A 57,289-nucleotide genomic window follows, 5' to 3' on the forward strand; every position below is an offset into this window, starting at 1 on the left:
CTCTGCTTCCCAGAGGGCCATCGAACTATCGCACCGGACCAAATCAAGTTCTTCATGGTGGATACAATATACAAGGGGCCGAGGGAGAGGGCATTCCGGGCAAGTGCGTAACATCAGTGACTATCTCTAACCAGACGTTTGAGGCAATGCTGCAAAGCGGCGAACAATCTCCCTATAATGAAAGTACAAATGAGGAAAAGGAGTTGTTTCGAGTTCCCACGAAACACTGTAACGGGCGCTCCATGGAATCAAATACTCTTCTTTTTTGTCATCCCTCTGTAAGCTCCAATGTAAATCTTCCTGAGGAAGAGGTAGTGCAATACGAAAATTTCCGCCCCGGAGAGCTAGGGTTTCGTCCCGGACAGACCAATAATGCTTCCCGATTTTGAACAAGCTCCTCCAGCCTTTAAACACTCGCCATTTCCCTTTTCCATCAACCACTACGGTAATATTTCGTTTCTCAGAATCAGAGATTGCGGCGTGAATAACATATTCATCCGGGGAAAGACATTGGAGACGAAGTGAGGAGACGATTTCCTTCCGGGAAAACGGCGCGCCCCGATGCTTTTCCAACGCCTGCAATGAGAGTGCAATTTGTTTCTGGCCCGCCGGACCAAACCTGGAGATATGCAGTGTATTGGCATCCTCTAACCAGGCGCCAATATAAAATCCGCCAGGACAGGTTGCAAAACGATGATGAAATTGCTCGGATTTACTGGTTTCCGGTGGCTGGTAAGCCGATGGCAGCACAAAATCCGGAGGAGACTGGATAGCCCTCAAAATACCCGCCCGGTCCAAATTCGCCGGCACCAGCCATAAACGCCACGCCGACTCGCTTGATTGAATGCCGATCAATACATTTTCTCCGGAAAGGAGTATCGGCCATACATGTTCGTTACTGTAATCACTCAAATAATTAACCGCAACCTCCACTTCCCGGGAGATAGAAGGCGGAACCTTGGGAAGCGGGACAAACCGGACCGGCAAATCATCTCTTATATGGAGATTGAGTGTTTGTGTTCTCGCCCCAGCCCGCACCTGGATACGGTGTAAACCAGGCGAAAAAGTCCCCAAGGGAATGAGATGCCACATGGCGGAACGAGTCCGGGCAATTTGTTTTCCCTCGTGGGTAACTGTCACTGCCATTCCTTCAACCTTCCCCCTGAAAAAGTCTTCAAATAAAGTAAACTCAAATCCCCGGCGAAGGTAATAAATTCCAGTCCCCCATCTCATTGAACGAACCAAGATAGCCACTTGGTTTCCAGTAACCATCCCGTCCCGGGGATAAACGATCTCCAGGCTTTGACCAGGCAATACCGGCGCGGCGCAGGATATTAAACCACTCAGGATTCCAGCCAAAAGAAGCCAGCGAACCCAACAACCCAACCAAGCCGGGTTCACCCAATCCATGCCCAAGACCAATACAAAATCTGCCAGGTAGCCCAATGTGCGGCGGAACATTGGCCCGGCACGTTTTCCCGCCTGCCCTGAAACAACGACAACCCTTGGCAAACCAGCGCGAAAATAGCGTTAGGAATCACAGCAATCCATACCCAAAAAACCAAGCTGCCCACATTCAATAACACTTCGAGGCCGTAAACTCCAGTGACGAAAAAAGTCACCAGATAAACCGGCAACCAAATCAACCAATACCAGCCGGACATTTCACGGCAAACCGCCCACACGGTAAAGGGCAATAGCAGCGGAAACAACCCGGTCACTCCCACTTTGGGTAGGTACCGCCACACAAGCCCCAGAGAAATCACGACTGCCAGCGTCATGATGATGCCATGGAGGATTTTACCGCGGTTCATTTCATGAAACGATCAACACAAACCCTATAATTTCATCTTGAAGCATTACATGCTTATAAATGGTTGGCAGCTTGGAATTTTCTTTGGAGCCAGTGTTTTCTTACCCTAATGGTGGCTTGAAGAGCTGCCATAAGCCTCTCCAATGGATTCACGGCACCCAACGGCAGAATAACCCAGGCACCGGCTGCGAAATTCATGGGCGAATCGTATTATGTCATCGATTTTGAGGGAAAAGAAAGCCGTCTCTTAGGGTTAAATTCTTTGTATTATTACCTCATTTTTCTTCGTAAATTTTCATGCGCCTGTCAAGGTTTGACGGTCCTTTCACATCAGCAGTATTTGATAGTCGTGCCAGGCTTTCACTAGCGGATAACAGCAGCCCAAATGACTACCCTCTTCCAAGGACGGCTTCACGAAGCCCCTCAGAAGAAAAACTGAAATACTTTTACGAAATAAACGCTTAGAGGCAAGTTTTTTAATGACCAATGACTTTTTATCTCTGTTCATCCCACTACTGATCATCATGGATCCGATAGGCAATTTGCCTTTGTTTCTGGCGTTGACCGGCGATGCCAAACCTACTGATCAATTGCGCATCGCCGCCGTCGCTTGTGGTACGGCGGCGCTGATTTTACTTTTCTTTGGTTTGACGGGAGACAGGGTGTTGAATTTTTTCGGCATCACCCTGCCGGCCTTTCAACTGTCCGGTGGACTGATCTTCTTTATTTACGCCTTGCAAATGCTGAATCTGATCCCCGCCAATATCAAAAGCTCGGCTCAAGAAGAGGAAGAAAGCTTGCATAAGGACAACGTTGCCCTCGTGCCCCTGGCCACGCCGCTGCTGGCAGGTCCAGGGGCCATCACCGCCATTCTGGTTTGGCAGCAAGATCCTTCCCTGCAAATTCCTTTAGCGCTGCTGGCCACCGTGATTGCCGCGGCATGTCTGGTTGTATTCATCACCTTCTATCTGGGCCGCTGGATTCGGAAAGTACTGGGCCTTGGCGGGATCGGCGTGGTTACTCGGTTGACCGGACTACTGCTGTCGGTGATTGCCATGCAGTTCGTGGTAAACGCACTGGGGCAGATTCGGTTTGGATAGAGTGCTTTGGCGTGGCTGGAAAGCCACGCCAAAGAAATAGACTAGTCAGACCAACAAAGGCGCAATCACTAGACTGACAATTGCCATCACATTGATCAGAATATTCATGGACGGGCCTGAAGTATCCTTGAAAGGATCGCCCACAGTATCCCCGACCACCACTGCCTTGTGAACGTCGGAACCCTTGCCGCCCAAATTACCTTTCTCAACATATTTTTTGGCGTTGTCCCAGGCGCCGCCGGCATTGGCCATCATCAGCGCCATGAGCACGCAGCCCAACAGCGCTCCACCCAGCATGCCGCCCAAGGCTTGGGGACCGAGCCAGAAACCGACGATGACCGGCGCGGCCACGGCAATGACGCCGGGCAATACCATTTTCTTCAACGCCGCCTGAGTGGCGATGTCCACGCAGCGGGCAGTGTCAGGCTCCGCTTCCCCTTCCAGCAATCCCTTGATTTCCCGGAACTGGCGTCGGATTTCCTGAATCATTTCAAATGCCGCATCGCCAACCGCAGTCATGGTGACTGAAGCAATCAGCAACGGAATGGTGCCGCCGATGAACAAGCCTGCCAATACGTCGGCATCTCCCAGATCCAGGGTGAAATCGGGCATTTGGCTAGAAATGGTTTCCCCATAGGCGGTGATGATTGCCAGCGCCGCGAGCGCCGCCGCGCCGATGGCGAATCCCTTGCCGATGGCAGCCGTGGTGTTGCCCAATTCATCCAAGGAATCGGTAATCTTGCGGGTTTCCTCTCCCAATCCGCCCATCTCGGCGATACCCCCGGCGTTATCCGCCACCGGACCATAGGCGTCGATGGCCATGGTAATCCCCACGGTGGCAAGCATTCCCACCGCCGCAATACCCACGCCATACAACCCCACCAAAGCATCGGCCAGGAAAATAATGGCGCTGATGGTCAAAATCGGTACCACCACCGATTGCATGCCTACCGCCAGGCCTGAAATCATCACCGTGGCGGGCCCGGTTTCACCGGATTCGGCGATTTTCGCCACCGGTTTGCCCCCCGTGTAATACTCAGTCACAAGACCAATGATAATGCCGCCGACGGAACCGGCCAGCACCGCCAGCCACGCCTTGATGCTGACCCCGGCAATCAAAATCACCAACAGGGCCAACACAATAAATATACCCGCCGCGCCCATGGTACCAATACGAAGAGCCTTGTCCGCGGGTTGATCGGCATTCTTCTGCACCAGCCAGATACCAGCGATGGAAGACAGCAACCCCACCGAAGCCAACGCCAAGGGCAGAAACATCAACGCCCCCCTGGAACCCACCGGCGCCAAGGCTTCGGCCGCCATGGTGGAGGCCATGGCAATGGTGGCAATCATCGCTCCGCAATAGGATTCGAAAATATCCGATCCCATCCCGGCCACATCACCCACATTGTCCCCCACGTTATCGGCAATCACTCCGGGATTTCTGGGATCATCCTCAGGGATACCAGCCTCCACCTTGCCCACCAGATCGGCGCCTACATCGGCGCTCTTGGTATAGATTCCGCCGCCGACCCGGGAAAACAGCGCCACCACCGAGGCTCCCATACCGAAGCCGTGGAGGGCATGGGCGGTTTCCGGGTCGTCGCCAAAGAACAAATACATCAGCCCTAGGCCCAACAGCCCCAGGGAAGCCACCGCCAGGCCCATAATCGAGCCGCCAAAAAAAGCGATTTCCAGGGCTTTCGCCGCATCCCCGGTACTTGCGGCCACCGTGGTGCGGACATTGGCCCGGGTCGCCGTGTTCATGCCGATATAACCGGCGGTGGCCGAAGCCGCCGCACCCACCAGAAAGCACAAGGCCGTCGGCCACCCCAGAAACTTCCACAACAGCAGCAACAACACCGCCACGAATGCGCCGAGGATCTGATATTCCCGGCGGATGAAAACCATCGCCCCCAAGTGAATCTGCTCGGCGATATGGGCGATCTTGCCCTCCCCCGCCGGCGACTCCTTGACGATCTGATAAATCCGGTACGCCGCATACAACCCAAATGCCCCCAACAGCGGCGGCAACAGGTAAAGCAAATACTGCATCATTCCTCCTTTTCCAATTTTGTTTTGTTATTTGCCAGTAGGCCTACTTGGATACCGGCTTTGCAAGCTGCTGTCAATGTTTTTCATTGATTAACCGCCATCATTAATGGCTCAATGTTGGACAAAGCCTGTATCCTCAGCCCCAATCTGCTATGATTTTCCCCTTTCGTAGCCAACCCCGATTGCCTGAATAAATGACTTATTCCCCCTCCCGATTTAGCCACTTCATCAACCCTTTTTGGGATAACGAGATCCTGCCTACGCTCGCTGACTACATCCACATTCCCGCCCTCTCTCCGGACTTTGACCCGGCCTGGGCCGAGCACGGCCATTTACAACAAGCGCGGGAACTTGCCATCCACTGGCTCGAGCGGCACGCAGAACCGGGCTGGAAAATCCACGATTTACAGTTCCCTGGCCGAACCCCCTTGATTTTGCTGGATATCCCAGGCGCCAATGACCGCACGGTACTGATTTACGGCCATCTGGACAAACAACCGGAAATGGAAGGCTGGCGCGAAGGCTTGGGACCCTGGCAACCTGTCATCGAAGATGGCAAACTTTATGGCCGGGGCGGCGCTGATGATGGTTACGCGCTGTTCGCCGCGGTCGCCGCGGCGAAAGCTCTTGCCCGGGAAAACCTCCCCCACGCCCGCCTGCTGATCCTGATAGAATTCTCCGAGGAAAGCGGCTCTCCGGACCTCCCCCCTTATCTCGAAGTCTACGCCGATCTCATCGGCATGCCAGATCTGGTAATCGCCCTCGATTCCGGCACCGGCGACTACAACCGGTTGTGGTCCACCACCTCGCTTCGCGGTATGCAAAGCTGCACCGTGACCGTGCGCACATTGCACGAAGGCGTTCACTCAGGGATTGCCAGCGGCATTGTGCCCGAATCCATGAGCATCCTGCGCCAACTGCTGGACCGTTTGGAAGATCCGGCCACCGGCCAAATGAAACTGCCGGAGCTTTTTGTGGACATCCCCGCCCTCCGCATGGAACAAGCCAGTGCCGCCGCTGACATTCTGGGCTTGAGTCTGGTTGACGGGTTGCACCCCTTGCCCGGACTTAAACCTTTATGTGACGATCCCCTGGAACTTTTGCTCAACAACACCTGGCGACCAACCATGTGCGTGGTGGGCCAGGATGGCCTGCCATCCGTGGAAAAGGCCGGCAATGTCATGCGCGCCTACACGTCGTTCAAACTGTCGTTCCGCTTGCCGCCACCTGTTACCTGTGAAACCGCCAAGGCTGCGATTGAGCGTGTCTTGCTGGTCGATCCCCCTTACAATGCGGAAATTTCAGTCTCTTTCGACCAAGGTGGCGATGGTTGGGAAGCCCCTCTTCCCGCCGAATGGCTGCTGCGCGCCAATAACGAGGCTTCCCTGGCGCTCTACGGCCAACCGGCAGCCTATCTGGGCCTGGGCGCAAGCATTCCTTTTATGAATATGCTCGGTCTCCAGTACCCGCGGGCGCAATTTCTGATTACCGGCGTGCTGGGCCCCGGCAGCAACGCCCATGGCCCCAACGAATACCTTCATATCCCTTATGCCAAAAAGCTCACCGCGTGTGTCGCTCACGTGCTGGCTGCAATGCCCACAGACAAAACAATCTCATAAATTAAACCCGCCAAACGCAACTCATGGAGCGGTGCCATACGTCATACCCGCCATGGGCCACCTACCTTCCATGACGCCGCACGAATGTTACGCATACGCCATGAACGGATAATGTTTGGTCAAACAAATTTGGCCAGGCCAGCATGTTCCCAACAGATCCCCCCTGTTTAAATAAGTGAAAGATTAAGGTTGCAAACCTCAAAAATGCCGAATCCCCTGGAAAGAAAAGAAATCAGATGGTCAAGGGAAAACGCTTTATGTACAATATTAGTGTACACAATTGAAGGGTATTTTTACCATGCGCACAATTAACATCAAAGAAGCACGAGAGCAATTCAAGGCGCTTGTGGATGCAGTGATAGCAGGGGAAGACATCATCATTTGCCGCCGTAACAAACCTGTCGCGAAACTGATCCGATTAACGGAAAAACCGGTATTCCCGGATCGCAGCGAATTTCGCAGCCGGATAAAACAGGCGAAGACACCCTCATCCGTAGTAGTCCGGGCCCTTCGGGAAGAACGGGAGTGATGTGGTATTTCGATACCAGCGCGCTGATCCCTTACTATCGTCCGGAACCGCTCAGCGATGCAGTTCAAGCATGCTTGCTTGAAGCTGAAGCGCCTGTATCAATCAGTCTTTTGACCGAAACCGAATTCGCCTCGGTGCTGGCCCGCCTGGTCAGAATGAACGAACTGTCAGTTTCGGAAGCAAGCATTATTCAGGCAGCCTTCCAGGAAGACATCCACCGGGGGTGCTACCAGGTATTGGACCTCCAACGAGAACACTATCAATTGGCGCGAGACTGGCTGCTTAGCCATGATACCGCCCTGCGGACTCTGGATGCCTTACATCTTGCGGTTGCGGCACTCACCGGATCCAAACTGATCACCGCTGACAAAATCCTGGCAAAAGCCGCGAACCGGTTTTCCATTGCGGTGATGCTGTTCTGATTTCATTGAGTAGCCCCAGAACCTGAACTCATACTGAACATATATCATGCTCTATGCCTTTGTGATGATTCGTACCGCAATCCTCTTTTTGGCAGCGCGTTAATCGTTAACCATCTACCCCTTTCAATTCTTCAAAATAAAAAACATGATAGGTTTACCTGCCTGATAAAACTATCCAACCCACCATGTCCTTAAATCCACATCAAAGAGCCGCTATCAAGGAAATTAACCACCCACTGCTGGTAATCGCCGGGGCGGGCAGTGGCAAGACCCGGGTCATCACCCACAAAATCGCCCATCTGATCGATCAGGGGCTTGCGGCGCGCCATATCGCCGCACTCACTTTCACCAACAAGGCGGCGCGGGAAATGAAAGCACGGGTGGGCAAGCTGATGGATAGCAAGGCACTGAGAGGCCTGACGGTTTCCACTTTTCACTCCTTGGGGCTGGATATCCTGCGCCGTGAACACAAGGCCCTGGGCTTTAAAGCTTCGCTGTCCATTTTCGACGAACAGGACCGTCTGGCCCTGCTCAAGGACATTCTCGAACACAGCAAACATCCCTGCAATCCGGATAAACTCCCGCACTACGCCTGGCAAATCGGCGCCTGGAAAAATGACTGCCTGCCGCCGGAACAAATATTGGCCCAAGCCGATGCCGAACAACAGCCCGCCGCCTGTTTGTACGAGGAATATAACCGCTGCCTCAAAGCCTACAATGCGGTGGATTTCGATGATTTGATTCTGTTGCCGGTACAACTGTTTCAGGAACACGGAGAAATTTTGGAGCGCTGGCAACACAAGCTGCGCTATCTATTGGTGGATGAATATCAAGACACCAACCAAACCCAATACCGCTTGCTGAACCTACTGACAGGCCCTCTGGGGCGCTTTACCGTGGTGGGTGACGACGACCAGTCCATCTACGCCTGGCGAGGGGCGCGACCGGAAAATCTCCAGCGCCTGAAACAGGATTATCCCCGCCTCAAAATCATCATGCTGGAACAAAATTACCGCTCCACCGGCCGCATTCTCAAGGCAGCCAATGCATTGATCCGCCATAACCCCCATGTTTTCGAGAAGAAGCTGTGGAGCGCTTACGGCTTTGGCGACCCGATCCGGGTGTTAAGCCACGCCGACGACCTGGCCGAAGCCCAGCAAATCGCCGCCGATATCCTTCATCATCACTTTCAGCACCGCACCCAATGGCACGACTACGCCATTCTCTACCGCAGTAATCACCAGTCCCGAGTATTTGAACGGGCGCTCAGAGAACAACGGATTCCCTACAAAGTCAGCGGTGGCCCATCGTTCTTTTCCTACACCGAAGTCAAAGATGTCCTGGCTTACTTGCGCCTGTTCGTCAACCAGGATGACGATGCCGCCTTTCTGCGCATTATAAACGTCCCCAAACGGGAAATCGGCCCCACCACCCTGGAAAAACTCGGCGCTTACGCCCAACAGCGCCATATCAGCCTGTTTTCCGCCTGCTTTGAACTGGGACTGGAACAACACCTGCCTGCCCGGGCCACCGCCAGATTAAAAGGCTTCTGTGAATGGCTGGTGGACACCGCTGACCGCGCGCAACGTGGCGATACCCTGGGCGTGCTGGAAGAATTCATCGATAGAATCGAATACAAGGATCACCTGCAAAACCTGGCCGCTTCCCCCAAACAGTTCGAGCGCAAGTGGCAAAATGTCCGTGAACTGCTGGACTGGCTCGGGCGCCTGATTGAAGAAGAGGAAGACGCCGGCGGCAAGGATATCCTATCCGCCGTTGTCGCCAAAATCATGCTCATGGACGTTCTGGAACGCCAGCGGGACGATAGCGCCCAAGACCAGGTCACCCTCATGACCCTACACGCCGCCAAGGGTCTGGAATTCCCTCACGTTTATATTGTCGGCATGGAAGAGGGGCTTCTCCCCCATCATAAATCCGCGGAAGAAACCACCAATGACACCTCCACCCCGGAAGACCTGTATATCGAAGAAGAACGCCGCCTAGCCTACGTGGGCATCACCCGCGCCCAAAAAACCCTGACCTTCAGCTACTGCCGCCAGCGCAAACGCTATGGGGAGGTCAACGACTGCCAACCGAGCCGGTTTTTAGAGGAGCTACCGGAAGAAGACCTGGAATGGCCTGAAAAATCCACCCTTTCCCCCGAAGAAAAGAAAGCCCGCGGCAAGGCCGCCCTGGCCAACCTCAAAAATTTGTTGAACGAGACTTAAGCAAGTACAATAAGCGTTTACTAAGCGCCCGTAGCTCAGCTGGATAGAGCGCAGGCCTCCGGAGCCTGAGGTCAGAGGTTCGAATCCTCTCGGGCGCGCCATATAATCAATGAGTTAAGAGAAGACCGGCGATAGCCGGTTTTTTTGTGCCCATCTTGTGCCCATGCTGTGCCCCTTGTGACAATGGGGTGCTCTGATCCTTCATTTCACACTGACCGCCGGTCTGCTTTCCAGCAGATTCCTTCTTAAAATCCCATTAAGCTACCAAATCCAGGCGCGCATCAATCTCATCCCAAGGCACCAGAATCCGCCCCTCCTCATTTTTCTCAATAAGACCCAAACGCAGAAGTTCGGTGACATCCCGGTGTACGTTCTTGTAATCACGCCCCAATGCTTTGGCTAGTGCCCAAATGCTGCTTGCCCCCATTTGATGCAACTGCCGCAACAGCACGAATCTCTGGGGCGTCAATGTCCTGAGGAGGGTTTCCAGTTCGGTAAACAGGATCGCCTCTCGTGGCTCTGCCGGGGTTTCACCGTGTTCGGCCTGGTGCCACGCATCGATGACGTCTTTAGCCGCATCTTCCACTGAGCCCACAGTGATCGAAAGTTTCGTCTTTTTCATCACTCACCTCCACGTGCCCGAGAGACATCTTCGAGAAAATCCGCCACCAATGTCTCGATATCCGAAAATTCATAGGGTTCTTTGGTATTTCCCAAGTGACGATGATCCCCTTAGCCACGCTCATTGTCATAGCGAACCACACATTCACCATTGGCCAGCCCATAGTAGAATCTGTACTTCAACCCGTGTGGGCATTCAGGATCCATTGCTGGCAAGCGCCAGACGATCATTTTCAAAATCGCACCATCTGGGAACACGACTTTGCGGTCGATGATCAGGGTGGCCTTCATAGGTCGAATTATACCATATGGTTTTTATACCATAAACATTCTTCTGTATCGGCTGGGACGTCGGTGGGTGGAATTGCTACAAAAACCGGGCCAGCCGGGACGCCATCGTGATTCTTGATGACGAACGCCAGTTGATCGGTAAACCCTGGGGCGGAAACCTGCGGACCACAATCAACGAAAGCATCACCACGGAAAATTGGCTGAAGCATTATTCAGACTCTGCCGGGCTCCCTTCCCTGAAGCCCCCTTCGATGCCATCATGGCTATTGATACACCATTAGGCTTCTCCCAGGAGTTCACTCACGGGTTGTTCAAAATTAACTTCAAAGCCCGTCTGGGTAGTAGAGGTTGGCTATCTCCCGGCTGGGATTGGAGGGTGTCTTCATAGACTGTAGTGAGGAATTTCACAAATTCCCGCTCCCGCTGGAGCCGTTCATGCAGGTCATCGGTACTCCACATCTGATCCAATAATTGTTTGGCATGGTGGTGGATGGTAAGCACGATAACGTCGGGCGCGTGGGTAAACGATTGGCGAATCTGATCCTGTAAATCGTCCACCGCCTTTAAATATCGCTGATAATCGCGCAAATCCTGATCAAGCTTGCTTTCCAGTTGTTCCAAATCCGTTTGTTGCTGGCGTTTGATGCGTTCCAATTCGAATTCCATTTCCAGCAGGCGCTTACGCCGCGCCATTTCCAAAGATAACTCCATTTCTTTCTGCCGGCGCTTAAAATCCACGCGATCGGCTTCCAGTTCCCGCAGATGACGGCGGTTCTCCTGACGCAACAAGCGGACAAGTTTGAAGAAGTGGGAACTTAGGCTCATAAATACTCCGACAAACAATGATATTTATCACGCCATTTTTTATCCGAAGCCAACAACAAAACCAAATATAACCGCAAAATCAGAGGATAATTATTACCTTCTAGCTGGAGCCCAAGCAGGCGCCAACAGGATCTCCATATTTCTTTGGGAAGCTTGTGACGGTTTATCCGCCACTGCTTTTTTGAGGAAGACGCCAAAATACGCCAATACTTCCTGTCCGTTCCCCTGATTTTTTGACGCCGTTTGGCCATTTTTTGTTGCAAACGCTGGCGCTTGACAAGATACTGACTTTGCCGGCTCTTGAGTTTTTTCTCTAATTTGGCTTGCTTCAAAGACAACAAAATCATGGTCTTGACTCTACCATGGCTTTCCCTTCCCGCCTTGGGTCGGATGCGGCATAGACTTTATTGATAGATTTATCCCAAAGAATCGCCTGCATGTTGCCATAAGGTTTTTTTAACTGGCGAAGGTGGTGACCGCGTTTTTTTAAGGCTTCAATCTCCCCCGCCCCCAGTCCGCCGGGTTCATATTGAATTTCATCCGGTAAATATTGGTGGTGGAAACGGGGCCAGCCCACCCAGGTTTGCGGCAACATTCTGTCAGCGAAGTCCAGGACAGCCAAAGTCACCATGGAGATTATCCGGCTGCCACCCGGCGTGCCCAGGATTCCTACCCGCGTGTCGGTCTCCACGAAGGTGGGCGTCATGCTGGAGAGCATGCGCTTGCCAGGGGCAATGGCATTGGCCTCTCCCCCCACCAAACCATACAAATTGGGAACACCGGGTTTGACGGCGAAATCGTCCATCTCATCATTTAGCAGCACGCCGGTGCCCCTGGCCACGAAACCGGAACCGAAGAGATAATTGATACTCAAGGTTGCCGCTACCCGGTTCCCCTGATGATCCAAAATGGAAAAATGGGTGGTATCGCTGCCTTTGGCCGCCGGATCCGGCACGGGATTCAGCCAGGCACTGGGCAAGGCTTTATCAGGATGGATCGCGGCCCTAAGGCCTGCGGCATAATACAGGCTGAGCAGACGCTTTAACGGCATCTTGATGAAATCCGGATCCCCCAGATACAAGGCCCGGTCCCGGTACGCCCGGCGCCAGGCTTCCACAATCAAGTGTTTTCGGGTAGCTCTGCCGTCTTTATTTAAATCAAATCCAGAAAGGATATTGAGTGTTTCCAGTAATACAATACCGCCGGAAGATGGAGGGGAAGCGGAAGTAATCTTTACATTCCGGTACCGGCCTTTGACAGGCTTCCTTTCAATTACCCGGTATTGCGCCAGATCCTGACGCCGCCAGATCCCTCCCGACTCCCGGACCGAGCGCACCAAATTATCCGCAACCGGGCCCTGATAAAACCCGCTCCACCCTTTTTCCGCGATTGCTTCCAGCGTGTTGGCCAAATCCTTTTGCACTAGGCGAAAACCAGATTCTGGTAAATGACCGTCTTGCAGAAAAATGCGGGCGGATTCTGGATATTTCTTTAGTACCGGTAAACGCCGTCGCACTTGCTGCAAAAAACCGGAACTGACGACAAAGCCTTGACGGGCAAGGCGGATAGCCGGCGCCAGCGTGACCCGCAAATGCAGCCGGCCATAATGCCCGGCCAAATGCGCCAACGCCGCTGGAACCCCTGGTATTCCCGCCGCCAAGGGGCCGTCAATGGACAGGCCAGAGATCACGTTACCCGAAGCATCCAGGTACATATCCCGGTGAGCAGCCAAGGGTGCCCTTTCGCGGGCATCGAGCATGACTTCACGCTTGTCTTTGTCCCGGTATAACAGAAAAAACCCACCACCGCCCAGGCCCGAGCCGGCAGGTTCCACCACGGCCAGGGTGGAAGCCACGGCTACCGCCGCATCAAACGCATTGCCGCCTTTATGCAGAATTTCAAAGCCGGCTTCGGTGGCCAATGGGTGGGCAGAGGCAATGGCATCGGCAGGCGGGGTTTTGGCTATCGACAGGCTTAACCACAGAATTAGGGTGAATCCCAGCAGGTAGCGTAGTGTCACAATTCGATACCCATAATGGAAGAGGCTATTTTTCAGAAATACCGGTAATTCTCAGGTATTTCCGCCGCAAAGTTTCTTCGTCTTCCACGATATCCGGGTCCTGGATGATACAGTCCACCGGGCATACTTCCACACATTGGGAAGTTTCGTAATGGCCGACGCATTCGGTACATAGCTCGGGGTCGATTACATAAATTTCTTCCCCTAGTGAAATGGCGTCGTTGGGGCATTCCGGTTCACACACATCGCAACAGATACATTCGTCTGTAATCTTCAAGGCCATGGTTTTATCCTCGGTTCGAATAGATTTCGGTCAAGCGCTCTCTGACTTTGACCGGAACAAAGGCGGAAATATCGCCTCCCAGCTTGGCAATTTCCTTGATCATGCTGGAGGAAACAAAAGCGTATTGTTCCGCCGGGGTCATGAAAATGGTTTCAATCCGTTCTTCGGACAGGCGTCGGTTCATGGCCGCCAATTGAAATTCGTATTCAAAATCCGACACTGCGCGAAGCCCCCGGAGAATCACCGTCGCGCCATGTTGCAAAGCGCAATCCACCAGGAGATTACTAAACCCGAGCACTGCCACATTGCTGAGAGGTTGCACCTCGGCGCGTACCAGGGCGACCCGTTCCGATAAATTCAACAAGGGGCGCTTGTCACGGTTTTCCGCCACCGCCACCAGCACCTTACTGAAAAGCCGGGCTGCCCGGTGGATTAAATCGATATGGCCATTGGTCACTGGATCAAACGTCCCCGGATAGATGGCTGTGACTGGCATTGTCGTTATTCTCCTAACCCGGATTTTTCATCAGCATCCCGGATGATGGCGCAGGACAGGTGCGGCTGGGCGCCGGGCTGGACTGAAAGCCATAGCCGCAGCTATGGCTTGAAAGAAGCCCAAACCCAGGCGTGCCTGGACAAGCCAGGGCCGGGATAGGATTCGGGCTGAATCCAAATTGGATTTTGTGGAAATGATGAAACTTAAGCATTTTATGCATAAATATCAGTTACTTACGGAAAAGCCAGAATCCGGCTGGTGAAATATCCGGGTTACTTCTCTGCTGAAGAGATGATAGCCTACATCTCCCGTTGTCTTGCTTTTCCACAGCCGCCAATTGCCGGGCACTGGCAGTTCTTTGAGCTGGCTTTCCGCTTCAATATAAATAAAAGCATGGTTGGAAAGCCATTGCCATTGTTCAAGGGCGGTGGCACAAGGTTCTATGAGCTTTTTTTCAAACGGAGGATCGAGGAATACCACATCAAAAGGTTCGCTTGGGGCCTGCTTCAAAAAACGGATGGCATCGGCGCCGACCGTCTCAATTTGTGAAGCCTCCAGAGACCGGCGATTTCTTTCCAAAGACCGGATCACTTTCGGGTGCGCTTCCACCTGAACCACTACGCGCGCGCCACGGGAAGCGGCTTCAAAACCTAATGCCCCGCTCCCGGCGAATAAATCCAAACAACGGGCGTCAATCAAGTCTTCCCTGAGCCAATTGAACAGGGTTTCCCGAACCCTGGCCGGAGTTGGGCGTAAACCCGGCAGAGCGGGAAAGTGCAGCTTTCGTCCCCGCCACTGGCCAGCGATGATGCGTACTTCATTTTTCATCGCCTGATTTTGATTGCCGCACGGCGCCGCCACCCACCAGAACAGTCTGAAAGCGGTTCAGGTCAATCCGGCGGCGGAAGGCGTCGGCAATCTCGGAAATGGTCACCTTTTCCACTTTTTCAGTGAAGGTATCCAGATAATCCAGGGGCAAATCATAAAAACCAATCATTGCCACATATTCCGCCAGCTTGCTGTTGCTGTCATAGCGCAGCACAAACCCACCGGTAATATTCTTCTTGGCAGCCTTGAGTTCTTCTATGGTGGGCCCTTTGGCCTGAAATTCGGCGATGGTTTTCCGCAAGACTTCAAGGGCCGGGTAAGCCTGGTCATTACGGGTTTGCAGCCCGGCCAAATAGGGGCCCTTCTCTTTCATGGGGGCAAAATAGCTATAGGCACTGTAGGCGAAGCCGCGCTTCTCCCGCACTTCCTTGACAATCCGGGACACGAAGCCGCCACCGCCCAGGGCGTAATTGCCCACATACAAGGGGAAATAATCAGGGTCCTTGCGCTTTAGCACCGGCATGCCGGTGTAAATGTGGGTCTGGGCGGAAGGGAATACTTTTCGCTGAATATCGGCTTTTTCCGGAACCGGCACTTCGGGAATGGCCGGCGCTGGCTCACCTTCAGGCAACCCACCCACCAATGCCTTGGCTATCTTTTTCGCTTCGGATTTATCCACCGCCCCGACTATCACCACCACAGCATTGGAAGCCACATAGTAGCGTTGGTGAAACTCGCGCAAATCTTGCCGCTGAATCGCTTGAACCGTCTCAATGGTGCCATCGCTCGGATGGGCGTAGGGGTAATTCCGGTAAATCGCTTCAAAAAACATCATACCGGCCAGCTCACCCGGGGATTCTTCCCGTTGTTTCAGTCCAAGCAAGAGGCGTTTCTTTTCCCGTTGAAAGTCCAAATGAGCGAAACGGGGTGATTTCAAAATCTCGGCGGCAGTTTCCAATGCGGTTTGTAGTTTGTCGGATTCAGTCAAGCTGCGCAAAGACAGCCAAGCGCTGTCCCGGGAGACGCCGGTGCCGAGTTGAGCGCCCACGCTCTCCAACCGCAAGGCGATCTCGTCTGCGTTCCATTCCCCAGCGCCGGTGTCCAGCAACGCGGATGTCAGGGTCGCCAGTCCATACTTTTCCCCATCCCAAGCGCTGCCAGCGGCAAACAAAACCCGGATATCCACCAGTGGCAACTGCGGGTTATGAACATAATAGACTTTCGCGCCCTGGGGCAATCGCCACTGTTCTATCTTCGGTCCCGCCCAACCGGAGAGCGGTATCACTATCAGCAGCAGTAACAGTATTTTGAGTGTTTTAACGAACATGGCCACCTCCCATCACCGGCGCGCTTGACGCTTTACCCGGTTCAATCGGCAGTGGCTCCAGATGACCCACGGTAAGATGATCCGCTATTAAATATTTACGGGCCACCTGTTGTACTTGCTCGGCGCTAATCTGTTTAATCCTGTCTACATATTCATCCATTCGTTGCCATCCCAATCCCACGGTTTCCAATAATCCCATCTGCATCGCCTGGTAAAACATGGAGTCCCTTTCGTAAATCGCCTCGGCGGTGACCTGGGTTTTGACCCGTTCCAGCTCCTCCGGGGTCACCAGGGTTTCCTGTAGTTCCTTCACTTCCTTGAGCAGGGCTTGCTCCAGTTCCTTTAAAGTATGTCCCTGAGAAGGCGTGCCATCCAATAAGAACAAGGTTTGAAGACGATCATAGAGGTCATAGCCGGCACCGGCACTCGCGGCAATCTGACTGCCACGAATCAAGCGCCTGGAAAGCCTGGCGCTGTTGCCGCCATCCAAGATGCCAGCCAGGACATTCAAGGCATAGGCCTGCCAACGCTGCTCTTCGGGGAGTGTCGCCAACACCGGCACTTTATAACCCATTATCAAATAAGGTAGCTTGGCGGGAAGACGCACGGTCAATCGCCTTTCCCCGTGCTGTTCTACTTCGGTACGTGGTTTCAAAGGCGCGATTTCGCTTGGTTTCAGTGGACCAAACCAGCGTTTTGCCAAGGCAAAGACCTTGGCCGGCTGCACATCGCCAACCACGACCAGCGTAGCGTTATTTGGCGCATACCATTGTTGATACCAGTCTTTCAAATCTCCCAGGGTCAGATGCTCGATATCGGCCGGCCAGCCAATCACGGGATTCTGATAAGGGCTATTGGTGTAGGCCACTGCCATGAAATGCTCGTGGGTCTTGGCGCGGGGTTGGTCGTCGGTACGCATGCGCCGCTCCTCGAGCACTACCTGTTTTTCCTTGTCAAATTCTTCTTTCTGCAAACGGAGATGACGCATCCGGTCGGCCTCCAGCTCAAAAGCGATAGGCAAACGGGACTTTTCCAAGCGCTCGAAGTAGGCCGTATAGTCATTGCCGGTAAAGGCGTTCTCGCGGCCGCCATTCTCGGCGATGATGCGGGAAAATTCCCCGGGCCCGTGCTTTTCCGTGCCCTTGAACATCATGTGTTCCAGCAAATGGGAGATACCGGTGATTCCGCCATACTCATAACTGGAACCCACTTTGTACCAAACCTGGGAAACCACCACCGGGGCCCGGTGATCCTCCTTGACAATCACCTTCAGGCCATTTTCCAACTGGGTTTGTTGCACCCGGCCAGCCGCAGCACAAGCAGCCATCGGCAATAACAGAGCAACAACCAACAGATACCGCGTCCAGGTGGTTATGAATTGAAATATTGACCTGCTGGTATGTTTTATCCTCATTCCTTATCCTCTATAAATTTTCCACCATTGACCTGTGGGTATTGGGTTCACGACTTGCCTATGAATTCAGCTCTGGTGCTAGGGTATTTCTTCCGTGATTACTTCAGAGTTTCCCAAGGGCGCAATCATACTTGAAGTCAGGGGATGCCTGTCAACTTGATAACCCCCTAAATCCCTATCAAATTAGTATAAAATGGCTTGCCTATTGTAAACGATTATTATGGAATCAATGAAAACCGAGCCGCAGAGTACCCCGCCATGGAAACTTTATCTCAACCTTTGCAAACCCAAGGTTGTCGCCCTGATCGTTTTTACCGCCGTGGTCGGGATGTTTTTATCGGTTCCGGGCATGGTGCCATGGCAACCCTTAATTTTTGGCACCCTTGGCATTGCGTTGGCAGCGGCATCGGCAGCCGCTTTCAATCACTACCTAGACCGCCAGGCGGATGCCGAAATGGCCCGCACCAGCGACCGGCCTCTCCCCCAAGGGCAATTGAGCCCTAAAAATGTATTAGTTTTCGCCAGCGTTCTTTGCGTTCTTTCCATGGTTATTTTGGTGGCGTGGGTCAATGAGTTAACCGCGGTTTTAACTTTTTTATCCCTGATTGGCTACGCAGTCATTTATACCCTTTATTTAAAACGGGCCACGCCTCAAAACATCGTCATTGGCGGCGCTGCCGGCGCGGTGCCTCCTATTTTGGGATCGTGCGCGGTGTTAAACAGCATCCATCCCAATGCGGTGTTGCTGTTTTTGATTATTTTCTTGTGGACGCCACCTCATTTCTGGGCCTTGGCCATTGCCAAAAAAGATGAATACGCCAAAGTGGATATTCCCATGCTCCCCGTCACTCACGGGGTGGAATTCACTGGCTTGCAAGTTTTACTCTATACCATTCTGCTTTTTGTCATCAGCTTGATACCCTATTTGGCCGGGATGAGCGGTTTAATCTATTTGGTAGCCGCGGTCATTCTCGGCGCCATTTTTCTTTATCTGGCGGCGAAACTCAAACAGCATCCCGACGATAAAAAACTGGCCATGAAGACTTTTGGCTATTCCATTTTCTACCTCACCAGTATTTTTATATTTCTGCTTCTAGATCACTATATTCGGATCTGACGCCACTAACGAAAAAAGGCCATCCCTCTGCGGCGATGGCCTTTCTGTCATCAAATTAAATGCAATACAAATTAAGCGGCTTCTTGCAACATGTAATTCTTCAGTTTCTTGAGCGCATTCTTTTCCAATTGGCGAATACGTTCTGCGGATACGTTATAGCGCCCTGCCAGTTCTTGCAAGGTAGCTTTTTTTTCGGTCAACCACCGAGATTCGAGAATATCGCGGCTACGCTCATCCAATTGTGCCAAGGCAAATTCAAGGCGCTTACTCTCCATGGCATCCCATTGGGATTCTTCCAGTTGCCTGGCAGGATCGTCACCGCTGCCACTTTCCAAAAAATAAACCGGCGCTAAAACCCGGCTTTCATCCGAATCATCAACGGTACCGTCAAACGCCACATCATGTCCGTTGAGCCGCTCTTCCATCTCTTGAACGGTATCCACTTTTACGCCCAAATCATCCGCGACTTTCTGCGCTTCAGATTTGTCCAGCCAATTGAGCTGCTTTTTGGCTTTGCGCAAATTGAAGAACAGTTTACGCTGGGCCTTGGTGGTGGCGATTTTAACAATTCGCCAATTTCTGAGAATAAACTCGTGAATCTCGGCTTTAATCCAATGCACGGCAAAGGAAATCAGGCGCACACCCATTTTAGGGTCGAACCGCTTCACCGCTTTCATTAGACCGATATTTCCCTCTTGAATCAAATCCGGCAGTGGCAATCCATAACCCAAATAATTTCTGGCTATCGGCACCACAAAACGCAAATTGCACAAGATCAACCGACGGGCCGCTTCAATGTCATTTTCTTCACGATATCTTTCCGCCAGGGCGCGTTCTTCTTCCGCAGTTAGGCGGGGAAATTTATTGACCGCAACGATGTACTCATTGACAGAACCGATGGATTGTCCAATTCCAGGTACTACCAGCGCCTTGCTCATGTGAACCCCCTTTTTATTGTGAATTTGAATGGCATCCAATTTAGCACTCTTTAAAAGAGAGTGCTAATAATTTTTTTAGTTCCCTCAAATCACAAAAAAATGTAACTACTCGTCCGTACTGGAAGAAGGCACCATGGGTGGTCTGTGGAGGAAGTGTCTTTGGCAAAGATGCCAAAGCAAAGCCTACAGGGGCGAGCCGGACCGAAAGTCCGGTGGACTTTCGCAGCCGGGCAAGCGCCCGAACAGGGAGGTTTGGGCAGGACTTTCTTGCAAAGCAGGATTGAGCAGCAAGAAAGTATCCACGGTATCTTCCGAAACAGACCACCCATAGGGGTCTAACAGTTGCATAATATGAAGCTTTGACTTGATTTTCATGGACGCAGCTTCCACAAAAATCGAGTCACCACCAACCACGCACCCATCATACTGATCAATACGGAAAAAACGAGTACAATCATGGACTCTTTGAAACTCAGAAATTGCAGCGAATATTGGCTTTGATACAAGTCCGACAACCTCGCCACGGGCCTGCTGAGTGCCTGGTACACTCCCAACGTCCCCAGCAAAGCCAGGATGCCACCAATCAAACCCAACCAAAAACCACTATAGAGAAATGGACGGCGAATAAAAGTATGAGTGGCGCCCAGGATTTTCATGATTTCTATCCGCGGGAGGCGATCTTGCAATTCAAGCCGGATGGTATTGCCGACAATGAGCACCACTCCCAAGCTCAGCAAAACACCGAGTAATAATGCCCCGCGCTGAGCCATGGAAATCAATGCCCGAAGCCGCATTAGCCATTGCATATCCCATTGGGCGAATTCTACATTTTCCAGGGCTTGCAATTCCGCCACCAAGGGTTGGATTTTCTCAGGATCGGCAAAGCCGGGCTTGGGAAGCACCTCTATGACAATCGGTAACGGGTTATCTTCTAGCGCCCCAATGGCTTCACCAAAACCACTACGCCTTTGAAATTCTTGCAAGGCTTCCTGCTTATCAATCAACTTAAGCTTGGTAATGGCAGGGTGGGAAGATAGCCGTTTTTCTAATTTTTGAGCCACATCCAGCCCTACCTGAGGATATAAATACAAGGAAATAGCATAGGTTTCATCAAAACTGCCACTCAAATCCTGTAGATTTTTCAAGGCGAGATAAAACGTTGCCGGCAGAATTAAAGAAATGGCGATGACAAGCAAGGTCATACCCGTCATCCAGGGACTGCGCCAGAGATCTCCCATGCTGGAGAACAGGGCGTGTCCATGCAGACGAAAATAATTTTGCAATTGACCCCGGAACCTGTTTTGCCTTGACCGGCTGGACCCAGCAGAACTGCCCGTCATGATTGCAATCGCCCTTTCTCCAAATGAACAACCCGGCCCGCAAAACGGGAGACTAGCGCTTCATCGTGACTGGCAATCAAAAAAGTAACACCAAGCTCATTAAATTGCCGGAACATCTGCATGATTTCAATAGACAAGTCGGGATCCAGATTGCCGGTGGGCTCATCGGCTAGGATAAGTGGCGGTCGGGTAACGATCGCCCGGGCAATTCCAACCCGTTGTTGTTCACCGCCGGACAGGGACATGGGGTTGCGTCTTTCAAATCCTGCCAGTCCCACCTTTCCCAAGGCCGCCCGGGTGCGCCGGGCAATTTCCCGGGAATCGAAGCCGGAAATTATCAGCGGCAAGGCGACATTATCGAATACGGTGCAATCGTGGAGCAGGCGGTAATCCTGGAATATCAAGCCGATCTTGCGCCGGAAATAGGGAATTTTCCTATCAGGCAAATGGACCAGGTTGCGTCCATTTAAAGAAATATTGCCGCGGCTCGGACGTTCTATCAGCGCCGCCAAACGCAGCAAGGTGCTTTTGCCGGCGCCGGAGTGGCCAGTGATAAAAACCATCTCCCCGCGCTCGACCCCAAAGCTCACGTGGCTAAGCGCGTCACCACTATCGGGATAATGTTTACAAACATCGTCGAACTGAAGCACGCCCGCTCAGTGCACCACCTTGGGTTGTTCGGAAAACAAGGCATCGACAAACGCCTGGGCATTAAATTCCTGTAAATCTTCCATCCCTTCCCCAATGCCGATAAAGCGGATTGGAATAGCGTAACGCTTGGCCAGGGCGAAGATAACGCCACCCTTGGCGGTGCCATCCAGCTTTGTCAAGGCAATGCCCGTGACACCCACGGCCTGATTGAATTGATCGGCCTGCGCCAAAGCGTTTTGCCCGGTAGTGGCATCCAGCACCAACAGTACCTCATGGGGAGCGGTGGGGTCCAGTTTCGCCAGGATGCGCTTGATTTTACTCAGCTCCTCCATGAGATTGGACTTGGTATGCAAGCGGCCCGCGGTATCGGCAATGAGCACGTCAATACCCCGCGCCTTGGCGGATTGCAATGCATCGTATACAACCGAAGCAGAATCCGCGCCCATATCCTGGGCAACCACCGGCACGCCGTTGCGTTCCCCCCAAACCTTCAACTGCTCCACCGCAGCGGCGCGGAATGTATCGCCGGCGGCCAGCATGACACTGAGCCCTTGCTGTTTCAGCCGGTGGGCCAGTTTGCCAATGGTCGTGGTCTTCCCCACGCCGTTAACGCCAACCACCAAAATGACAAAGGGCTTGCGGGTGAGATCGATTTCCAACGGTTTGCTGCAGGGTTGAAGAATTTCCTTGAGGGTGTCGCGCAGCGCTGCCATGACATCATCGTCATACCGGTCGCCCTCTTGGCGCAGTTTTTCCTGCAAACGGGAGACAATCTCCTGGGTTGCCTCGACACCCACATCGGCCATGAGAAGCTGGTTTTCAATTTCTTCCACCAGATCTTCATCCAGCGCGTGTTTTCCTAACGGCAAGCTGGCCAGAAAGCCCGTCAACCCTTGGCGGGTTTTACCCAGACCGGATTTCAATCGCTCAAACAGCGTCTCCGGCGGCGGAGGTTGAGGAATTTCAACGGCTGGCGGAACTTCAGGCGGCAGTCCGGCTTTTTCGGGAGGCGGTGTAATTTGTGCTTCTACCGCCTCTTGCGGCAGGGTAATGGATGCAGGAACATGACTCAAAAAGAAAGTGACTGCGGTGACCGTCATGAGTAACAGTGCCGCGACGATACTATGCGCCACCGCCAAAGGAACGGGCATTTGCTTGATTACCAAGGCCATCCCTAAGGTAATGACCACGAGTAATAGGAAATTGATCAACAGGCCTAATTTGCTTAAATGAGGCACCTTGGGATTGGAGCTGATGCTGATGCCGAGAAAAAATAACGCTAAAAAGGTGACCACCGCTCCCAACCGGTGAACCCAATGAATGGCCACCCGGGCGTTACTGTCTGGCAAAGCCCAGGCTTCAAGCCCTCCGCCCCAATATTGCCAGAAGCCAAATGCATTTTTGTAATCCGCCTCGGGCCACCATGATCCCTGGCAAGTGGGAAAATCCGGGCAGGCCAACCCGGCATAATTGGCGCTAACCCATCCGCCCAAGGCAATTTGGATGAATAATATCCAGAAACAAAAAGACCCATACCGTCTTAATCCTTTCAATGAATCTGGCGCCTTGATAAAGGAAGGAAAAGAGGCCAGGTAAATCCGCAAAGATGTCACGGCAATCAGCATTGCCAAAAGCAAATGGGCGATCACTATTTCCGGGCGCAAGTGGGCCGCGATCAACCCGCTGCCAACAGCCGCCTGAAGCCCATAAAGCAGCAACAGCAAGCCGCTCCACTTCAGGGCTTTTCCCCGCTCTTTCCGGGCAAAGGACAAGCCAAACAGCAACGCTACCGAAAACCCAAGCAGAAAAGCCAGGTAACGGTGACCCATTTGTGCCTTGGCCTTAACGGCATCGAAAATAACGCCGGGGAAAGCCCTTTGAGCCTCATCAGGCAACACATCGGGCACCCGCCATTGACCAAAGCAAGTAGGCCAATCAGGACAACTCAGCCCTGATCCTGTTGCCCTGACGTAGACTCCAGAGGCCAATACCAACAAAGCTAATAGAATAGTGAAAAGTGCGAGTTTTCTGTACCACATATTGTTATTTTCCGGGAAGGCCTTCAACCGATTCTGGATGCCCGAAGCAAGCGCCTCATATCGCGATATACTCCATAAGGGTCGAACCCAGAATCATACCACATCATCAGGTTACCCAAGGGGTCCATCAATATCAGCTGGTCTCCCCGCAAAGGGGTATGAATGACTTCTTTTTCCAGTTGCTTCAAAAAAGAAGACGGGACTTGCGCGAGGTAAAGGGTTTCATCTTTCGCGAGCATTTGTTTGATTTGTTTTGATAGATCCACATCCCGTGACCAGACTGCCAAACGCTTGACCCGAAAAAGATCTTTACTGAACAAAAGCAACAATTTTCTGGTATTGGCGATATTTTCCTTGCACGCCCTGTCACAGTCACCGGGAATGACATGAATCATCACCCAGCGCCCTTTAATTTGCTTCAGCGGGCTTACGCCTTGCAGGGACGCCGGTTTAAAAACGTCGTAATTGACCGGAATTGGCGGTGTAATCAAATTGCCTTGATTGCCCCGCTTGGTCAGCAAATCGGGATGGGAATAGAAATACCATGCCGCTACCATGGGAAGCGCCCCTACCGCGACAATCAACCAAAAAATCCAATTTTGGCCCTTCTCGGCGCTTTTTTCAGTCAAATTCATCTCCAGTTGTCTTGATTTCGTGCTCGTTTCAAGCCATGCCACACCCATAGTCCAAGCGCGATGACGGCAAAAGTAAACCATTGTAGTGCATAGGCGGTATGTCTTTCAGGCTTGATGTGAGACAACGCCCACTCTCGCACATAGCCCTCAGGGAGGGTCGGATCCATCAAAATTTGATAGGGTAATACCGGCTTCCCAAGCTTTTTGGAGACTACCTTCGGATCCAGCTGTTGAACTACCGCCGGCCAGGTTTCCGTAGGCACATCCATGCCCTTTAATGTCATGCCGTATTGTGGAAAATGATCGACAATCCCCCGCACGGTTACTGGATGGCGGGCAATTTCGATTCGGGGCAGTTGCCGCCGGTCGGGCGAAGCGGGTACCCAACCGCGGTTTACCAAGATCACTTGATTTCTTCCCTGTATTTCGAGCGGCGTTAAGACCTCATATCCCACCTTTCCTTGATGCATTCGGTAATCCAGTAGAAATTGATGATGGGGATCCCATTTACCGCTCACAATCACCGGCCGGTAACGCAACGAATCAATCGATAATTGGTTACCGTCAAGACGAATTTCGGCAGCTTGTGCTTGCCGTTCCCGCTGATCCAATAAGGCCTGTTTTTCTTCTGATCGACGTAACTGCCATAAGCCCAAAGTAAGGAACGAAGCAAGAGCCATCAAAGTCAAAATGGTAAGCAGCCATTGTGGTTTAAAATAGGCTGATATTTTCATCCCAATATTTTTACACCAACGATTCAAGGAAACTTATGCTAATTAAACTGCTCGTCATTGCAGCCTTTATCGGTATCGTTATCAGCCTGGGCTCAGCCCTTTACTATCTTCTCCACGATAAAAGCCGTTCTCCCCGTACCGTTAAAGCCCTGACCACACGTATCTCCCTTTCCATAGCATTGTTCTTTTTTCTTCTATTTGCCGCCAGCATGGGATGGATCAAACCCCATGGCCTCAACCCACATCAGCCCGCACAAAAAAAGGCGCTACCCAGTAGCGCCTTTCCGAACCAGAACCAACCTGTTCAGAGCCAGTAAACAAAAATAAACAGTCCCAGCCAAACCACGTCAACAAAATGCCAATACCACGCGGCAGCCTCAAAGGCAAAGTGATGCTTAGCATCAAAATGGCCTTGCAGCGCCCGAAGTAGCACCACCGTCAGAAAAATAGCGCCGATGGTCACATGCATGCCATGGAAACCGGTTAACATGAAAAAGGTCGAACCGTAAATCCCAGCACCCAAGGTCAATCCCATTTCCGTGTAGGCGTGATAATACTCATAAGCCTGCAAGCCTACGAACAAGAACCCTAATGCGATTGTGGCAATCAAGCCTTTGATCAATTGGGAGCGGTTATCTTTTAAAAGTCCCCAGTGGGCCCACGTCACTGTCGCGCCGCTGGTCAACAATATCAGCGTATTGAGCGCCGGAATGCCCCAAGCTTCCATCGGTTCAAATTCACCCCCTACATGGGCAGGACCATTGGTGGGCCATGCGGGAGAAAAATCAGGCCATAGAAATTGGCCGGTGTACTCGCCCACGCCTGTGGTTCCATCTCCCCCCAACCAGGGTACTGCGTACATCCGGACGTAAAACAACGAGCCAAAAAAGGCAGCGAAAAACATGACCTCTGAAGCGATAAACCAAATCATTCCCCAGCGGAACGATCTCTCCACTTGTTCATCGTAAATGCCGGAAAGCCCCTCTTTGATGACCTCGCCAAACCAACCAAACATCATGCCTACGATGGTAAGCGCCCCCAGCACCATAAAAAAACCACCAGCACTTACACCAATGAGCTTGGTCGCAAAACCCCCAAGCATAAGAAACAAGCCAATCGAACCAAAAATTGGCCATTTGGCTTGGTGAGGAATATAGTAAGAACCGCTTGCAGATGACATAATTCTCCCCTTCCTGAAATAATTTAGTTTTGTGATTTCTTCATTTTCGCTGTCACATCAAAAAGTGTATAGGACAGCGTCATATCGTGAACATTGTCTGGCAGTCTCGGCTCGACCACAAACCGAACCGGCATTTCCTTCTCTTCTCCAGGGCCAAACCATTGTTCGGTGAAGCAAAAACACTCGGTCTTTTTGAGGTACTCGCTGATGTACCCAGGATCAACACTATAGACGGCACGAATAACCCTGGGCTGATCCGTCAGATTCTTGGCACGAAAAATAACCGTGTGATATTCCCCCGGGTGTATTTTGATCTTTGCCTTCTCCGCTTCGAATAGGAAAGGCGCATTTCCATTGACCGAGGTAATCATTTCAAAGGAAACCTGGCGACTCAAATCCGGCTGGAAAACCAATGCATCGTCAGTTTTGACAGCGTCGGTAGTCACCTGATTGACACCGGCAATCTGGCAAAAAACGTTATAGAGGGGCACCAGCGCGAATCCAAACCCGAACATCCCGATGACAATTAAAAACATCCAAAGGGCCAGGCGGCTATTTTTTTGCTCCTGAATGGGTTGACTGCTCATCTATTGCCTCAACAAGTACAAAATGGACATGATATAGAAAAAAATCGCCAATAACCCCAATGCCAATGCTAGAAAAATATTCTTTTTTCGCTTTTCCATCGTTAGGAATCACCGCCGCCCTTTAAGAGGGTGTCGCAAAAGCCGACACCCTCCTTAACAGAGAGGCGACATGCACCTATAACCTTAATCTCTTTCCTTTATTTCGATGCCTTCAAAGGAATGGTGATAGGGTGGTGGCGAAGCAAGGTTCCACTCTAATCCGTGATCCTTAGCACCTTCCCAAACTTCTCCATCCACTTTTTCCCCTTCACCCCGGATAGCTTTCCAGACGATGTAACCCAATAACAATTGAGTAACGCCAAAGATAAAGCCACCCACCGAAGACAAAGCGTTGAATTCCGTAAATTGAACCGCATAGTCGGGAATCCGCCGGGGCATGCCGGCCAGTCCAACAAAATGCTGGGGCATGAATAACACATTCATAGAGATAAAAGACAGCCAGAAGTGCAACTTGCCCAGTTTTTCGTCGTACATGACGCCGGTCCATTTGGGCAGCCAATAGAACAACCCGGCAAAGATGCCGAAGACACCGCCACCAACTAACACGTAATGGAAATGGGCTACGATGAAATAGGAATCATGGTACTGAAAGTCGGCGGGTGCCTGGGACATCATGATCCCCGTAAAGCCGCCCAGCACGAACAAAACCAGAAATCCCAAGGCATTCAGCATTGGGGTTTCAAAGGTCATCGATCCCTTCCACATAGTAGCCAGCCAATTGAATACCTTCACCCCGGTGGGCACTGCAATCAGCATGGTGGCGTACATGAAGTAAAGCTCAGCAGCCACCGGCATTCCCACAGTGAATTGGTGATGGGCCCATACGATGAAGGACAGGAAAGCAATCACACAGGTGGCATATACCATTGAGTTATGCCCAAAAAGTTTCTTGCGGGAAAAGGTGGGAATCACCGCGGAAATGATACCGAAAGCAGGGAGAATAATAATGTAAACCTCGGGATGACCGAAAAACCAGAACAAATGCTGGTAAAGGACAGGATCTCCACCCCCTGCTGGATTAAAAAAGCTGGTGTCGAAAAACTTATCCGTCAACAACATGGTTACTGCGCCCGCAAACACTGGCATCACCAGAATCAGCAAAAATGCCGTCACCAGCCAGGTCCAGCAGAACATGGGCATCTTCATCATTGTCATGCCCGGCGCGCGCATATTGAAGATAGTGACAATGATATTAATAGCAGCCAAGATCGACGACATCCCCAACAGATGCACGGTAAAAATGGTGAATGGCAATGCATCACCCGTCTGCAATACCAATGGCGGATACAAGGTCCACCCAGCCGCAGCCGCGCCCCCCTCCATAAACAAAGTAGCCACCAACAAGGTTGCCGCGAAAGGCAACAACCAGAAACTCCAGTTGTTAAGCCTAGGCAACGCCATATCCGGTGCCCCGATCATCATTGGGATCATCCAGTTGGCAAATCCCGCGAAAGCGGGCATTACCGCGCCAAACACCATGATCAAGGCGTGCAGGGTGGTCATTTGGTTGAAAAAGTGGGGATCGACGAATTGCAATCCAGGCTCGAACAATTCCGCCCGGATAATCAACGCCATGGCGCCACCGACGATAAACATGATAAAGGCAAATGACAGGTATAACGTGCCAATGTCCTTGTGATTCGTCGTCGTTACCCAGCGCAACCACCCCTTGGCGGGACCATGTTCATGATGGGTATCGTGGGTATCAGCTACTGTTGCCATTTTCTTCGCACCTCACAACAAGTTTTATAAAATTCTGTCAACGAACGTCGGCAATGTCTTCGGGTTTCACCATATCTCCCGTGTCATTGCCAAAGGCATTACGCTCATAGGTAATTACCGCCGCCAGGTCTTCATCACTAATGTTTTTATCTTGACCATACCCAGGCATGGCACCTTTGCCTTCCAAGACAATCTCGATATGGGTATCGATATCCCCCTTGGCAATTTCACTGCCTGCAATCGCCGGAAAGGTGCCAGGAATGCCGGAGCCATCGGCTTGATGGCAGCTCACGCAATGGGTGTTATATACTTCCTTGCCCCGGGCCATTAATTGCTCCATGGTCCATTCGCCTTCTTGGGCGCCACCAGGGGCAGACTCGTGCTCTTGTTTCCATTGCGCCACCCAGGCCTCGTATTCCTCTTGTGGAACCGCCTTGACTACGATGGGCATAAAGCCGTGATCGCGGCCACAAAGCTCGGCACATTGACCGCGATAGATACCAGGCTTATCCACTTTCACCCAACCGGCGGTGACAAAACCGGGAATGGCATCTTTCTTCCAGCCAAAATCAGGGACCCACCAAGCGTGAATCACATCCGCCGCGGTGAATAGAAACCGCACTTTTTTGTTGGTGGGAATCACCAAAGGATTGTCTACTTCCAGCAGATAATTTTTGATGGTTGTGGGATCAACGCCCGACCCTAGTTGCCTGGCCCGATTGCTTTTCTCGTCCAGACTACTGAAGAATTTAATGCCGTTATCTAGATAGTCATAATGCCACTTCCATTGGTAACCAGTAACCTTAATTGTCATATCCGCGTTACTGGTGTCTTCTATTTTAATCAGGGCGGTCGTGGCCGGCACCGCCAAAGCAATCAAGATAAAGACCGGTATAATGGTCCAAATGAACTCGAGTTTGGCATTTTCGTGAAAAGTGGCGGGAACAGGATTTCTGGATTTTCGATGATGATAAATTGACCAGAACATCACCCCGAATACTACCACGCCAATTGCAACACAGATCCACAAGGCGAACATGTGGAATCCATAGACCGTCCGGCTGGTTTCCGTCACCCCAACGGGCAAATTAAGCTGATAATCGGCCCACGCCGCTTCGCCGCCCAGACTCAGCAACAACACAAAGATCAGCCGTTTGAGATTATGCAATATTGTCACGAAGCACTCCCCTCAAGTTTTCCAACCCATATTTAAAATAATTTTCTAACCCAAGAGTTTTTGTAACTCTTTTGCCAGGATTTGTTTTTCCTCTTCATTTAAAAAGGCACCAATTTCAACCTGCCTGCCATGGGAGCCTAGCAGCAAACGCGCCAGGCTGCCACGCACAGCAGGACTGGACCATTGGACACGCGCCCATGCCCTGAGAAATTCATACCGTTGCTGCGGATAAGAAGTCCCACGTTCTATTCTTATCGTATTATCGCTGATAGTGATGACCTCTCTGAAACCGCTGTTGCGCATACTACAGGCCAGCGCCCAGATGAGCAACAATAATTCCGCACCGGAAAATGGCAGCACTAACCACGCGCCCATCAGGGCAAAACCCGCCCCGATTCCTATCATCAGCACTGCCATCACGCTGATTAGCATTACCGCCCCTCTTATCGTCAACGACCCGTTGGGCCTTAATACGATAGTTTGGCAAAGGCCATTTTTACTTTTCTGCCAATCAACCATACCCAATATATTAGATTTTTAATATATTGTTATCAATGCTTGCCAAAGATATATGGCAAATAATTCTTTCAAATGTAACCGATTGATTGACTGCACGCAAGGCAAAATGCCGCCGGCCCTTTATAATAACGACAGTCAGGCAAACGCTTTTTTATCCAGCTCAAATTTTGACACATTTACGCCCATGCCCATAGATCACGACATAACTTGAGGAAATTTTCCCGTTCTTGGCAATTTCTTCATAATGGGCAATCATTTGCTGAAATTTTTGCTTTCCCGTCAAACCTCGGGGTCTTCCTGAGGTGACATTGTGGGCGCCGATTCCTTTAATTTCCCGTAAAACATGCAGCACCGAAGGATATTGCAAACGGATGTGTTGAACTTCCAATGATTGTATCTCGAAACCCGCCCGAATCATCGTTGCCGCAATATACTCTTTGGAAACAAACTGATTCACGTGGGTAAAGCCGTCAACGTTGGCCCAGGCTTGGCGAAGTTCTTTCAAGGTTCCCTCGCCAAATGTACTGAAGACCAGTTCACCCCCTGGCCGCAGCACTCTGGCAAATTCACTCATTGCATTGTCAGGATATAAGCACCACTGCAAAGCCAGATTAGACACAATGAGGCCCGCTATATTTGCCTGCAAAGGCAACGATTCCGCATCCCCCACTAAAAAACTTGGCCGCTGCCGCCATGCCTGAGATTGTGCTCGCTGTATCATGCCCTCGGCAATATCCACCAATAGCAAGGGGGGGCGGGGGTATCGCTGTTGCAAATATCGCCCGCAACGCCCAGTCCCAGCACCGATATCCATTATCCATCCAGTTGCCGTTGATCCGGGAAGATAGGACAACAGTTCTTCCCCAACCCTTCGCTGCAAACCGGCCAATTGCTCGTATTGATTGGCCGCCCGGCTGAAACTGCGCCGCATCAGGGACTTATCCCAACTCATGGCATCAATGCCCGGGTCATTTGTTCTGAGTGGGAGAGAAAAGGCACATGGCCGGTATTTTCTAAAACGAGGGGACAACAATTTGGGGTTAAAGCAGAGATTGACTGCACAACAGAAACCGGAACCAAAGGATCATTGTCTCCGGTCATGAAGGAAACGGGGCATTGGAGGATTGGCAATGTCCCGCGCCCGTCAATAGAGGCCAGCAACGCCAAACTCTGGAGCAATGTTTCTAATGACGGCGCAGGATACTGATTCCATAACACCTGCAGCTGCCTGATATGAGGTTTATTTCCCCCCACCATCGCAATAAAACGCCTGAGGGTAGCATTCGTATCTTCAATAAGTTCATTCCGAAACTGGTCAAACCAGCTTTGAGAAACCCCGGGCCAGTTCTGCTTGGCTATAAAACTGGGATTAGATGCCACCAATACTACACTGGATGTTAATTGTGGATATTGCCGGGCGAGTTCCAAGGCAATAAGCCCACCCAAAGACCAACCCAACCAGGTCACTTTTTCATTAGCCACTGACGTAGCCAGGCTTTCCACGATATTTTCCAGGCTTACCTTAGCCCAGGAAGGGCTTTTTCCGTGGCCTGGCAAATCGACAAGCGTCACCCGGAAGTTTTCACTCAAAGATTGCGCCCAACTTCGCCAAACGCCAGAATGCATGGCCCAGCCATGAATCATTACCAACCTGCGGCCGGAACCAAAAGTTTCATGAAACAGCAAATTCATGGCGATTTTTCCAGGTGACGGGGCAAAACCTGCTTCCGCAATTCAGATGCCATCCTCACAAGCTTCAGCCAGGGCTTCTAGCAACTGATCTACTTGTTTTTCCGAATGGGACGCGCTCAGCGTAATCCTCAAACGCGCTGTCCCCGCTGGCACCGTTGGAGGACGAATAGCAACCACCCAAAAGCCCCTTTCCCACAATTTTTGACTTGCTATCACAACCCTGTGGTTATCCGCTAGGATCACTGCCTGAATAGGTGTCTCGGATGGCAATAGATTTAATCCCAGGAATTGAGCCCCACGCCTAAACCGCTTGACCAGCACCTGAAGTTTCTCCCGCCGCCAGGTTTCTTCCCTTGCCAGTTTCAAGCTTTGCAATGCCGCCGAAGCCACTGAGGGCGGCAGGGCGGTAGTGTAAATGTAGGTTCTGGCCTTTTGAATCAATGTCTCGATTAAAGCCTCGCTGCCGGCCACAAAAGCGCCAAACACACCCAAGGCCTTGCCCAACGTCGCCATCAATACCGGGACGGCCTGCTGCGTCAGGGAAAACTGTTCCATCGTGCCTCCGCCTTGCTTCCCCAAAACCCCAAAGCCATGGGCATCATCCACCATCAACCAAGCATTTTTTTGCGCGGCGAGGCAAGCCAATTCGGGCAAAGGCGCAAGATCGCCATCCATACTGAATACGCCATCGGTAACAATCAATTGGCGCCTGTTGGAAGTCCCCAAAAGGGAAGCCACAGAATCCACATCGGCATGGGAATAACGGCGTAATCTTCCCCGTGAAAGCAGCCCGGCATCCAGCAATGAAGCATGATTCAGGCGATCTTCCAACACCAAATCTCCTTGCCCGATTAACGCGGCGATGACGCCGAGATTGGCTTGATAGCCTGTTGAAAACAACAGCGCCCTGTCACGGCCAGTGAATTCAGCCAGCGCCTCTTCCAATTCGTGATGGGGGCGCATGTGACCACACACCAGATGAGAAGCCCCGCTTCCTGCGCCATATTTTTCCAGGCCACGGCAAAATGCATCCCGCACGCTAGGGTGATTGGCCAAACCAAGATAATCATTACTGGAAAAATTGAGGCACCGACGGCCCTGGACTTGAATTTCTACCCCTTGCGGGCTATCGACGATATACCGACGGCGATATAAATCTTGTTGCTCACGGGCGCATAATTCCGCTCTCAGAACCTCGTCCAAATCCATTGCAATTAATGGCTTCCCGCGCTGGCAACCATTATTCCCAACCGCTCAAATAAGCGCTGATCAGCACTGCTCTCGGGATTGTCCGTGGTTAAAAGCTTCTCTCCATAAAACACTGAATTGGCGCCAGCCAAGAAACATAATGCTTGCATTTCATCGCTCATATCGGTGCGACCGGCGGACAAACGCACCCGGGATGCGGGCATCAAGATTCTGGCAACGGCAACGGTGCGGACGAATTCTAAAGGATCGAGGGGTTCCGTGCCCTGGAGTGGCGTGCCTTCCACCTGTACCAGTAAATTGATTGGCACGCTTTCCGGATGTTTTGGCAGATTAGCCAATTCCTGCAACAAACCGATCCGGTCTTCCCGGTTTTCGCCCATACCGACAATCCCGCCGCAACATACGGAAATGCCTGCATCCCGCACATGTCGCAAGGTTTCCAGACGGTCTTGGTAAGTCCGGGTACTGATAATTTGCGGATAGTATTCTGGCGAGGTATCGAGATTATGATTGTAATAATCCAAACCTGCTTGTTTCAGTCGTTGAGTTTGGGGTTGCGTCAGCATGCCGAGCGTCATGCAGGTTTCCAAACCCAGCGCCTTGACCGCAGAAATCATTTCCGCCACTTGCTCAATGTCCCGGTCTTTTGGCGCCCGCCAGGCCGCGCCCATGCAAAAGCGGGTCGAGCCTTTGGCTTTTGCGGCGCTAGCGGCCTCAACCACTTCGTCAATCGGCAACAGCCGTTCCCGCTCCAAGCCTGTTTCATACCGTCCACTTTGGGGACAATAAGCACAATCTTCCGGACAGCCCCCGGTTTTAATCGATAACAGCGTGCTCACCTGGATTTCATTGGGGTTGAAAAAAAGGCGATGCTGGGTTTGCGCCTGAAAAATCAGATCGTTAAAGGGAAGATCAAACAGCTCCCTGATTTCTTCTCGATGCCAATCGTTTCTCAATAAATCATCATTAGCCATATGCTGCGGGGAAGCTGCCATCATCATGCTCCTTCAATTTTTGATTACACTCATTGAAACGCTACAAACCAACGAGATAATAGAGCAATCCCGAGTGCTGTCAACCCGAACGCATGCCAAAGGTTAACAACTGGAAAGATATTATACTGGAACGGCTTTTTCCTCCGTGGTGCCTATTATGCGGCGATCCCGGCTGGAATCACTTGGACCTGTGCAAATCTTGCTATGAATCCCTGCCATGGATTTCCACAGGTTGCCGGCAATGCGGCCTGCCTGTTTCCAGGAAAGACGCATTGATATGTGGCGCCTGCCTCAAGAATCCGCCTTATTTCGATGAAACCGTCGCCCTTTGGCACTATCAAACACCGATACAAGCATTAATTTCCACCCTGAAATTTCGAGGAAAAATTCCTATTGGCCGGTTACTAGGCCGCATGATGGCTAATTCTTTGCGAGCACAGGAGGCAATACCAGAGGTGATTATTCCCGTTCCTTTGCATCCGATACGCTATCGCCAGCGCGGCTTTAATCAAGCGGCTGAAATCGCGCGGCCAATCGCTGCCATTTTGAATATTCCCATGAACATGAGGCTTTGCCACCGAGCCCTGCCTACCCAACCTCAAACCCATTTGAACGCCAAAGCCAGAAGGAAAAACATGAAGAAAGCATTTCAAGTCAAAGGCGTCTTGAAATACAAACACATCGCGATTGTTGATGATGTCATGACTACGGGCACAACCGCCAATGAACTTGCCAAAACTCTAAAACAGCACGGCGCAGAAAAGGTGGAAATCTGGGTCAGCGCCAGAGCGTAAGATCCCATTTCTCAAGTAATTATGTGAATTTGTGAAGGCTTTCACACCCATCCGGCCCCGCTTCGACCACACTTTACATTGTCTAAAACATTCCCAGAGGAAATACCATGTCTAACGTCGAAATCGTGTTGGTGGGCTCCATTGTTTTCACCATTATTGCCAGCGTGGGTTATTGCTGGTTTCACTTTAAAAAATATGTTTCCAGCCATGATGAAGCTCAGCCGGAATCTACTTGAACATCAAAACTAATCCTTTTGGAAGTGCTGTATCATTTATCGGTAAATTCTCAGAGCACATGAAACGAAAAAATGTGATTTTCTATATGTCAAAATCCATTTCGTCAAGGAATGGGTTTTAACAGCACATCCTTTCTGAGCCAAAAATCTCCGACCAAATTAGAGATTTCTTATTAGCCAAGGACGGCTTTACTTACATCAAAAAATTTCCTCCTTTTTCCACCTGCTCTTCTTGCTTTCGTTATACTTCCTAGTTCCTTAAATTCATGTTCTTCGATGCTTCAACTCATTTTGGCACTTGTACTTATACTGGCGGGACTCGTAGGCCTGGGGCTAATGATTGGAAAACGCCTTCCTAAAACCCATGTAGCCGCCAGCCGTATTCGGCTAAAAGCCAAACCAGAGGAAGTCTGGAAAATCCTTCTGAATTTTGAAAATTATCCCAGTTGGAGAATGGGATTGGAGCGCGTGGAAATCGTGCAAGACCAGGAGGGGCTTCCAACATGGATAGAAGTTTGCTCGGAAGCAAGTAAAATTCCCTTCAGAGTCGTAGAGGCAGTCTCGCCAAAATATTTGGTGACGGAATTGGCTAAGGACGATATACCCTTATCCGGACGATGGACCTACCAATTAAAAGAAATCGACGGGGGAACCGAGCTGACAATTATTACCAATGATCGGATTTTTCACCCACTACTGCGATTTTTTTTACGCTTCTTCGTCCCCTTGCATGCTGCCATGGATGTTTACCTGATGGAGCTAGCGTTAAAATTAGGACAATCGCCTAAAATAGAGCACTTGCAAGTCAAGTATCAACAAGATTCTAGCTATTCCGTCGGATAATCCTTTTTTTTACAGATATAAAAAATGGGGTGCACCCAGAAATATTTCAGTGTGCACCCCTTTCCCCCTTGACACCTGATTAAATAAAAGCTTTAAACTTAAATGGCATAGTTAGTTTACGCCTTTTTCATTAAGGAAAGGACCGTAATCCTTATCAATTTTGGGAATATGATTCACCAACCAGTCTTTGACGAATTGGGTCGTTTCAGGTGTCACTTCCGCCCCGCCGGCGTGAAATTTCTTTTGCAGATCGGCACAAGTGGCCACCAGCTTATCGTGGGCATCTTTATGGGCAGCAAAATTGGGATACCCATGCTGCTGCATCAGATCCTCTTCGGTCTTGAAATGATCCACCACCACATTAATCAATTCATCTAGAATCGAGCCCGTAGCAGCCCTATCTCCAGCCTTAACTGCGTCATCCAATTGATTGAGCAAGCTAAAGATATTTTGATGTTGCTCATCCGCTACGCTGATACTGGTGCCAAATTCTTCAGCAGTCCATGTAATTAACGCCATTACTTCTCCTCCCATTGTTAATTGTTACGTTAGGGAAGGAATAATTTAATCGCATAACACATCAATTTTTTTGATCTAGATCAATAACTAGCCTTATATCAATCAAAGTACGGCGGATTCAATATCCAGGCACCGTAAGTGATTGACCGTTGTGCTGCGGACCCAATGCAAGAATATAAGGGAATGCCCGTTTGGCCCATGTATCAGGGCCGGGATAATGGGCAGCCATGTCGCCAAAACAACTATCGAGCATGTCAGTATGGATAATTCCGGGGTTCAATGCTACCGCTGCCATACCCGATGGCAATTCCTGGGCCAGGGATTGGGTCAACCCTTCAATGGCCCATTTGCTAGTGCAGTAGGGGGCAACTTCTGGCGAAACAGAACGTCCCCAGCCGGAACTGAAATTGACAATCACACCTTGGCGCCGCTGTAACATAGCAGGCAGGAAGTTTTTAATGATGTAAAAAGCGCCTTTAATATTGACATCTATCAATCGACTAAATTCTTCCTCGGGCACCTGCCACAAAGGGGCATTGGCATTTATCAAAGCGGCGTTGTTAATTATAAAGTCGGGACAATCGCCACTGGACAGGCAATCCCTGGCCCAATCCGCAACCGCTCCAGCATCGGCCACATCCACTCTGTCAAACTTGCCCTGTGGACATAGGGATCGTAGTTCGTTGATAATTTTGGCATTCCTTCCACAGCCCCAGATTCGATGCCCATGCTGCATTGCTTCCTCGGCCAAGGCCCTGCCAAGTCCGCGGGTAACCCCTGTAACCAGTAGTATTTTTGTAATCACGCTGATTTCCTGTTTTTCTCGGAAATTGGATAATGGTTGGCATTGATTTTCAGGATTTTAACCGTGCCACAGATCTCCCCCAAGCTCTCTTGGGCACTTTATGATTTTGCTAATTCTGCTTTCGCCACAACAGTAATGGCGGGGTTTTTCCCATTATTTTTCAAAAAAGTTTGGCACGGAGGGGAAGTGAGTGAAAGCACATTCCAATTAGGTTTGGCCAATGCAGCAACCAGTGCCTTGATTCTGTTTACCGCACCACTATTGGGCGCCATTGCTGATCTCTCCGGACTGCATAAAACACTGCTGACCTTTTTTGCCCTGTTGGGCATGGTGGCCACTGGTTTTCTAGCCGTTCTGGCGCCTGGCATGGCAATTCCGGCCCTTTTGCTATACAGTCTGGGACTGATCGGATTCTCAGGCGCCAATATCTTTTATGACGCATTATTGGTGACAGTTGCGGAAAAATCGGACTATGAAAAAGTGTCCAGCTTGGGCTTTGGGTTGGGCTATTTGGGCGGTGGGTTGTTATTTAGTCTAAATGTTTGGATGACATTGAGCCCCGAAACTTTTGGATTGGAAAACGCCGAGGCAGCCGTTAGGTGGACTTTTGCCAGTGTAGCGTTATGGTGGCTGGTGTTTTCCCTGCCTTTGTTTTTTGGCGTTCGAGAACCTATCCGCCTCCAGCCTAGGAAGAACTTGATAAAACACGGGTGGCGTCAAGTCATTCAAACCTTGAGACATATTCGCCAGCACCGCCCTGCCTTGCTCTTTCTGATAGCCTATTGGTTTTACATCGACGGCGTGGATACTATTGTGCGCATGGCCACCGACTATGGCATGGCAATTGGCCTTGACTGGCAGGATCTGATCAAAGCTCTACTGCTGGTGCAATTCATCGGTTTTCCCGCAACCATTGGTTTTGGTTGGATTGGCGCCAAAATAGGGGCAAAGCGGGCAATTTTCCTCGGACTTGCCATTTATATCGGCGTAATTTTGTTTGCCGCTTCCCTGGATTCAGCCAAGGAATTCTATGCTCTGGCGGCCATCATTGGGCTGGTGCAAGGGGGCGTGCAAGCGTTAAGCCGTGCCTATTACGCCCATTTGATTCCCAAACAATATGCGGCGGAATTTTTTGGTTTCTACAATATGCTGGGGAAGTTCGCGGCGGTCATCGGACCCTTTTTGGTCGGCGTTACCAGCTTATGGTTTGACAATCCGAGAGTCGGGATTGTCAGCATATTGATTTTATTTTTGATTGGCGCCGCTTTGTTGTTAAAAGTCCCCAATCCAGCCGAAGAACAATAACCAAGTGAATACTAACCAAACCACCAGACCAAGACGCCGTAACGCAACCCCTTGCCGAGGGCGATCAAGGCCATGCCAGGCAGCATACGCATTTTAAGCCACCCCGCCGCCAGACACAGTCCATCACCCACCACTGGCAACCAGGAAAATAAAAGTGCGAACATGCCATAGCGCCGCAGCCAACTCAAGGCCCGCCGCGAACTCGATGATTTGAACTTTGGATTCAACGGCCATCCTTTGCTCGCCAACCAACCTAGCCCCCAGGTAGTCAAAGCGCCCAACGTATTCCCCAAGGTCGCGCTAGCCCATAGCCAACCCGGGGCAATTTGAGAATTGGTCAGCATCCAAGCTAGCAAGACTTCCGATCCTCCGGGCGCCACGGTGGAAGAAATGAATGCACTGGCAAACAAACTGCCCAGTTCTAACAATGCATCGGCCATACAAAAAAGCCCTCAAAATGAGGGCTTGCGTTGCAATGCGATAGGGTTCGCATCAGGTTTTTTTCGGGGAGCGAATCATTGCAATCAGCGCCGAAACTAAATCAATCAAATAGCAAACCAACTCCATAATCCGGTCAAAGAAATAGGCGCTGACTTCCTTGCCGCTCATGCCAAATACCCGCTCCCCCAGGAAGCGGAAAAAATAGGGGGCTCCAAGAATCGCGGCCACGAACCCCAGTACCAGCATCCCTGAAAAAATCGAAGACCGGCCATTGGCAATCGCATCTTGAATCGAGGAAACCACTAGACGCCCAAAACCTTGAGATGAATAATCGTCCTTGACCAAAGGATCAGAAATCCCCGGGATACCCGGCAGCACACCGCTGCCTTTACCAACAATCAACTGAGCTTTCATGCCCTTTTCAGTGTGCTGGGCGATATCGCAATGCACCAAATAGGTCTTATGCTCCTTGGGAACAATGAAGGTGCCGGTCACATCGCCGGGGCCTGTCACTTCGATATGGAACATTTCGATGGGGTACAGATCCTCAGGCAACCCGTGGAGCATCCATTGATGACGGACATTGTCATCGTTGACTAACGTCACCGTCACCCGGGCGCACGGTTTTACCCGCCATTCGTGTTGACTATAACCAAAAATCGTACCGGGATAGTCCTTGGCATATTTGTGTCCGGCATGCACCGTGATTTTTACGTCTTCAGAAATTTTCCGGCAACCGTCGGGCAGTTTATCGGTATTTTGTCCCATCACCATGCGGCCGCTCATATCCATGAGCATTTTTCCGCCGCCATGATTCATCATGGGCATTTCGGCAGCAACCGCCCATTGGCCAACCAGGATCCAAAGACCAATGAATACCTTGAAACAATCTTTCATCGCTCCCCCAATCATCTTTTTAAATTTGGCCAATATCTCAGCAGCACTTGCTGGGCCCGCTTGCTGTTGGTGAACAAAATATAGGCCAAAAGACCCAACAACATACCAATGATGAGGTTTTTGACAGGACTTTTGGATGGCTTGATAGTGGTTTTAGCCGCCGCCTGCGCACCTTCGGCACCTTCCGACTCTACGTATCCAGGATCCCCTAGGCTATTCCACTCATCAATCCCCTGCCACACCGGTAATTGGCGCTGGTAGAAGGCCTTGGTGAAATACTGGCTGATGTCAATCCCCTGAATGCGGGGAACGTCATTGGGGTCCAAAAAGGATTTATAGACAATCGCACTGATATTGCCGCCGGGGTTCATGCCATCGCTGGTAATGCCCCGTTCAACGTGGTCGTGAAATACCCAAATCCCCGGCCCGTAATTATGCAAGCCATCATTGGTGGTATTGAGTTTTAGGTCCACTCGCTGGGCCGGGGCCAAATCAAAAATATCCCGGGTAATCTGTGCTGATGGATTGTGTTCGATGCCATCGTAATGAGTAATGGTCGCCTTGTGGCCATGGGTATGCACCGCCAGCAATTCACCTTGGGCATTCAGTATCCGTATTTTGACATCTTGATTTGGTTCCACAACGATCAGCGATTCCCGCAAGGTGTAAGGGAAAGCCCGGCCATTGAGGAGAAAATAATCTTCGCTGGCATCGGTCAGGTCATATTCCCGGTTCATGCGCCTGGCAATGAGGCGTGGATCGTTGGCGGACTGGACAATGCTATGCAGTTCCTTATCCACTGCCTGGTAGTGCAGGTCATATTCCTGATCAAACTTTGACTTTACCGCCTTCGAGGGGTGGCGCACCTTGCCTGCGCCAATATTAAAAGTCTGCACCCAGTTATTACGGCGGTTCTCTTCCACCACAAACATGCCAATCAAACCCATGGCCAGATGGGTATGGGTTTGCACGTGGCAGTGGTAAATCATGGTACCGGGCTGACGCGGGGTTATATCATAGACCCGCTGCCCGCCTGGCAATACGAAATCTTCACTGGTCTGAGGCACGCCATCGTTTCCCTCGCCTTTGCCATCGACAAACGGATGATCAACGCCATGCAAATGAATGGTATGGGGAAAATAATGAGTATTTTCCAACACGATTTTGACCGTATCTCCTTGCTCCACCCGAATCACTGGCGAGGGGGTGCGCAATAACGGATTGGCCTCTGTGCTGTGCTCATCCTTGGTGGCCATGCCCCGGGTTTTGGGCGCGAATACCCAAAACGCAGGCCGAATTCCAGGCGCCACGTCAAAAGTATACACCGGATCTGTGGTATCAGGGGAAGCGCCGTTGATCTCGGCCACTTCCAATTTAATGATGATTTCATCCGGATCGCCATCGCCGTCGCGGTCATTTTTTTTGATCACCGAATCGGCGGCTAGCCGGGTCTTCATCAGGGTAGGCATGGACACATTGTTGGTACCCTTGACGAAGGTTGCGATATCATAGGGATTATCCGGATTACAAACCCGCTCCTCCTGGATTTCAATACCGTCAACAGTCTGAGCATCACGCCACTTTACTGGCGTTCCCTCAGGGCAAAACGCTTCCGCCTCCCCACGATCTACTTTTATTGAAGAAGGCGGCGGCGTGTAGGCCGCCGCGGATACAGATGAAAAAACAAGCGCCATGATGGAAACTGAAGCGCTTAGAAAAAACATTTTCATCGATTTTTTCCTGCAATGATTTTTTGTCATTAAAATTTTGCTAGTTTACCAAACAGCGAGTCCACCCGCCGGCGAAATCCCGCGCTGGAAAGGTAAAAAATATATAACGCCCCCAATACCAAGACAGTGGCGACGATGATAATACGCGTGTTTACTTTTTCCGCCACGCCGACAAGCAAAGGAATGTGCTCATCTACCTCTTCAACACCTGCCTTTAACTTGATATGAATATCGTATTTTCCGGGTTCCTTAAAGTCGACAACTGTATTGAAGTTCCCCGTCTTAAGCTTTTCGGGCGGCTGATAGAATAAGCGCTCGCCGTCACTTTCCCGGGTAACCTCAAACTCGACTTCTATCCCTCTCAGTGCCCTGGATTCATAATCAATAACCAAATTGGTCGGGCCTAAAGAGGGTAGTCGGGTGCAATACTCCTTATCACCTGTCACCTGAGGCTGGTATGCAGTAAATCTCACCACGTAGTTGCCTACTTTCAGACGGCAGGCGGTGCCTTCAACACCACTTCCACCGCCATGCGCCATCGCCAATGGCGGTACAATACTCAGGAAAAGGGTAAATAATAATCGAGTGATCTTGCGCATAACTCCTCCACTCTTTGCTGTATCTCATTCTATTTCCCGCTTTTACAGCGGGTTCATTGGCAGTCAGGATAGACGCCAATTAGGACTTTAACACAGCGTCCCGAGAGAAAAAAAGATAACAGCCACATCTCAATAGCGCCGCTAAAATCACAAATTTCTACGAAATTCTCTGACCAGGAAGGGCTGCATAATTTTGGTTGCAGCCTGCAAAACCACTCGTTTTATAAAGGTAAGGCTGGACAGAAATGGAATGACCACTTCATCTCCAGCCTTAACCAACTTTCATGGCAATCTTTGTTTAAAAATACTAGAAGCCTTTCAATTTACCCAAAACCTTATCGACTTGCTGTTTAAATCCAGCGCTGGTTAGATAAAGAATATAAAGTAACGCAAACAACACCGTACCACCGACTAGCACTGTCCGGAATTGCGCGCCGCTGTCATAACCGACTTTGATGGGAAAGTGGGTCTCACCCACTTCCTTTCCGTCCGCATCTACCATTTTCAAATGCAACTCGTACATACCTTTTTGATCAAAATCAACAACGGTATCGAGCACGCCGCTTCTGATCTTCTTTGGGGGAATTTCAGCCAAGACCTTGCCATCCGATGAACGGACCACTTCCACACCCACCATCATTTCCTTGATTCTTTGGTCAACTATTCTTTTCTTTCCTACAGAGGTAGAACCTTCCTTGGCTTCGTAATCCAACACCAAGTTGGTTCTTCCTAGACCCGGAATATCGGTACAGTACTTTTTATCTCCGGTCAGATGGGGCTGATAGGCGGAAAACATGAAAGTGAAATCTTCTAAATCCACGCGGCATGACGAACCCATGCCACCGCCTCCGCCACCATCGGCAAATGCCAGTGATGAAATCAAACACAAAACCGGAATACTGAAAAAACTGATGAATTTACGCATGACTCCTCCCATACTGTCTGTTTTGTTCGCTTATTGGGTTCCTATATTGTGCCAGATAAGATACAACAATTGGAACCTTTGAGCACTTTAACACAACCTTATATATAAGATAAATCTTATATCTCAGGAATCCCCAAAGATGAACGTAACGGGCTGGTTAAGTAAGACAGAATACAGGGTAGGAAAAGAGGAAGTGGCTACGGGTGGACTTGAACCACCGACCCCAGCATTATGAGTGCTGTGCTCTAACCAGCTGAGCTACGTAGCCATTGGAAAGGGTGGTAATTATGAGACTTTTTTAAAAAAAGTCAACACTCAACTTTTTATATTTTACCACCTATCACATCTGATGATGGGGTGCGGTAAAGGCTATCAATGGCTAAAAAGGCTGGCCTCTCCAACCTAAATCCAAGGGCTGATTTCGGCCCGGCGCCCCTCCTTGCCCCTCGACAAAAGCAAATTGCCAGAGGGTAAGCCTTCCTATTTGTTACACTCCTCACTTGTGTTTGCCATGGGGTTTATCTAAGCTCTCATTAGTTTTTATCAATAGCGGAAAAAATGATGATAGAAGGGTTTATTGGGCGGGTTCCCGTGTATGACCGGAACTTAGAACTGTTTGCCTATGAACTGAGACCTTGCAGCACCGATATTTCCAATGCCTATAAACGGGACGAACTCATCAAGCAAGCTTGGGAATCAGTACGTTTAGAGCAAATTACCGGTGGGAGGAAAGGCATTATCAACTTACCTGCGGTAATGTTACCCGAAATTTCCCATCTTCCCTGGCCTAAAGATCAAATCATTGTCACGCTGACGGAAAATGACCTAAGCGCCATTCCCACAGACAAGCTGGCAACCCTCGCCAAAGAAGGGTTAATGATCGCAATCAATAGCAATCGATTTGACCCAGGCCTTGTTTCTCAACATAACCCCGCGAAATTCTGGTGCTTGAATGCTGACGAAGATTTATCTGAACTTGAACTATTCGCTAAAAGCTTACATCAACAAGGCTTTAAACTGCTCGCCCGGAATATCGAAACCCGAGAACAATACGATGCCTTGTTCGAAGCCCAGGTGGATTATTTTCAAGGGCGGTATTTTGAGCGCCCCCGAATGATTCACGGTACCCAGATTCCAGCTAACCGGCTTGCCATTCTGCAATTGATCGCCCGTCTCCAAGATCCCGACATTACCATTGATGAAGTCGAATCCCTGGTTCATCAGGATATGACGTTGAGTTACAAACTTTTACGTATGATCAACGCTGCCTTTTTTGGTCTACCCAACAAAGTAGAATCTATTCGCCGGGCAGTGGTTTTCTTAGGACTACAACGGATCAAGCATTGGGCCATTGTGATTGTGGTAAACGCGATCGATTATAAACCCCGGGAGCTACTTATTTCCGCAGTAGTGCGAGCTCGCACTTGCGAGCAAATGGCCGCCAGCCTTAAGCGACGGGATTTGGAGCAGTGCTATATCGCAGGACTTTTCTCACTACTCGATGCCATCATGGATGCTCCCATCGAAGAAATTTTAAAACACCTGAATCTGGCCCAAGACATCAATGACGCCTTGCTTTACGGGACAGGCCCAATCGGGGAAATTTTGCAATCTACCCTGGCCCTGGAACAAGGACTTTGTAATAAAATTCCTGTTCGAGACTTGGACTTGCAATCGGCAATGCATATCTATTTGGAAACCATTGCCTGGGCAGAAGAAATCAGAAAGCAACTACAACAAGCCGCATAAAACCAACAACCGTTTAGGAGTTTACCCATGGGAGAGTTATATTTGCTGTCCGCCACCCGAATTCTGGAACGCACCATGCCTGTCATGACCCGCCGGCTGCTGGTCTATGGCGTGATTACCCTAGGCTGGATTCTGGCTATCCTGATGGGCGCAGGCACATTTTTTGGCCTGGCCTCTTTCGGAGACAATCCAGGTTTTTGGGGGCAAATGGGCGCTTTTCTGGGGCTTGGCGCCAGTGCTTATGCCATTTACCGCGCCCGGCAATGGTTGTTTTATCATTGTAAGCTTCCCCACCTGGCAGCCATGGTCAGGAAAATCTGCAATCTGGAATTACCGCCGGGAAAAGCTCAACTTCCATACTTGCAAGAGCTCATTCAACCCCTATTTCCAAATCTACAGGAAACGCTTGCGTATTATCGGAAAATCCACCAAGTGGTCACGGAAGCCATTATAAAACATTCGAATTTATCAAAAAAAATTAACGCTTTGCCCAAGCCCATAGCGCAAACCCTCCAACAAGGACTGCCTTACCTATTGTTCGGTTACTACGATCAAGCAATTTTGGCTTTTGCCTTCAAAGAAGGCCGACTTTCTGCTTGCCGGGAGGGCGCTAGCGTCTTCGTTGCCAACCAGAAAGCGGTACTAACCTTTTCTATTATTTTATTGACTTTTTTATCGGCCTTTTTTTTAATCGCCTTTTGGTTGTTTTTGAAAGTCGTCTTATGGGTTGACACTGCCGTTCCGGCCGATTTCGGCATTTGGAATGTCATCTTTGCCTTGATTCTATCCGGCTGGATCAAAGCCGCCTTTCTTGACCCCATCATTACTACTGCAACCACGATGAAGTTATTCGATTTAGCGGAAAAACAAAAACTTTCCCAAGAAGTAATGGAAAAGCTCAGCCAGGAATATCCCTCGCTTTCAGCACTGGAAAATGACTAAACCATCTGGTTGTTGCTTGGTCTAATTGCTGTTTCAAATGGCGCCGGGGTCTACCATTTAACTTATGAAACAAAAGGTAATCCGAAACACGGTACGGGCCAGGATTCCCACAGAATATGGGGAATTCATGCTGCATTATTACGAAAACGATATCGATCATAAAGAGCACCTGGCCCTGGTTCATGGAGAAGTTTCAAGTCAGGCGGAGGTACCGGTTCGCGTCCATTCTGAATGTCTGACAGGGGATGTATTCGGCTCCCATCGTTGTGATTGCGGCGAGCAACTGGACGAAGCATTGCGGATTATTGGCCAATCCCAATGCGGCGTATTGATTTACTTGCGCCAAGAAGGCCGTGGAATTGGCCTGTTCAAAAAACTGCAAGCTTACAATCTCCAGGACCAGGGCCTGGATACCGTGGATGCTAATTTAAAGCTGGGCCATCAGGCCGATGAACGAGACTACCGAATCGCGGCTTTGATTTTGCAGGATTTAGGAGTCAAATCGGTACAGCTTATTACCAACAACCCCAAAAAAATCAAAGATCTGGAAAAATACGGCATTGATATCACTAGGCGCATCCCCATTGAAGTGGGCCATACCCATGAGAACCTGAGTTACTTAAAAACCAAAGCGGAAAAAATGGCCCATTTCCTGCTATTGGGGAAGAACAAGTCTCAGAAATAATCAAGCATAGCAAGTCTACTTATTCTGCCGCTTGCCACCTATCAGTTCCGCAGAGGAGGCGGGGAAGGGGCTGTGGGCAGCCATGGATGGCCACTCCTGGCCTAAATTCATGGACGTATTTCGGTCCGGCAGCCCCTTCCCCGCCTCCGAAAAAGCAAATTGATAGGTGGTGAGATTCTGCCGTCAGTTGACCTCATCCCTTAGCTACTCTTAAACTGGCTTGGAATGTTCCAAAGCCATACCCGCAATTGAGAACATCTTTAGTCAAGACACAGGGGGACGACTGATGAAACTGCCTAAAACAAAATTCGTTTTCCTATGCTATGCATTATTGCTCGTTTCGCCCATCTCAGGCCTAGCAATTCCTTATTCCGGCGTGACAATATTCGGGGATAGCCTCTCCGATAATGGCAATGTTTCCATACTCTTAGGGGGCGCAACCACTCCGCTTCCCATACCAGGCAACGATTTTATCCCCAGCGAGCCCTACAACCGCCCTGCTCCTTTATTAGCCGCCCTCAGTAACGGCCCCATTTGGGCCGAGCACTTGGCCAACAAATTAGGGCTTGGATTGAAACCCAGCTTGCTGGGGGGTAGTAATTACGCCTTTGGCGGTGCCCGCCTGGCTGGGAACGGCACCGTTCCACCCAGTGTACGGGATCAGGTAAATACCTTTCTCGGTGCCATTGACGCCACCCCCGGCCCGGATGCGCCAAAAGACTCACTCTATGTCGTGTGGGGAGGCGGCAATGATGCGCGTGACGCCGTTGCCGCGGTATTGACCACAGGTGATCCTAACGCCGCAGACGGATTTGTAACCGGTTTTATCAACGATTTGACCTGGATTATGGATAGCCTTGCCAGCGAAGGCGTCCAGCAAGTATTAGTACCGAATATTCCTGACTTAGGGCTAACGCCGGCTATTCAATCCATTGGCTCACAAGCCGCTGCCACCGCAACCAGCATTAGCCAGTTATTCAACAACCAAGCAAATAACTTGCTGAAGTCACTGTCTGGCACGCTCGGTCTGGATATTATTGCACTGGATGTATTCGGGTTGATCAACCAGGCTGCCGCAAACCCTGCCAAATTTGGCCTGACCAATGTCACTGACGCCTGCGCCGCCGATCCTAACTGTATTGCCGATCCATCCGGCTATTTATTTTGGGATGGTATCCATCCCACAACCGCCACCCATGCGATTATCGGCGAAGCTGCCTTGCGCGTGTTACCAAAAACGGCAGGGGTGCCCGAACCTGCGACCTGGTTGCTTTTTCTGATTGGATTGTTTTGCAGCAAAGGCCTTTCAGGCCAGCGCAAGCATTCGGTCTAACGCCAATTTGGCAAAGCGGGCATCGTCTTCCGGCACCTTGATCTGGTTGACGATATTGCCTTGTACCAGATTTTCCAGCACCCAGGCCAAATGTTGGGGATCGGTGCGGAACATGGTAGAGCACATGCATACCATGGGGGACATGAAATGTACGTCTACCCCTTTGGGCTTCATTTCCTGGCGTAGGCGGTTCACCAAGTTCAATTCGGTACCTACCAGCCAACGGGCGCCAGGTTCCGCCTGGCGGACGGTTTTCAAGATGGTTTCCGTGGAACCCAGATAATGGCTTTTTTGACAAACTTCATAGCGGCACTCGGGGTGCGAAATCACTTTAGTTTCAGGATAACGTTCCAGAAACTGATCGATATGCTCGGGACGGAACATCTGATGGACGGAGCAATAGCCGTGCCACAATATCATTTTGGCGTTTTGAATCTGCTCTTCAGCCAATCCGCCTAGGGGCTTGCCCGGCTCCCAGACCACCATTTCCTCGAGGGGAATTCCCATTTGCACGCCGGTGTTGCGGCCGAGATGTTGGTCCGGGAAGAACAGCACTTTTTCCCGTTGCGCAAAAGCCCAGTCGAGAATCTGGCCCGCATTGCTTGAAGTGCAAACAATTCCGCCGTGACGGCCGCAAAAGGCCTTCAAATCCGCGGCGGAATTGATATAGGTAATGGGCGTCACCGCTGATTCCACGTCGAGGACGGTTTTAAGTTCCTGCCAACAGTGCGCTACTTTGGATAGGTTCGCCATATCGGCCATGGAGCAGCCGGCCGCCAAATCCGGCAGTATGGCGATTTGTTCCGGGCGGGACAGGATATCCGCCACCTCGACCATGAAATGCACGCCGCAGAATACAATGTATTTGGCTTTGGATTGACTCGCTTCCCGGGATAGCTTGAGGGAATCCCCGGTAATATCAGCGTGGCGGAAAACCTCATCCCGTTGGTAATGATGTCCCAGCACAATCAACTCATCGCCCAACTGCTGTTTTGCGGCGAGGATGCGGGCTTCACAGTCAGAATCATCCAGTAGTGCATAGTCTTGAATCGCCAACGCTGCTGCTGTCATAACCAAGTACCTAATTTACTCTGTCTTTTCTTTCTGCAACCGCTCTTGAGGCAGCCTGCGTAATTGCAGCATCAATTCGCGCAATTGCTCCTCGTTCACGCGGGCCGGTGCATCCACCATCGGACACGCCGCGGTTTGGGTTTTGGGGAAGGCCATCACGTCGCGGATTGTCATCGAACCTGTCATCAGCATGACCAAACGATCCAGCCCAAAGGCAATACCGCCGTGGGGAGGACAGCCGTATTTCAGGGCATTGAGTAAAAAGCCGAATTTTTCCTCTGCCTCTTCCTCACTGATCCCCAATAACTCAAATACTGCCCGCTGCATTTCCGGGGTGTGAATACGGATGGATCCACCACCGACTTCAACACCATTCAACACCATGTCATAGGCCCGGGAAACCGCCTTGCCGGGATCTTTTTTTAGTTCTTCAATGGAACAGGCCGGCGCGGTAAAGGGGTGATGCAGCGCCACCCAGCGCCGCTTTTCTTCATCCCATTCAAACATGGGAAATTCCACGACCCACAGGGGACGCCACATATCTTCCACCAAGCCACGATCCACGCCCAACTTGACCCGTAAAGCGCCCAAAGCTTCATTGACAATGCTGGCCTTGTCGGCGCCAAAGAAGATGAGATCACCGGTTTGGGCCTGGGTTCGTTGCAGGATGCCTTCGATCACTTCATCAGGCAAAAACTTCAAAATAGGGGATTGCAGCCCTTCCCTGCCCTGCCCGACATCGTTGACTTTGATATAGGCCAGGCCCTTGGCGCCATAAGTGCTGACAAATTGGGTCAGATCGTCAATTTCCTTACGGCTAAGATCCCCTCCCTGAGGCAGCCTCAACGCCGCTACCCGGCCTTTGGGATCGTTGGCGGGACCCGAAAAAACCTTGAATTCCACCGCCTTCATCAAATCAGCGACATCCACCAGCTCCAGAGGGATGCGTAAATCCGGTTTATCGCTTCCGAAACGGCGGATAGCTTCCTCGTAGGTTAACTGGGGAAAAGGATTGGGCAAATCCACCTGTAATACTTGTTCGAACAATTCACGGATCATGGCCTCCATGAGGGCCATGATTTCGTGTTCATCCATGAATGAGGTTTCGATATCCAATTGGGTGAATTCCGGTTGCCGGTCGGCGCGCAGGTCTTCATCCCGGAAACAACGCACAATTTGGTAGTAACGGTCGAAACCGGCAATCATCAACAGCTGTTTATAAAGCTGAGGCGACTGAGGCAAGGCGTAAAAGGCATGGGGATGGGTCCGGCTCGGCACCAAATAATCCCGTGCGCCTTCCGGGGTTGCCTTGGTCAGGAATGGGGTTTCAATTTCATAAAAACCATGTTCATCAAGGAAATTCCTCAGCACCCGAACAATATCCCGCCTTAGCCGCAACTTGGCTTGCATTTCCGGACGGCGCAAATCCAAATAGCGATAGCGCAAACGGACTTCTTCGCTGACTGGCACCTCGCTATCCAACGGAAAAGGCGGGGTTTCCGCCCGGTTCAAAATTTCCAGGCTGGATGCCAGCACTTCAATCTGACCAGTAGGAAGATTGGGGTTTTCCGTACCCTCGGGGCGCCGGCGAACCTTGCCGTGAACCTTGATCACATATTCACTGCGAACCTGTTCAGCGGTAGCGAATGCATCGGGGGTGTCGGGATCGACCACGACTTGCACCACCCCTTCGCGGTCACGCAGGTCAATGAATATCACACCGCCATGATCGCGTCTGCGGTGGACCCAGCCGCAGATATCCACCTCTTGATCAATATGGCTTTCGTTTAATTCTCCGCACCTATGGGTTCGCATCATAATTCGTCTCTGTATCCCTGATAGTAAAGGGTGGGAATATTACCGGCCAATACCCCTTGGATGCAAGCCGGCTCCTTCAGCCAGTAGCTGTTTTCTTTTCGGTAGAAGTACTGGATTTGCTTGATTTTTCGGATGTCGATTTCGAACTCCCCTTGCTGTCACCTGCCAAATTGCGTTTCTTCTCATTACTTTTCTTGAAATCCGTTTCATACCAACCGCTTCCTTTTAGGCGGAACCCGGCTGCAGATACTTTTTTCTGCAAGGCTTCATGATGGCATTTCGGGCATTCAGTCAAAGGCGGGTCACTGATTTTTTGTAGTGCTTCCAGTTCATGTCCACAAGACTGACATTGATATTCGTAGATTGGCATGCCTCACCTCTTCGTAAATCACCAGTAATTCAAACAGTTATAGAATACACCCAATAAATAGGGACGATAACGCGGCTTTTCAAGTTCCCAGTAATGCTGCATCATGATGCCTATTAGGGCACCCATAAAAATTAGAGATGCCCTTGCCGGATAGGGAAACCCGGCCATTTTCAATCACCTAAGTGATTGAAGCCGAAGCAAACCTTAAAACTGCGTTTTTCGGTTTGCTTGGAGAAAAATCGCCTGGATGGCAATTTTTCGAGATCCCCTATATCCAAGCCAAGGGAGCAGTTTTTTCATGGATTTTCTAATTATACGCCGACCAGACGATTGGCACCTGCATCTTCGCGATGGGGCAATAATGAAACACGTCGTCAAATACAGCGCCGAGCAATTTGGCCGGGCTTTGATTATGCCCAACCTGCGCCCTCCTATTACCCGCGTAGCCCAAGCGCTTGAATACCGAGACAGGATCATCCAGGCATTACCAGAAAATAGCAGTTTTCAGCCTTTTATGTCTTTATATCTGACCGACTCCACGCCAACCACTGAAGTCATTGCGGCTGCGGAAAATCCTTTTATTTTGGGTTTTAAACTCTACCCTTCTGGGGCAACGACCAATTCCGAGGATGGCGTCACCAACATCGAAAAAATCTATCCTGTGTTAGAAACCATGGAACGTCATGATTTGGTCTTGCAAGTCCATGGCGAAGCCACCGATCCTGAGGTGGATATTTTTGACCGGGAAAGGGTTTTTATCGAACGGGAGCTGATACCTTTAATCGAACGCTTCCCGGCTCTGAGAATCGTTCTTGAGCACGTTACCACCCGGGAAGGAGTGGATTTTGTCCGCGCCTGCCCTGACAACATCGCCGCCACCATCACCGCCCATCATTTGCTCTACAACCGTAACCACTTATTGGCGGGTGGTGTCCGCCCCCATTATTATTGCCTGCCAGTATTAAAGCGGGAAACTCACCGGCAGGCCCTATTGCTGGCAGCTACTTCCGGCAACCCGAAATTTTTTCTTGGCACCGATAGTGCTCCCCACCCCAGAGGCATCAAAGAATCCGCCTGCGGCTGCGCAGGTTGTTTTACCGCCCCAGCCGCTTTGGCGATGTATGCCCAGGCATTCGACTCCCAAGACGCGTTACCCATGCTGGAAGATTTCGCCAGCAACTTTGGCGCCGATTTTTATCGCCTGCCAAAAAACCAAGCATTGATTACCCTACAACGGCATCCTTGGAAACTACCGGATGTGTTGCTGTTCAATGATTCAGAAATCGTTCCGCTCAAAGCCGGAGAGACTATTCCTTGGAAATTTTGAGGGTTATAAATCTGCTTCCTCGCCGTCTTCAAGAAGCTCCTTCTCGAATTCTTCAAAGTCGTCCTCAATCGGAGGCTCTCCGTCGTAGATCAGATATTCGCGGCGCTGAAGATAGGCGTTGCGAATAAACTCATAGCGATCCAATGCCGCCTCATCCAGAATTTCAGAAGCGCTCAACAAATCCGCCCGCATGTCGATAGTTTTAACACCATACAAGGCTATTCTGGCCGGGAAAACAGTGTAGGAAATCGGATTCATAAACCCATCGGCAACACTCCCCACAGCATCCCTGGGGGTACTGGGGCCCATAAAAGGCAACACCAGATAAAATCCTTCGGGCACACCCCACACCGCCAGAGTCTGACCAAAGTCCTCATGATGCTTTTCCAGACCAATCTTGCTGGCGACATCTACAAGACCCCCAACACCCACGGTAGTATTCACAAGAAAACGGGCGGCATCTTGGCCACTGTGCTTCAACTTAAACTGCAACAAATCATTAACCGTGACGGCAATATCTCCCATATTGCTAAAGAAATTAGTTATCCCCTGGTCAACAAAGGCGGGCGTCATCCATTGGTATCCTTTGGCGACCGGCTTCATCACATAATCATCCATGGTGTCATTGAATTTTTGCATCCCCCGGTTGAAGGGCTCCAATGGGTCCCGCGGATCTCCATTAGAAGCACAACCGGTCAATACAAACAGCACCATTATCATCACGGGGGAAAGTAAGCTTTTCGTTGTCATCGCTTTATTCTGCATGTTGTTCTTAACTGTAAATCATGTTTCCGAGATAATTCCTTCGGTTTGCCAAAAAAATACAAATTAGCGAGCACTTTATGTCTTGCTGCTAGTCAAATTTAGATTCTAAAACCTATCTTCGCTAAACATAACATAACCCTCTATCGGCTTCGAGCCCCATTTAAGCTATACTGATTCCTTTTTTCAATTTGTTACCTTCAATGAGCGCTGGAAAACCAAGACTGGCTCAAAGATTCAGAGGATACCTTCCAGTTATCGTCGATATTGAATCGGCGGGATTCGACCCGAAAAAACATGCGCTTTTGGAAATTGCCGCAGTCATCCCTGCAATCGATGAGGCAGGGCAATTTTATATTGAGGAAGTTCATTCGGCCCACGTCAATCCTTTTCCCGGCGCGGAACTGGATCCATCAGCCCTGGAGTTCAATGGCATCGATCCGCATCATCCACTCCGCATTGCCATGGAAGAAAAGGAAGCCCTGCAAAAAATTTTCCAGCCCGTTAGGGCCGCGGTAAAAAAACAAGGTTGCACCCGCGCCATCCTCGTGGGACATAATCCGGCGTTTGATTTGGGATTTTTGAACGCCGCTGTGGAACGCACTGGCATAAAACGTAACCCCTTTCACCCATTCAGCTCTTTCGACACTGCCACGCTGGCTGGGCTTGTCTATGGTCAAACCGTGCTCGCCAAGGCTATCAAAGCAGCAGGCATCGAGTGGGACAATCAGCAAGCCCACTCTGCCCGCTACGACGCGGAAAAAACCGCGGAACTGTTTTGCATTATCGTCAATCGTTGGGAAGCCCTGAATCGGACTTCAACCTCATAGGTTAAAGCCTATTCTTCCTCGGTAGCCGTGGCTTGTTCCAGCATTTTCTGCAACTCGCCGCTTTGATAAAGCTGCATCACAATGTCGCAACCGCCAACCAACTCGCCCTTAATATACAGTTGAGGGTAAGTGGGCCAATTGGAATATTCCTTGAGCGCTTCGCGCAATTCGGGATCTTCCAAAATATTGACGTAGGCGTATCTAGCGCCGCAAGCATTGAGGATCTCCACCACACGGCCGGAAAATCCACATTGAGGGAAATCCGGGGTACCTTTCATATATAAAAGTATAGGGTTTTCCTTCAACTGCTGTTTAATTCTTTCCTGCACATTCATATCTGTATTTCCTTAGGATTAGTAATAACAAAAACCCAGTGATTTTATCAGCTTTTAACCCGAGATCAATTCATTGCTTTGATCAGCGTTTTCAATTGTTCCAGGATAGCCTGGCCACGCTCGCTTTCCGCTTTTAATTCGATTCGGCGTCCTTGATCCTGACATTCAATTCGGATAATCAAATCCGCGGGCGGCAAAAATCCGCGTCCTTTCTCCGGCCATTCCACAAAACACACGCTTTCTTTTTGCAGATAATCCCGAAACCCTATCCACTCTAATTCTTCCGGATCTTGCAGCCGGTAAAGATCAAAATGGGCCACTTTCATTGAGGGTGTCACATAAGTTTCCACCAAAGTATAGGTGGGGCTTTTAATCCTGCCGGAAACGCCGGCTTCCTGCAGAAAACCGCGTACCAAAGTGGTTTTGCCTGTGCCCAGTTGCCCTTCCAGATAGATCACCACCTCCGGCACCATAGCACGATATAAACGGGCACCAAAAGCTTCCGTGGCCTCGGCATCGGCTAAAAACAGCACCATCGTAGTCTGCGCTTAAGCCTTTTCCACATTGACCAGATGCCGCAGCCAAGGCAGCAAGTCGCTCGCCAACATGCCTCTTTCCCCCGCTTCCGCGGCTTTATCACCTGCGGTTCCATGCAGGCTCACCCCCATCCGCGCAGCATCAGACAAACTCAAACCTTGGGCAATCAGGCCCGCAATGATGCCAGTTAAGATATCGCCCATCCCCCCCGAAGCCATGCCAGGGTTTCCCGCCGTACAAATAGTGCAAGGTTGGTTCTTCTCTCCAATAAGGGTTCCAGTCCCCTTCAAGACACAAACGCCGTGAAATTTTTCTAGTAACGCCTGCAACGCGGCAAAGCGATCCGCCTGAATTTCAGAACTTGTACATCCCAGCAACCGCGCCGCTTCCCCGGGATGGGGCGTTATAATCCAGTTTTCCCGGAATTTAGGACTTTGGGCCAATAAATTCAGGGCATCTGCATCCATGACCATGGGCAAGCCGCTATCACAAATGGGTTGCAACATACTCCGGGCCCAACCAGATTGTCCCAGTCCAGGACCAATCGCCACCACTGTGGCACGCCCCAAAAGCGCTTGCAGTTCAGTGGTGGTTTCCACGCCGTGACACATCAGTTCCGGCCGGGTTGCATTCAGATGCGCCGCATGCGCCCCCCGCGAAGCAATGCTGACCAACCCGGCGCCAACCCGGGCCGCAGCCTCGGCTGCCATTCTCACGGCCCCGGTAAACCCTGTATCTCCGCCAATGATTAACACATGGCCGAAATGCCCTTTATGGGCAGTTTTTGGGCGGGGAGGCAGTAGATTTATATATCGGCTTTGCAAATAAGCAGCAGGGACCTGGTATTTCAGCACCTCTTCCGGCACCGCCAAATCGGAATAGTAAATCCGTCCGCAAACTTCTGGTCCATCGCCGGTAAATAGCCCTTGTTTCAATCCGATAAAAGTAACCGTTGCATCCGCCTTGACCGCTTTCCCCATTGCCACGCCGCTATTGGCATGCAAACCAGAAGGGATATCAACCGCCACAACCCCGCCATTAAAGCCATTGATCATTGCGATGGTTTGGGCATAGACACCTGACACCTCCCGGTCCAACCCGGTCCCCAGCAAGGCATCCACAACTATATCAAAATCCTCCAATCTTGAAGGCACCCCCTCTGACACCCGCCCACCGGCCTGACGGTAGGCTTCGCAGGCTACAAGGGCATCCCCTTTTAAGCCCTCCGGGGAGCTTAAGGAAAACACCTGGACTTGGAATTTTGCATCCAGGGCAAGTCGGGCGACAACATAACCATCTCCCCCATTGTTTCCACTGCCGCAGAGAACCGCAATCTTCCTGGCGTCGGGCCACCTATCCTGAATCACCTGAAAAACTGCCCACCCTGCCCGTTGCATTAACACATAACCTGGGATACCAAGGTCTTCGATGGCATAACGATCCATCGCTCGTACTTGTTCGGCCAAAAATAGCGTCCGGGGTAATTCAGTCGTCACTATGGAATGAAACATGAAGCCATTCTCCTTTGCCATAAGATGAGAAACGTTAATGCGGTTATTACACCAGCGGTTACCTTTGCGTATTTTAACGATCAGGATTTAGGAAGCGGCATATTTCCTGAATGATCTCGCGCCCCTTAAGCACCTCTGATCCATTCGTCCATGAATTGCCAAAGGTCGAAAAACCAAAAGCGTAATTTTTGTTTTTCTCACAAGATCAATCGCTTATCGCAACTGATTTTGGCGGCACATCCTTGTGCCGCAGCAAGCTCGGAATAAATCAGAACTTACCTCATTATGAAACCTTAAAAGTTGCCATACAAATTTCATGGGGCTTGAGAGGCTAAGAGCCTTTTCTTCTCCCTTCCCCGATCATCCAGGCCGATTACGGAAAAATTTATTTTGAAATATTCACCCCAACGACGCTAATATTCATTATCGATTCACTTTTTAAGTTGGATTAATTAATTT

Annotated in this window: 59 protein-coding genes, 2 tRNA genes and 1 pseudogene; 17 read left to right on the top strand and 45 right to left on the bottom strand. The window is 50.7% G+C overall.

Annotated elements, in window-relative coordinates:
- Positions 1-126 precede the first annotated feature (126 nt).
- Complete coding sequence (locus AXA67_08805; GenBank protein KXJ40410.1) at positions 127-1,410, bottom strand: hypothetical protein; 1,284 nt, start codon at positions 1,408-1,410, stop codon at positions 127-129.
- Positions 1,398-1,814 (bottom strand): hypothetical protein, encoded by a 417-nt coding sequence (locus AXA67_08810; GenBank protein ID KXJ40411.1) that lies wholly within the window; start codon positions 1,812-1,814, stop codon positions 1,398-1,400. The genes AXA67_08805 and AXA67_08810 overlap by 13 nt, the downstream gene beginning before the upstream one ends.
- A 478-nt stretch (positions 1,815-2,292) precedes the next feature.
- Between AXA67_08810 and AXA67_08815 the strand changes: the two genes are divergently transcribed.
- A complete protein-coding gene (locus AXA67_08815; GenBank protein ID KXJ40412.1) occupies positions 2,293-2,913 on the top strand; it encodes a hypothetical protein in 621 nt (206 codons plus the stop codon).
- Positions 2,914-2,958: 45 nt separating this feature from the next.
- Here AXA67_08815 and AXA67_08820 read toward each other — a convergent pair whose 3' ends face one another.
- Positions 2,959-4,971 carry a sodium-translocating pyrophosphatase gene (locus tag AXA67_08820; protein ID KXJ40413.1) on the bottom strand — a complete coding sequence of 671 codons (2,013 nt, stop codon included), beginning with the start codon at positions 4,969-4,971 and terminating at the stop codon, positions 2,959-2,961.
- A 191-nt stretch (positions 4,972-5,162) separates the two neighbouring features.
- Here AXA67_08820 and AXA67_08825 point away from each other — a divergent pair, with 191 nt between their 5' ends.
- The 5 genes from AXA67_08825 to AXA67_08845 all read left to right on the top strand — a co-directional run bounded on the left by AXA67_08825 (position 5,163) and on the right by AXA67_08845 (position 9,867).
- Complete coding sequence (locus AXA67_08825) at positions 5,163-6,587, top strand: peptidase M20 (GenBank protein ID KXJ40414.1); 1,425 nt, start codon at positions 5,163-5,165, stop codon at positions 6,585-6,587.
- Between the two features lie 298 nt (positions 6,588-6,885).
- Entirely contained in the window at positions 6,886-7,116 is a 231-nt protein-coding gene (locus AXA67_08830) for a hypothetical protein (GenBank protein ID KXJ40415.1), read from the top strand.
- Positions 7,116-7,538, top strand: coding sequence for a hypothetical protein (locus AXA67_08835; GenBank protein ID KXJ40416.1), 423 nt, complete (start codon positions 7,116-7,118; stop codon positions 7,536-7,538). The genes AXA67_08830 and AXA67_08835 overlap by 1 nt, the downstream gene beginning before the upstream one ends.
- Positions 7,539-7,723: 185 nt before the next feature.
- The gene (locus AXA67_08840) at positions 7,724-9,766 is read left to right on the top strand and encodes an ATP-dependent DNA helicase Rep (GenBank protein KXJ40417.1); all 2,043 of its coding nucleotides are present in this window, start codon (positions 7,724-7,726) and stop codon (positions 9,764-9,766) included.
- A gap of 24 nt (positions 9,767-9,790) precedes the next feature.
- Positions 9,791-9,867 (top strand) — tRNA-Arg (locus AXA67_08845).
- 155 nt (positions 9,868-10,022) lie between these two features.
- On the opposite strand, the gene AXA67_08850 is transcribed toward AXA67_08845, so the two are convergent.
- The 11 genes and pseudogenes from AXA67_08850 to AXA67_08900 all read right to left on the bottom strand — a co-directional run bounded on the left by AXA67_08850 (position 10,023) and on the right by AXA67_08900 (position 17,832).
- On the bottom strand, positions 10,023-10,388 hold the full coding sequence (locus AXA67_08850) for a hypothetical protein (protein KXJ40418.1): 366 nt from the start codon (positions 10,386-10,388) through the stop codon (positions 10,023-10,025).
- A pseudogene (locus tag AXA67_08855) lies at positions 10,388-10,678 on the bottom strand (hypothetical protein). The gene AXA67_08850 and the pseudogene AXA67_08855 overlap by 1 nt, the downstream one beginning before the upstream one ends.
- A gap of 8 nt (positions 10,679-10,686) precedes the next feature.
- Complete coding sequence (locus AXA67_08860; GenBank protein ID KXJ40419.1) at positions 10,687-10,887, bottom strand: hypothetical protein; 201 nt, start codon at positions 10,885-10,887, stop codon at positions 10,687-10,689.
- A gap of 91 nt (positions 10,888-10,978) precedes the next feature.
- Positions 10,979-11,503 (bottom strand): hypothetical protein, encoded by a 525-nt coding sequence (locus tag AXA67_08865; GenBank protein ID KXJ40420.1) that lies wholly within the window; start codon positions 11,501-11,503, stop codon positions 10,979-10,981.
- Entirely contained in the window at positions 11,500-11,850 is a 351-nt protein-coding gene (locus tag AXA67_08870) for a hypothetical protein (GenBank protein KXJ40421.1), read from the bottom strand. Before AXA67_08870 ends, AXA67_08865 begins: the two co-directional genes overlap by 4 nt.
- Positions 11,847-13,508, bottom strand: coding sequence for a gamma-glutamyltransferase (locus AXA67_08875; protein ID KXJ40639.1), 1,662 nt, complete (start codon positions 13,506-13,508; stop codon positions 11,847-11,849). Before AXA67_08875 ends, AXA67_08870 begins: the two co-directional genes overlap by 4 nt.
- A gap of 40 nt (positions 13,509-13,548) precedes the next feature.
- Entirely contained in the window at positions 13,549-13,806 is a 258-nt protein-coding gene (locus AXA67_08880; GenBank protein ID KXJ40422.1) for a ferredoxin, read from the bottom strand.
- Between the two features lie 4 nt (positions 13,807-13,810).
- Positions 13,811-14,302 carry a phosphopantetheine adenylyltransferase gene (locus AXA67_08885; GenBank protein KXJ40423.1) on the bottom strand — a complete coding sequence of 164 codons (492 nt, stop codon included), beginning with the start codon at positions 14,300-14,302 and terminating at the stop codon, positions 13,811-13,813.
- Positions 14,303-14,527: 225 nt separating this feature from the next.
- Positions 14,528-15,130, bottom strand: a complete 603-nt coding sequence (locus AXA67_08890) for a 16S rRNA (guanine(966)-N(2))-methyltransferase RsmD (GenBank protein KXJ40424.1) — start codon at positions 15,128-15,130, stop codon at positions 14,528-14,530.
- Positions 15,120-16,457, bottom strand: a complete 1,338-nt coding sequence (locus AXA67_08895) for a zinc protease (protein KXJ40425.1) — start codon at positions 16,455-16,457, stop codon at positions 15,120-15,122. Before AXA67_08895 ends, AXA67_08890 begins: the two co-directional genes overlap by 11 nt.
- Positions 16,447-17,832, bottom strand: a complete 1,386-nt coding sequence (locus tag AXA67_08900; protein KXJ40640.1) for a peptidase M16 — start codon at positions 17,830-17,832, stop codon at positions 16,447-16,449. The genes AXA67_08895 and AXA67_08900 overlap by 11 nt, the downstream gene beginning before the upstream one ends.
- Before the next feature lie 268 nt (positions 17,833-18,100).
- Here AXA67_08900 and AXA67_08905 point away from each other — a divergent pair, with 268 nt between their 5' ends.
- Positions 18,101-18,988 carry a protoheme IX farnesyltransferase gene (locus AXA67_08905; protein ID KXJ40426.1) on the top strand — a complete coding sequence of 296 codons (888 nt, stop codon included), beginning with the start codon at positions 18,101-18,103 and terminating at the stop codon, positions 18,986-18,988.
- A 71-nt stretch (positions 18,989-19,059) separates the two neighbouring features.
- On the opposite strand, the gene AXA67_08910 is transcribed toward AXA67_08905, so the two are convergent.
- The 7 genes from AXA67_08910 to AXA67_08940 form a co-directional block, all read right to left on the bottom strand.
- Positions 19,060-19,926 (bottom strand): RNA polymerase factor sigma-32, encoded by an 867-nt coding sequence (locus AXA67_08910; protein KXJ40641.1) that lies wholly within the window; start codon positions 19,924-19,926, stop codon positions 19,060-19,062.
- A 183-nt stretch (positions 19,927-20,109) separates the two neighbouring features.
- Complete coding sequence (locus AXA67_08915) at positions 20,110-20,301, bottom strand: hypothetical protein (protein ID KXJ40427.1); 192 nt, start codon at positions 20,299-20,301, stop codon at positions 20,110-20,112.
- The gene (locus AXA67_08920; protein ID KXJ40428.1) at positions 20,298-21,266 is read right to left on the bottom strand and encodes a hypothetical protein; all 969 of its coding nucleotides are present in this window, start codon (positions 21,264-21,266) and stop codon (positions 20,298-20,300) included. Before AXA67_08920 ends, AXA67_08915 begins: the two co-directional genes overlap by 4 nt.
- Positions 21,263-21,916, bottom strand: a complete 654-nt coding sequence (locus tag AXA67_08925; protein ID KXJ40429.1) for a cell division ATP-binding protein FtsE — start codon at positions 21,914-21,916, stop codon at positions 21,263-21,265. The genes AXA67_08920 and AXA67_08925 overlap by 4 nt, the downstream gene beginning before the upstream one ends.
- 6 nt (positions 21,917-21,922) lie before the next feature.
- Positions 21,923-23,956 (bottom strand): hypothetical protein, encoded by a 2,034-nt coding sequence (locus AXA67_08930; GenBank protein KXJ40430.1) that lies wholly within the window; start codon positions 23,954-23,956, stop codon positions 21,923-21,925.
- A gap of 23 nt (positions 23,957-23,979) precedes the next feature.
- Positions 23,980-24,591 carry a hypothetical protein gene (locus tag AXA67_08935; protein KXJ40431.1) on the bottom strand — a complete coding sequence of 204 codons (612 nt, stop codon included), beginning with the start codon at positions 24,589-24,591 and terminating at the stop codon, positions 23,980-23,982.
- Positions 24,588-25,325 (bottom strand): hypothetical protein, encoded by a 738-nt coding sequence (locus AXA67_08940; protein KXJ40432.1) that lies wholly within the window; start codon positions 25,323-25,325, stop codon positions 24,588-24,590. Before AXA67_08940 ends, AXA67_08935 begins: the two co-directional genes overlap by 4 nt.
- A 35-nt stretch (positions 25,326-25,360) precedes the next feature.
- Between AXA67_08940 and AXA67_08945 the strand changes: the two genes are divergently transcribed.
- Positions 25,361-25,642 carry a hypothetical protein gene (locus AXA67_08945; protein ID KXJ40433.1) on the top strand — a complete coding sequence of 94 codons (282 nt, stop codon included), beginning with the start codon at positions 25,361-25,363 and terminating at the stop codon, positions 25,640-25,642.
- Here the strand turns inward: AXA67_08945 and AXA67_08950 are convergent.
- The 9 genes from AXA67_08950 to AXA67_08990 form a co-directional block, all read right to left on the bottom strand.
- Positions 25,630-26,505: an MFS transporter gene (locus AXA67_08950; protein KXJ40434.1), complete on the bottom strand. Its 876-nt coding sequence runs from the start codon at positions 26,503-26,505 to the stop codon at positions 25,630-25,632. The two genes, AXA67_08945 and AXA67_08950, sit on opposite strands and share 13 nt — an antisense overlap.
- A gap of 23 nt (positions 26,506-26,528) precedes the next feature.
- Positions 26,529-27,092, bottom strand: coding sequence for a hypothetical protein (locus AXA67_08955; GenBank protein ID KXJ40435.1), 564 nt, complete (start codon positions 27,090-27,092; stop codon positions 26,529-26,531).
- Positions 27,093-27,275: 183 nt separating this feature from the next.
- Entirely contained in the window at positions 27,276-28,874 is a 1,599-nt protein-coding gene (locus tag AXA67_08960) for a cytochrome oxidase subunit I (protein KXJ40436.1), read from the bottom strand.
- A gap of 37 nt (positions 28,875-28,911) precedes the next feature.
- Entirely contained in the window at positions 28,912-30,042 is a 1,131-nt protein-coding gene (locus AXA67_08965) for a hypothetical protein (protein ID KXJ40642.1), read from the bottom strand.
- A 54-nt stretch (positions 30,043-30,096) separates the two neighbouring features.
- On the bottom strand, positions 30,097-30,483 hold the full coding sequence (locus tag AXA67_08970) for a hypothetical protein (GenBank protein ID KXJ40437.1): 387 nt from the start codon (positions 30,481-30,483) through the stop codon (positions 30,097-30,099).
- Positions 30,484-30,730: 247 nt separating this feature from the next.
- Entirely contained in the window at positions 30,731-31,522 is a 792-nt protein-coding gene (locus AXA67_08975) for a hypothetical protein (protein KXJ40438.1), read from the bottom strand.
- Positions 31,519-32,262 carry a hypothetical protein gene (locus tag AXA67_08980; GenBank protein KXJ40439.1) on the bottom strand — a complete coding sequence of 248 codons (744 nt, stop codon included), beginning with the start codon at positions 32,260-32,262 and terminating at the stop codon, positions 31,519-31,521. The genes AXA67_08975 and AXA67_08980 overlap by 4 nt, the downstream gene beginning before the upstream one ends.
- Positions 32,263-32,304: 42 nt before the next feature.
- Positions 32,305-33,471, bottom strand: a complete 1,167-nt coding sequence (locus AXA67_08985; protein KXJ40440.1) for an 8-amino-7-oxononanoate synthase — start codon at positions 33,469-33,471, stop codon at positions 32,305-32,307.
- A gap of 5 nt (positions 33,472-33,476) precedes the next feature.
- Positions 33,477-34,445: a biotin synthase gene (locus AXA67_08990; protein ID KXJ40643.1), complete on the bottom strand. Its 969-nt coding sequence runs from the start codon at positions 34,443-34,445 to the stop codon at positions 33,477-33,479.
- Between the two features lie 293 nt (positions 34,446-34,738).
- Between AXA67_08990 and AXA67_08995 the strand changes: the two genes are divergently transcribed.
- Positions 34,739-35,260 carry a hypothetical protein gene (locus AXA67_08995; protein ID KXJ40441.1) on the top strand — a complete coding sequence of 174 codons (522 nt, stop codon included), beginning with the start codon at positions 34,739-34,741 and terminating at the stop codon, positions 35,258-35,260.
- A 572-nt stretch (positions 35,261-35,832) separates the two neighbouring features.
- Positions 35,833-36,339, top strand: a complete 507-nt coding sequence (locus AXA67_09000; protein KXJ40442.1) for a hypothetical protein — start codon at positions 35,833-35,835, stop codon at positions 36,337-36,339.
- 111 nt (positions 36,340-36,450) lie between these two features.
- Here the strand turns inward: AXA67_09000 and AXA67_09005 are convergent, their stop codons facing one another.
- Together AXA67_09005 and AXA67_09010 are read right to left on the bottom strand one after the other, a co-directional pair.
- The gene (locus AXA67_09005; protein ID KXJ40443.1) at positions 36,451-36,858 is read right to left on the bottom strand and encodes a bacteriohemerythrin; all 408 of its coding nucleotides are present in this window, start codon (positions 36,856-36,858) and stop codon (positions 36,451-36,453) included.
- Between the two features lie 118 nt (positions 36,859-36,976).
- Positions 36,977-37,660 (bottom strand): oxidoreductase, encoded by a 684-nt coding sequence (locus tag AXA67_09010; GenBank protein ID KXJ40644.1) that lies wholly within the window; start codon positions 37,658-37,660, stop codon positions 36,977-36,979.
- Between the two features lie 66 nt (positions 37,661-37,726).
- On the opposite strand from AXA67_09010, the gene AXA67_09015 reads away from it, so the two are divergent.
- A complete protein-coding gene (locus tag AXA67_09015; protein ID KXJ40645.1) occupies positions 37,727-38,968 on the top strand; it encodes an MFS transporter in 1,242 nt (413 codons plus the stop codon).
- A gap of 11 nt (positions 38,969-38,979) precedes the next feature.
- On the opposite strand, the gene AXA67_09020 is transcribed toward AXA67_09015, so the two are convergent.
- The 6 genes from AXA67_09020 to AXA67_09045 form a co-directional block, all read right to left on the bottom strand.
- Positions 38,980-39,408, bottom strand: a complete 429-nt coding sequence (locus tag AXA67_09020; protein ID KXJ40444.1) for a hypothetical protein — start codon at positions 39,406-39,408, stop codon at positions 38,980-38,982.
- A gap of 52 nt (positions 39,409-39,460) precedes the next feature.
- On the bottom strand, positions 39,461-40,201 hold the full coding sequence (locus AXA67_09025) for a hypothetical protein (GenBank protein ID KXJ40646.1): 741 nt from the start codon (positions 40,199-40,201) through the stop codon (positions 39,461-39,463).
- Positions 40,202-40,317: 116 nt separating this feature from the next.
- Entirely contained in the window at positions 40,318-42,036 is a 1,719-nt protein-coding gene (locus tag AXA67_09030) for a copper oxidase (GenBank protein ID KXJ40445.1), read from the bottom strand.
- Between the two features lie 29 nt (positions 42,037-42,065).
- Positions 42,066-42,635 carry a hypothetical protein gene (locus AXA67_09035; GenBank protein ID KXJ40446.1) on the bottom strand — a complete coding sequence of 190 codons (570 nt, stop codon included), beginning with the start codon at positions 42,633-42,635 and terminating at the stop codon, positions 42,066-42,068.
- Between the two features lie 307 nt (positions 42,636-42,942).
- Positions 42,943-43,560 carry a hypothetical protein gene (locus tag AXA67_09040; protein ID KXJ40447.1) on the bottom strand — a complete coding sequence of 206 codons (618 nt, stop codon included), beginning with the start codon at positions 43,558-43,560 and terminating at the stop codon, positions 42,943-42,945.
- 194 nt (positions 43,561-43,754) lie between these two features.
- Positions 43,755-43,828 (bottom strand) — tRNA-Met (locus tag AXA67_09045).
- Between the two features lie 293 nt (positions 43,829-44,121).
- Here AXA67_09045 and AXA67_09050 point away from each other — a divergent pair.
- The 4 genes from AXA67_09050 (at position 44,122) to AXA67_09065 (ending at position 48,269) form a co-directional block, all read left to right on the top strand.
- Positions 44,122-45,309 (top strand): hypothetical protein, encoded by a 1,188-nt coding sequence (locus AXA67_09050; protein ID KXJ40448.1) that lies wholly within the window; start codon positions 44,122-44,124, stop codon positions 45,307-45,309.
- A 27-nt stretch (positions 45,310-45,336) separates the two neighbouring features.
- On the top strand, positions 45,337-46,251 hold the full coding sequence (locus AXA67_09055; GenBank protein KXJ40449.1) for a hypothetical protein: 915 nt from the start codon (positions 45,337-45,339) through the stop codon (positions 46,249-46,251).
- Positions 46,252-46,315: 64 nt separating this feature from the next.
- On the top strand, positions 46,316-46,936 hold the full coding sequence (locus AXA67_09060; GenBank protein ID KXJ40450.1) for a hypothetical protein: 621 nt from the start codon (positions 46,316-46,318) through the stop codon (positions 46,934-46,936).
- Between the two features lie 286 nt (positions 46,937-47,222).
- Complete coding sequence (locus AXA67_09065) at positions 47,223-48,269, top strand: hypothetical protein (protein KXJ40451.1); 1,047 nt, start codon at positions 47,223-47,225, stop codon at positions 48,267-48,269.
- Here AXA67_09065 and AXA67_09070 read toward each other — a convergent pair.
- The 3 genes from AXA67_09070 to AXA67_09080 all read right to left on the bottom strand — a co-directional run bounded on the left by AXA67_09070 (position 48,243) and on the right by AXA67_09080 (position 51,528).
- Positions 48,243-49,340 (bottom strand): quinolinate synthetase, encoded by a 1,098-nt coding sequence (locus tag AXA67_09070; protein ID KXJ40452.1) that lies wholly within the window; start codon positions 49,338-49,340, stop codon positions 48,243-48,245. The two genes, AXA67_09065 and AXA67_09070, sit on opposite strands and share 27 nt — an antisense overlap.
- A gap of 15 nt (positions 49,341-49,355) precedes the next feature.
- A complete protein-coding gene (locus AXA67_09075; GenBank protein ID KXJ40647.1) occupies positions 49,356-51,155 on the bottom strand; it encodes an aspartate--tRNA ligase in 1,800 nt (599 codons plus the stop codon).
- 79 nt (positions 51,156-51,234) lie between these two features.
- Positions 51,235-51,528 (bottom strand): transcriptional regulator, encoded by a 294-nt coding sequence (locus AXA67_09080; protein KXJ40453.1) that lies wholly within the window; start codon positions 51,526-51,528, stop codon positions 51,235-51,237.
- A 298-nt stretch (positions 51,529-51,826) separates the two neighbouring features.
- Between AXA67_09080 and AXA67_09085 the strand changes: the two genes are divergently transcribed.
- Entirely contained in the window at positions 51,827-52,855 is a 1,029-nt protein-coding gene (locus tag AXA67_09085) for a dihydroorotase (GenBank protein KXJ40454.1), read from the top strand.
- A gap of 3 nt (positions 52,856-52,858) precedes the next feature.
- Here the strand turns inward: AXA67_09085 and AXA67_09090 are convergent, their stop codons facing one another.
- On the bottom strand, positions 52,859-53,605 hold the full coding sequence (locus tag AXA67_09090; protein KXJ40648.1) for an ABC transporter: 747 nt from the start codon (positions 53,603-53,605) through the stop codon (positions 52,859-52,861).
- Positions 53,606-53,820: 215 nt separating this feature from the next.
- Between AXA67_09090 and AXA67_09095 the strand changes: the two genes are divergently transcribed.
- On the top strand, positions 53,821-54,447 hold the full coding sequence (locus AXA67_09095; protein ID KXJ40455.1) for a ribonuclease T: 627 nt from the start codon (positions 53,821-53,823) through the stop codon (positions 54,445-54,447).
- Between the two features lie 8 nt (positions 54,448-54,455).
- On the opposite strand, the gene AXA67_09100 is transcribed toward AXA67_09095, so the two are convergent.
- The 3 genes from AXA67_09100 to AXA67_09110 all read right to left on the bottom strand — a co-directional run bounded on the left by AXA67_09100 (position 54,456) and on the right by AXA67_09110 (position 56,830).
- A complete protein-coding gene (locus tag AXA67_09100) occupies positions 54,456-54,782 on the bottom strand; it encodes a glutaredoxin (GenBank protein ID KXJ40456.1) in 327 nt (108 codons plus the stop codon).
- A gap of 65 nt (positions 54,783-54,847) precedes the next feature.
- Entirely contained in the window at positions 54,848-55,318 is a 471-nt protein-coding gene (locus AXA67_09105; protein KXJ40457.1) for a tRNA threonylcarbamoyladenosine biosynthesis protein TsaE, read from the bottom strand.
- Positions 55,319-55,330: 12 nt separating this feature from the next.
- On the bottom strand, positions 55,331-56,830 hold the full coding sequence (locus tag AXA67_09110) for a bifunctional ADP-dependent (S)-NAD(P)H-hydrate dehydratase/NAD(P)H-hydrate epimerase (protein ID KXJ40458.1): 1,500 nt from the start codon (positions 56,828-56,830) through the stop codon (positions 55,331-55,333).
- Positions 56,831-57,289: the final 459 nt, after the last annotated feature.

Source organism: Methylothermaceae bacteria B42, from assembly GCA_001566965.1.
Taxonomy (GTDB): domain Bacteria; phylum Pseudomonadota; class Gammaproteobacteria; order Methylococcales; family Methylothermaceae; genus Methylohalobius.

Excerpts from the sequence above, each read along its gene's own strand:
- AXA67_09080 (KXJ40453.1), bottom strand. The coding sequence starts at position 51,528 with ATGCCAATCTACGAATATCAATGTCAGTCTTGTGGACATGAACTGGAA.
- AXA67_08870 (KXJ40421.1), bottom strand. The coding sequence starts at position 11,850 with ATGATTTTGTTGTCTTTGAAGCAAGCCAAATTAGAGAAAAAACTCAAG.
- AXA67_09060 (KXJ40450.1), top strand. The coding sequence starts at position 46,316 with ATGAAACAAAAGGTAATCCGAAACACGGTACGGGCCAGGATTCCCACA.
- AXA67_08930 (KXJ40430.1), bottom strand. The coding sequence starts at position 23,956 with ATGTGGTACAGAAAACTCGCACTTTTCACTATTCTATTAGCTTTGTTG.
- AXA67_09050 (KXJ40448.1), top strand. The coding sequence starts at position 44,122 with ATGATAGAAGGGTTTATTGGGCGGGTTCCCGTGTATGACCGGAACTTA.
- AXA67_08880 (KXJ40422.1), bottom strand. The coding sequence starts at position 13,806 with ATGGCCTTGAAGATTACAGACGAATGTATCTGTTGCGATGTGTGTGAA.
- AXA67_09090 (KXJ40648.1), bottom strand. The coding sequence starts at position 53,605 with ATGACAACGAAAAGCTTACTTTCCCCCGTGATGATAATGGTGCTGTTT.
- AXA67_08840 (KXJ40417.1), top strand. The coding sequence starts at position 7,724 with ATGTCCTTAAATCCACATCAAAGAGCCGCTATCAAGGAAATTAACCAC.
- AXA67_08960 (KXJ40436.1), bottom strand. The coding sequence starts at position 28,874 with ATGGCAACAGTAGCTGATACCCACGATACCCATCATGAACATGGTCCC.
- AXA67_08825 (KXJ40414.1), top strand. The coding sequence starts at position 5,163 with ATGACTTATTCCCCCTCCCGATTTAGCCACTTCATCAACCCTTTTTGG.
- AXA67_08905 (KXJ40426.1), top strand. The coding sequence starts at position 18,101 with ATGAAAACCGAGCCGCAGAGTACCCCGCCATGGAAACTTTATCTCAAC.
- AXA67_08985 (KXJ40440.1), bottom strand. The coding sequence starts at position 33,471 with ATGGATTTGGACGAGGTTCTGAGAGCGGAATTATGCGCCCGTGAGCAA.
- AXA67_09105 (KXJ40457.1), bottom strand. The coding sequence starts at position 55,318 with ATGGTGCTGTTTTTAGCCGATGCCGAGGCCACGGAAGCTTTTGGTGCC.
- AXA67_08850 (KXJ40418.1), bottom strand. The coding sequence starts at position 10,388 with ATGAAAAAGACGAAACTTTCGATCACTGTGGGCTCAGTGGAAGATGCG.
- AXA67_09030 (KXJ40445.1), bottom strand. The coding sequence starts at position 42,036 with ATGAAAATGTTTTTTCTAAGCGCTTCAGTTTCCATCATGGCGCTTGTT.
- AXA67_08915 (KXJ40427.1), bottom strand. The coding sequence starts at position 20,301 with ATGAAAATCAAGTCAAAGCTTCATATTATGCAACTGTTAGACCCCTAT.
- AXA67_08970 (KXJ40437.1), bottom strand. The coding sequence starts at position 30,483 with ATGCTAATCAGCGTGATGGCAGTGCTGATGATAGGAATCGGGGCGGGT.
- AXA67_08885 (KXJ40423.1), bottom strand. The coding sequence starts at position 14,302 with ATGCCAGTCACAGCCATCTATCCGGGGACGTTTGATCCAGTGACCAAT.
- AXA67_09085 (KXJ40454.1), top strand. The coding sequence starts at position 51,827 with ATGGATTTTCTAATTATACGCCGACCAGACGATTGGCACCTGCATCTT.
- AXA67_08955 (KXJ40435.1), bottom strand. The coding sequence starts at position 27,092 with ATGAGCAGTCAACCCATTCAGGAGCAAAAAAATAGCCGCCTGGCCCTT.
- AXA67_08895 (KXJ40425.1), bottom strand. The coding sequence starts at position 16,457 with ATGTTCGTTAAAACACTCAAAATACTGTTACTGCTGCTGATAGTGATA.
- AXA67_08860 (KXJ40419.1), bottom strand. The coding sequence starts at position 10,887 with ATGCTTCAGCCAATTTTCCGTGGTGATGCTTTCGTTGATTGTGGTCCG.
- AXA67_08815 (KXJ40412.1), top strand. The coding sequence starts at position 2,293 with ATGACCAATGACTTTTTATCTCTGTTCATCCCACTACTGATCATCATG.
- AXA67_08835 (KXJ40416.1), top strand. The coding sequence starts at position 7,116 with ATGTGGTATTTCGATACCAGCGCGCTGATCCCTTACTATCGTCCGGAA.
- AXA67_08810 (KXJ40411.1), bottom strand. The coding sequence starts at position 1,814 with ATGAACCGCGGTAAAATCCTCCATGGCATCATCATGACGCTGGCAGTC.
- AXA67_09075 (KXJ40647.1), bottom strand. The coding sequence starts at position 51,155 with ATGCGAACCCATAGGTGCGGAGAATTAAACGAAAGCCATATTGATCAA.
- AXA67_08990 (KXJ40643.1), bottom strand. The coding sequence starts at position 34,445 with ATGGCTAATGATGATTTATTGAGAAACGATTGGCATCGAGAAGAAATC.
- AXA67_08920 (KXJ40428.1), bottom strand. The coding sequence starts at position 21,266 with ATGACGGGCAGTTCTGCTGGGTCCAGCCGGTCAAGGCAAAACAGGTTC.
- AXA67_09070 (KXJ40452.1), bottom strand. The coding sequence starts at position 49,340 with ATGACAGCAGCAGCGTTGGCGATTCAAGACTATGCACTACTGGATGAT.
- AXA67_09020 (KXJ40444.1), bottom strand. The coding sequence starts at position 39,408 with ATGGCCGATGCATTGTTAGAACTGGGCAGTTTGTTTGCCAGTGCATTC.
- AXA67_08820 (KXJ40413.1), bottom strand. The coding sequence starts at position 4,971 with ATGATGCAGTATTTGCTTTACCTGTTGCCGCCGCTGTTGGGGGCATTT.
- AXA67_09110 (KXJ40458.1), bottom strand. The coding sequence starts at position 56,830 with ATGTTTCATTCCATAGTGACGACTGAATTACCCCGGACGCTATTTTTG.
- AXA67_08950 (KXJ40434.1), bottom strand. The coding sequence starts at position 26,505 with ATGTCATCTGCAAGCGGTTCTTACTATATTCCTCACCAAGCCAAATGG.
- AXA67_09000 (KXJ40442.1), top strand. The coding sequence starts at position 35,833 with ATGATTGGAAAACGCCTTCCTAAAACCCATGTAGCCGCCAGCCGTATT.
- AXA67_09100 (KXJ40456.1), bottom strand. The coding sequence starts at position 54,782 with ATGAATGTGCAGGAAAGAATTAAACAGCAGTTGAAGGAAAACCCTATA.
- AXA67_08940 (KXJ40432.1), bottom strand. The coding sequence starts at position 25,325 with ATGAAAATATCAGCCTATTTTAAACCACAATGGCTGCTTACCATTTTG.
- AXA67_09035 (KXJ40446.1), bottom strand. The coding sequence starts at position 42,635 with ATGCGCAAGATCACTCGATTATTATTTACCCTTTTCCTGAGTATTGTA.
- AXA67_08890 (KXJ40424.1), bottom strand. The coding sequence starts at position 15,130 with ATGAAAAATGAAGTACGCATCATCGCTGGCCAGTGGCGGGGACGAAAG.
- AXA67_09040 (KXJ40447.1), bottom strand. The coding sequence starts at position 43,560 with ATGCGTAAATTCATCAGTTTTTTCAGTATTCCGGTTTTGTGTTTGATT.
- AXA67_09065 (KXJ40451.1), top strand. The coding sequence starts at position 47,223 with ATGAAACTGCCTAAAACAAAATTCGTTTTCCTATGCTATGCATTATTG.
- AXA67_08980 (KXJ40439.1), bottom strand. The coding sequence starts at position 32,262 with ATGAATTTGCTGTTTCATGAAACTTTTGGTTCCGGCCGCAGGTTGGTA.
- AXA67_09025 (KXJ40646.1), bottom strand. The coding sequence starts at position 40,201 with ATGGATATGAGCGGCCGCATGGTGATGGGACAAAATACCGATAAACTG.
- AXA67_09005 (KXJ40443.1), bottom strand. The coding sequence starts at position 36,858 with ATGGCGTTAATTACATGGACTGCTGAAGAATTTGGCACCAGTATCAGC.
- AXA67_08830 (KXJ40415.1), top strand. The coding sequence starts at position 6,886 with ATGCGCACAATTAACATCAAAGAAGCACGAGAGCAATTCAAGGCGCTT.
- AXA67_08935 (KXJ40431.1), bottom strand. The coding sequence starts at position 24,591 with ATGAATTTGACTGAAAAAAGCGCCGAGAAGGGCCAAAATTGGATTTTT.
- AXA67_09055 (KXJ40449.1), top strand. The coding sequence starts at position 45,337 with ATGGGAGAGTTATATTTGCTGTCCGCCACCCGAATTCTGGAACGCACC.
- AXA67_08910 (KXJ40641.1), bottom strand. The coding sequence starts at position 19,926 with ATGAGCAAGGCGCTGGTAGTACCTGGAATTGGACAATCCATCGGTTCT.
- AXA67_08805 (KXJ40410.1), bottom strand. The coding sequence starts at position 1,410 with ATGGATTGGGTGAACCCGGCTTGGTTGGGTTGTTGGGTTCGCTGGCTT.
- AXA67_08945 (KXJ40433.1), top strand. The coding sequence starts at position 25,361 with ATGCTAATTAAACTGCTCGTCATTGCAGCCTTTATCGGTATCGTTATC.
- AXA67_08865 (KXJ40420.1), bottom strand. The coding sequence starts at position 11,503 with ATGAGCCTAAGTTCCCACTTCTTCAAACTTGTCCGCTTGTTGCGTCAG.
- AXA67_09095 (KXJ40455.1), top strand. The coding sequence starts at position 53,821 with ATGAGCGCTGGAAAACCAAGACTGGCTCAAAGATTCAGAGGATACCTT.
- AXA67_08975 (KXJ40438.1), bottom strand. The coding sequence starts at position 31,522 with ATGAGTTGGGATAAGTCCCTGATGCGGCGCAGTTTCAGCCGGGCGGCC.